Raw genomic sequence first — 56,418 nt, forward strand, 5'->3', positions numbered from 1 at the left:
GAGCGACGGGCGGCCACCAGGAAACGGTGGGCGGTGACCTTGAACTGGCCGGCTGTGCGGATCATCGCGTCGATGCGGCGGAGTTCGCGGTCGTAACGCTGCGTCGAGAAGTCGCGGACCTGCCACGGGACGGCTCGCAGCTGGTAGACAATCGCTCCGACGTCGTGGAACGCGACCTCGGGACGCTCCTCGCGGACGTCGGTCACCTCCAGCCCGGCGGCCTCGAGGGCGGTCACCGCGTCGGCGGCCGTCCAGCGCTTCGAATACGGCGGCGGGGCGCCCAGGGCCGCGTTCAGCTCGGCCAGGTCGCCGCTGCCCACCTGCTGGGTGAGCACCGTGCCGCCGGGGGTGAGCAACCGGGCGATGTCGTCGGCGGGCAACCGGCCGTGGCGGCTGAGCACCACGTCGAACTCGTTCTCGCCGCCGGGCAGCTCAGTCACCACCGAGACACCGAAGGGGGTGAGGCGGTCGCGGGCCACCGGTGTGTTCGGCGCCCAGCTCTCGACCGCGACCGTGTGCCGGGGCAGGGGGGCCAGCTCGGCGAGCAGCTCGCCACCGCCGGTGTCGAGGTCGAGGAGGCTGCTCGCACGGCGGACCAGCGGCCGGGCGAGATGCGGGAACGACCAGGAGGGGTCGAAACCGACCGCTCGGCCGTCCTGCCAGCCGAACTCCCAGCCCACCAGCGGCACGCCCTCGGCCTCGCCGATCAGCCGGTCATACTCCGGAATCGTTTGCACCTCACGACGGTAACCAGCGGTCGGTGGAGATTCGGCCGCAGTTGTGCGTGTTCCGCGGCACGCTCTGGTTACGCCCCGATAACAGCGCCGTCAAGTCCCGGGCCGCGTTCGCCGCCCGGCCGGGGTACGAGACGAAGCCCAACCCGGGCCGCGCCCACCATCCGACCGGGTACGAAACGAGGTCCAGCCGGGGCCGGGCTGCGAACTTCCGGTGGTAGGTCTGGGCGGTATCCGCGGCGCGGATACCGCCCAGACCTACCACCGAGGCTCAGATCAACAGTCGACGACGCCGAAGTCGAGGGCGTGCTCATCGCCTTCGACCGAGAGGGTCGGGTCGCCTTGGGGGCAGTCGACCTTCGACTCGAAGCGACCCCGGGCGTCACTGTGGGCCACGGCGACGATCTCGTCGTCCAGGATGATGTCGATGGCGTCGGTGGGTGCGAAGCCGGCGCCGCGTACGGTCAGCACGCCGTGTGAGCGGGTCCAGCAGCCGGCCCAGCCTATCCGGATCTTGGCCTGGGCCTTGCTGCCCTGCCGGCCGGCCAGCTTGACCGGGTAATAGCCGGAGGGGACCGCCTTGATCTCGGCGGACTTCCGGTAGCCGCCGGCGCCGTCCGCCCGCATGCTGCCGTAGGCCAGGCCGCCGACGGCCAGGTCGATCGTCTCGTACGGCTTGAAGCCCCGGCCGCTGACCGTGAAGGTGTTGACGCCACCGCACGGCGCGACCCGCGGAAGAACCGTGGACGGGCTGACGGTGACCTTCGCGGCCGCCTGAGCCCCCTGCGGCACCGCGACGATCGGCAGGACGAGGGCCAGGCCCAGCAGCAGCTTTTTCACGCACAGGAAGCTACTGCCCTCCCCATGATCAAGTGCCGGGTTCGCGGCTTTTACTCCACGCGGCTGATCGGCTCACTGCCCCTGGCTGAGGCCGCTGACCTGGATCGGAACCGTGAACGTGGCACCGTGGCAGGCCGCCGGCGTCCCCTCGGCCAGCGTCAGCGCGTCCGGGATCGAGAACGCGCCGATCGTGTTCTTGGCGACGTCCCAGTTCACCTCGAACGATTCCCGCGTCATGGTCACCTTCGGGTCGCGGCAGCCGCTGTCGCGATGTTCGTCGTCGGCCACCGGGGCGCCCAGGGCCGGCCGGACCGTCGTGATCCGGATCGGGAAGTCGTAGTCGTTGGTCAGCGTCACGGTCAGGTTGCCGGTCCCGCCCGGCCTCAGCGGCCGGTTGAGGTCGGACCGCGCGCGCAGGGCGAGCTCGACCGTGGCGCCGGCCCGCACGCTGGTCTCCGAGCCCGCGATCCGCCAGTAGGCCCAGGCCACGCCGGCGTTGACCACGATGGCGACGACCGCCGCCACGATGAGGATCGAGCGCGTACGACCGTCGAACCTGCTCATCCCGGACCGTCCCGACTTCGGCTGCCTGACCTCCCACGTGGGCTCGTCCGGTTCCGGCAGTACTGCCATGTCGGTACCCTGCTCGACGGTTGTGGTGGTCGCAGGCCTGCTGCTGATGATCCGCATGCGGCGAGTTCCTCCTGCGCTCCGATTTCACGTTTCGCGTTTCGCGGCAGGATCCATATTCCCTGATCAGGGGCGATTCGTTGATCGGGATTCCGTCCGCAAGTCATGCTGCACACGGGCTAATCCCAACGAGGTAGAGCACCAAATGTGAATCGCTACCACCGGTGCCGCACGAAACATTCGTAAATTGGCCTGACCTGCGCGTACATCTGGGGTAGCACTTCTGTTAGCGGCACTCAAACTGATGGCGATGGTCGAGGCTTTCCCGCGTACCCGCGAAGGGGTTTGCCCTTGTGGTCGTGCTGCCCGTCTACCCGAATCGGCGACGGACGGACCTGTAATCGGTAAGACTCAAGTGCATGCCGAGGCGCCGGGACGTGCTCCTCCGGGTGGCCAACGTCAACCCGGAGAGCGTGACCACGCACTCCGACCGGGTGCTGTACAGCGCGATCGGCGTCTTCGTGCTGCTCTACTTCGTGTACGCCACGCTCGGCGGGGCGGCGTTCGTCGAGGCCAGCGCCAACTACACACACCCGTGGTGGCAGTGGGTGGTCGGGCCGCTGGTGGCGATCGGTGTTGTCGCGTACGACCGGGCGGTGGTCGGCCGGGTGGCCATCAGCTACCAGAACCTGGACTCGGCCGACCCCCGCCACCTGCTGAAACGGCCGACGCTCGGGCTCTACCTGGGCCGGGTCGGGCTGGCGCTGCTGTTCGCGGTGATCATCACCGAGCCACTGATGCTGGCGCGCTACAAAGGCGAGATCGACGCGTACCTGAACCAGGTGCACAACCAGCAGATCCTGGCGATGTCGTCGTCCGGTGCGCTCGGGGCGTACGACCAGCGGCTGACGTTCCTCAAGCAGCGCGATGCCGAGGACGACGCCGCCGTGGCCAAGCTCACCGGGCAGGCGGTGGCCAAGCGGCGTGACGCGCGGGCGCTCTACCAGCAGGCGTTGCAGGACTCGCTCGGCGACGGCATCTCGCGCAAGGCCGGCTGTCCGGCCGGCGGAGACTGCGACAAGCTGGTACGCCGCTCGCGCGCCCTGGACGACCAGGCGGCGGGACTCGACCGGCAGGCGTCGAAGTTGAAGGCGACGCAGCAGTCGGCGCGGGACGCGCGTACCCAGGAAATGGTTTCACTGACCCGGCTGATCGCCGACCAGCGTGAGCAGAACGCGGCCGCGATCCGGGCCGACGCCGGCTTCGGCGCCCGCACGAGCGCGATGGCCCACCTGGTGACCAGCGACTTCTGGGGCATCGGCATCTTCTACGTCGGGATCGCGCTGCTGCTGGTCGCCCTGGACTGCGCGGCGGTGGGGCTCAAATTCGTCTCCCGGGGCAACGCGTACGAGCGTTCCGAGGCCCGTGCCGCCCGCGAACGCGAGCACGCTGCGTTGATCGCCTACGAGCGTGGGGTCGCCGACGCACGGGTGTACGGCGAGGCCACGATGCGGGTGGTGGCCGGTGGTGTGGACGCGGCCACCCGCGACGAGGGGCTCACCGAGATGGCCGCCGAACGGGCCCGGGCTCAGCTCCGCGACAACGTAGCCGGATATAAGCCGAGATCACGGCATTTCTCCGGGCAACCGGAACGCCCGGTCGATCGCTTGGCGAACCAGAAGCCCGTTCGGACTTAACGCAAGTTGCACCAAGGCGCTACTATGTGCTCCGGCGCATCGCCTGCCCACGCTCTGTTGACCGGCGGCTAGGCCGCTCTGGCGACTTGCGCCGTGGTGACGGGCCCCTGACTCAGGGGCCCGTTTTCGCTGCCCCCGACCGGTCTGTGCCACCCGCGCCAGACTTCGTTCGTTATCGTCCCGAGATGTCACGGAACGGTCACAACATCAACCGAGAGTGATCATAGGGCCCCTGATCCTATTCGGACACCGGCGCGCCGTGCACGGCCGTCGGCTCGGGCTCGGTGATGGAGACCCGCACCACCACCGATGCCTGCACGGTCTGCGGCGCCGGGTCAAGATCGAGGTCAAGCTCGGCCGACTCGGCCTTGGCCGCGAACGCCATCCCCCGGTGCATGACCGGCTGAACCCCACCGGCCCCCTCATCGGCGATCTCGATCAGCCGGTCGACCCGCGCCCCCACCGCCGCTGCGTATTCCCGGGCCCGCCGCAACGCGTCCCCGATCGCTTCCGCCCGCACCTCCGCACCGGCCCGGCTCCCCGGCTTGAGCTGCCAGTACGGCCCCGAAACACTGGCCGACCCGAGCCGCCCGAGCCGCAGCAGAATCTCCCCCAACGCCGCGAAGTCGGACACCATCACAGTCGTGGTGGCCGCCGCGCGATAGGCGACGACCTTTTCCCGCTTGAGCTCGGGATGAATCTGCACACCCCCCGACTCCCGCCGCTCGATCGCCGCTTCAAAGTCATCGAGGTGACTGCGCAACTCCGCCGCCCGCTCGGTCAGCCGTGCCAGTGCCGTCCCCCGGTCGGCCTCCCGCGCCTCCACCGTCACCGACACCAACGCCAACTCGGGCGGCACTTCCCGCACGGCCTCCCCCCGCACCACGACGGTCGCCGGTTCCCGCTCCCCCATCACGTCCCCTTCCCACCCGCATTCAAAGTCACATTCTGATGGGTACGCCCACAGAAACGTCCCGCCAACCAGGCCAGCCAGCGATCCAAGCTCTCCTCACCCGCCGCCGGGTTGTCCCGTCGCCCCAGCCAGCCTCCCGCCCCAAGAACTGTCCCGCCGACCCCGAACCGCCCGGCCAGAGCGGCGCCACCCTCCGGGTCTTGGGGTCAGGCGCGGGAGCGACGCACCGCCATCGTCAGGGCGACGACCGCGACGATCAGGAGCAGCACGCCCGCACCGACGAAGAGCAGCGGCGGGATCCCGCTGTCGCCGTCACCGTCGCTCGCGCTGGAGTCGGGCGCGCGCGCCGGCGCCTGGGCGGCCGGCGGCGGCGAGGACGACGCCGGCTGCGCGGCGGTCAGGGCCTTGACCAGGTCGAGTTCGCCGTGGCCGTAGTAGTCGTCGCGCCCCTTGTCGCCCTTGTCGCCGGCGGTGGCGGTGAGGCGGTCGGTGACCTGTTGCGGGGTCAGGTCGGGATACTTGGCCAGGATCAGGGCGGCCGCCCCGGACACGACGGCGGCCGAGTTGCTGCTGCCGAAGCCGTTGCGGTAGGTCCCGTAGAGCCCGGCCTGCTCGATGTCGACGCCCGGCGCGACCAGGTCGACCTGCGGGCCGTGCTGGGAGAACTTCGCCACTTTGCCGTCCCGGCCGACCGCGCCGACGCCGATCACTTCCGGGTACGCGCCGGGATAGTCGGGGGCGTTGCCCTTGTCGCCGGTGTTCCCGACCGACGACACCAGCACCACGCCGGCGTCGGACGCCTCGCGGATCGCCGAGTGCAGCGTCTCCGAGTCCGGCAGCCCGAACGACATGTTGATCACCTTGGCGCCGTGCCGCACCGCCCAGCGGATCCCGTCCGCCGCGAACGTCGGGTCGGTGGCCGGCCGGATCGGCAGAATCTTGGCCGCCGGCGCGATGCCGACCACCCCGCTGCTCCCCCGCCCGCGCGCCGCGATGATCCCGGCCATCCCGGTGCCGTGGCCCTCGGTGTCGGCGTTCCCCTTGGCCCCCGGCCGCGTCGTGTTGTTGCCGTCGAGCACCGCGCCCTCGAGATCCGGATGCTTGGCGTCGACGCCGGTGTCCAGCACAGCGACAACCACGTCGGAGCCTTTGCTGATCCGCTGCGCCGCCGCCACATCAAGCGCATCCAGATACCACTGCTTGTCCCGCACCGAGTCCGCCCGGGCCGGCGCAGGAACCGCCCCCACCAGCGCAAACACCGCCAGCACGGCACCCACTCGCCGCCCCCAGCGCCCGCCCCCAAAAGCACGCCGCCCAGACACCAAAGGCCGCCCGCCCCCGGACGACCGCCGCCCAGACACAGAAACCCGCCCGCCCCCGGAAGCCCGCCGCCCAAACCCGGAAGCCCACTCGAGCCCGAAGGCCCGACCAGACCCAGAAGCCCGCGTAGACCCAGAAGCCCGCCCAGGCGCGAAGAGGCGCCCCGAAGACTCGGCCGCGGAAGAGAGCGCGGGCGAAAGCCCAACCGGGGAAGAGGCCGCAAGCGAAGGGGCGGCCACCGAAGCGGGGACCGTCCGGGGGAGGACCGGCGGGGAGGAGCGAGCGGAAACCACCGGCCGAGCGGAAACCACCGGCCGAGCGGAAACCACCGGCCGAGCGGAAACCACCGGCCGAGCGGAAACCACCGGCGGGGAGGAAGAGGCCGGCCGGGAGGAGGGCGAGCCCGCCGCCGGGGCAACGGGCTCGGTGGGGTGGTTGGCGATCACCCGCGGTAGCCACCGATCACGTTGGGCCCAGGGTCGTGGCGTGGGTTGCTCGTTTGGGGCTTGATGACCGGGGCCACCCCGGAGTCGGTTTGCCAGGGATTGTCGGGGTCAAAGTGGGGTCCGTCGGGCGTGTCTTCGTCGCGGCCGTTGGGTCGGCGGGAGTTGGACAGCCCGGTCTGGGACGCCGTGTTGCGGATGCCGGCGGACTCCTCGGGCGGGAGCCAGGACGGGCGCGGTGGTTTCTGGCCGCCCCGCACACCGGAGGAGGCGCGGAGGCCGCCGCGGCCGACGTTGCCGGCTGACACGCTGCCGGGTCGGCCCGCGCCGGGGCCGCTGCGGCCGACCGTTTCGCCGATCACCGCGCCCGACGGCAGGGCGCCGCGGCCACCGACCGGGGCGGACCGGAAGTTGGTCGAGGTCAACGGCTTGGTGGCACCGATGGGACCGCCACCACCACCGATGGGCGGAGTGGGCGGCAGGCCGGGCAGGATGGCCGGCCCGGGACCGGGGGTCACCGGCGGGCCGCCGATCACCGGAGGCACCCCGGGCGACGGCGTGACCACCGGCGGCGGACCGGGCAGGGGCGTCACCCCGGCCAGGTCGGGGCCGGTCGATCCCACGGTCGACCCGCCACCGCCACCGCCGTCGGAGGGTGCGATCGGGTCCATGCCGGGCAGCGGCGGCACCGGGTCGTGCGGCACGGCGATCTCCGTGTGCGAGCCCGGCCCGGCGCCGGACGACGAGCCGACGGGGCCGTACGACGAAGACCCGCCACCGCCGGCCGAGGACGACGTCGGCGGTCCGCTGTAGTGGCTGCCGCCCTGGCCCGCGTCGTTCTCGGCGGGGGGCGTGTAGCCGGATTTCGCGTTCGGATCCATCTGGTAGGGGTCGGGCACCTTGAGCGACGGCACGTTCTGCTCGACGACCTGCTCGGTCGTGATCATGATGTTGCGGGCCTGCTCGTCGATCTCGTCCTCGGCGTTGTCGAACCAGCCGGGGACCCAGTCGCTGTTCTTGTCCTTGTACTGCTCGTACAGCGGCTTGATCTGCGCTTTGGCCTGGCGCAGCGACTCGAGGATGTTGGCCAGGCCGTCGGCCGTGGCGTCGGCGTCCGTGCGGGCGGAGTCCATCCTGGTCAGCAGGTTGTCGAGTTCGGTGACGAAGGCGTCGGCGGACGCGTTCTGTGCGGGCGGCCAGGCGGCGATCAGTGCCTCTTTCGCCGCCTTCAAGCGGTTGTGCTGGTCCTTGACCGCGATGGCGACGTCACCCCAGGCGGCGACCTGGCGCCAGGCCTCGGGGTCGTCCTCGTCGGCCACCATGGCCCACAGCCGGGGCGTGTTGAACGAGCCCCAGTTGGTGCACCAGCTCGAGGTCAGCGGCGCGTCGCTCATGCCGCCCCCTCGATGCCTTTGACCTGCTCGAACGCCTTGCGGTGGGCCTCGTCGGTGGCGGTCCGCAGCATCGCGTTGACCCGGGCCGCGGCCTCGGCGTTGTTGGCGTCGACGGCGTCGAACTCGCGGGCCACGATCTCGGCGGCGGCGGCCATGATGCCGGCCGCTTCGACGTACGCGTTCAGGTTGCGGATGTGCGAGCTCATGGCCTGCGAATAGCGGGTCTTGGCCGCGTGCACGGCGCCGCTCGCGTTCTTCTGACCGAAGTTGACGCCGGACAGGGTCACCGCCGCGCGGCTGACCGCGGGCCGGAACACCTCGTCGGAGTCGAACCGGACGTCCTCGGCGAAATTGTTCAGTTCGCCGGTCTCCACATTGATGGAGGGATCACCCATCGCTGCCTCCCCGTGATCGCTCTCAACGGCAACGCATCGAGGGTAACCGCAGCGTGGGACGCATGGGTACCCGTGCCGGACCCACTGTGGATAACTGAGGAGTCAGGCGGTCAGGCGTTGCGCGGCGGCGGCGACCCGCTCGTCCGAGGCGGTCAGGGCAACGCGCACGTGGCGCGCGCCCGCAGGGCCGTAGAAAGCGCCCGGAGCTGCGAGGATGCCGCGTTCGGCGAGCCATCGCACAGTGGCCCAGCAGTCTTCGTCGCGGGTCGACCAGAGGTAGAGGCCGGCCTCGGAGTGGTCGATGCGGAATCCGGCGCCGAGCAGCGCCTCGCGCAAAATCACCCGGCGGGAGGAGTAGCGGTCGCGCTGCTCGGCCACGTGGGTCTCATCGCCCAGGGCGGCCACCATCGCCGCCTGCACCGGCGCCGGCACGATCATGCCGGCGTGCTTGCGGACCGCGAGCAACTCGCCGACCAGGGCCGGGTCGCCGGCCACGAACCCGGCGCGATAACCGGCCAGGTTGGACCGTTTCGAGAGGGAATGCACGGCCAGCAGGCCGCTGACGTCGCCGTCGCAGACCTCGTCGGCCAGGATCGACACCGGTGCGGCGTCCCAGCCCAGCGACAGGTAGCACTCGTCGCTGACCACCGTCACGCCCCGCTCCCGCGCCCAGGCGACCACCTTGCGCAGGTGGGCGACCGGCAGGACCTTGCCGGTCGGGTTCGAGGGTGAGTTGACCCAGAGCACGCGTACACGCGGATCGGGTCCCAGCGCGGTCAGCGAGTCGGCCCGCACCACCGTGGCCCCGGAGAACCGCACCCCCACCTCGTACGTGGGATAGCAGACCTCCGGAATGGCCACGACGTCGCCGGGCCCGAGCCCGAGCAGGGTCGGCAGCCACGCCACCAGCTCTTTCGAGCCGATCGTGGGCAGTCCGCCGACCCGGGCGGTGGTGCCACAGAACCGGGCGACCCAGCCGGCGATCGCCTCGCGCAGCGCCGGCGTACCCGCGGTCAGGGGGTAGCCCGGCGCGTCCGACGCCTCAGCGAGCGCCGCGCGGATCGACGGCGGAACCGGGTCGACCGGTGTGCCGATGGAGAGGTCGACGATGCCGCCGGGGTGCGCGGACGCGACCGTCTTGGCCGGCTCGAGCAGATCCCAGGGGAAATCCGGCAGCTTCGACGACAGCGGCACGGGTCAGTGCTCGCCGTTCAGGCCGGCCGGCTGGGCCGCCACGAACGTCGCGTCCTTTTCCACCTTGCCGACCTTGGAGGCGCCGCCGGGCGACCCCAGGTCTTCGAAGAACTCGTAGTTGGCGTTCGTGTAGTCCTTCCACTGCTCCGGGACGTCGTCCTCGTAGAAGATCGCCTCGACGGGGCAGACCGGCTCACACGCGCCGCAGTCCACACACTCATCGGGGTGGATGTAGAGCATCCGGTTGCCCTCGTAGATGCAGTCGACGGGGCACTCCTCGATGCAGGCCTTGTCGAGCACATCGACGCAGGGCTCAGCGATGATGTATGTCACGGCAGTTAGATCCCTTCTGGCCCTTCGGCACCCAAGCCGCGCTGGCGATGGGCGGTGGGCGGTGCGGCAGCAAGCAAAGCCTAGTATCTCGCCGGAGGGAGGTCGCGCGTGCTCCGACGGCAGGATGTGGGACACCGGGTGGTGGTACGCCGAATTGTAGGCGTTTCCGCCGATAGGACGCTGTTCTCCGATGCCCTCGGGGAACTCGTCGATCTGACCGAGACGGATCTCACCATCGCGACCGCCAAGGGCACCGTGCGCGTACCCCTGCACGAGGTCCACCGGGCCAAGCGGGTGCCGGCGGCCCGCCGCCCACCAGCGGCCGAGGTCATCGGCCTGGAACTCGCGGCCAACGACGCCTGGCCCGCCCCGGTTCAGGCCCGGCTGGGCGGCTGGATCCTGCGGGCGGCGGAAAACTGGACCGGACGTGCCAACTCCGCGCTGGCCGTCGGCGACCCCGACCGCACCCTCGAGGAGGCCATCGACGCGGTCACCCGGTGGTACACCGACCACGGCCAGCAGGCGCTGATCAACGCGCCGATGCCGCTGGCCGCGCCGGTCAACGCCGCCCTGGACGAGCGCGGCTGGTCGGCCCGGCCACTCACGCTGGTGCAGACCGCGCCGATGGAACGGCTGCTGGCCGGTGCGGCGCGCACGGACCTGCCGCCGGTCGCGCTGGCCGACAATCCGTCCGATGACTGGTACGCGATGGTCGCCGACCACAAGGGCACGTTGCCGCCGGCCGCGAAACGCGTGCTCACGGGCGTACCCGACGCGGTTTTCGCCCAGGTCCGCGACGCCGCGGGTGAGCTGCTCGCGGTGGCCCGGGGAACGGTGACCGGCGCGCAGCGCTGGCACGGCATCGCGCTGCTGCAGACGGCGCCGAGCGCACGCCGCACCGGGCTGGCCGCGCACGTGGTCCGCGCGATGGCCCAGTGGGCGACGCAGCACGGCGCGACCCGGGTCTACCTGCAGGTGGAGGAACGCAACACGCCGGCTGTCGCGCTCTACGGCAAGCTGGGCTTCACGACCCACCACACCTATCTGACCCGGGTCAGTCCCTGAGGTCGGTGCTGACGGTGCTCACCGCCCGAGAATCTGCTCCAGTCGCATGACCGCACGCTCCTGATAGACGTCACCGACCAGGTAGTGGCCGCGCAGAGCGTTGCTGTCCTGCTCGACCAGCAGGTACCACGGGATGCCGGCCTCGGCGTACCCGTGCATCTTCAAGGTGTGGTCGAGGCTGGAACTGACCGGCGACACCACCTCGACGACCAGCAGCACGTCGGCCGCGTCGACGACCGGCTCGTCGATGTCGATCGGGCCGGTGACCACGATGTCGGGGATGACCACGCGCTGGTCGCTGAGCCGGACCGTGACACCGACGAGCACGTTGAGGTCACCGCGGCCGACCCGCAACGCCCCGGCCAGCGCCTCGATGATCAGCTGGTGGCGCGGGCTCGGACCGGGCCGGACCACGATGTTGCCGTCCCACATCTCGTTCATCCCAGCAGCTCCCGGACGAAGTCGCGTTCCGCGTCGAGATCGCCGACCGAGATCAGCAGGGCCGGATGGGGCAGGTCGGGGGCGAGGGCGTGGTGGGCGTACATCTCCGGGGCATCGGCCGACCGGCCCAGGTAACGCTCGGCCAACGCGGGCGGCAGGTCGTGCCAGTCGGTGACCGGGTCACGGGCCACGCCGCAACGGACCGCGTCGCCGCGGCGGGTCACGGCCAGACCGGCCAGCCAGCCGCCGAGCCCGGTGCCGTGCGCGGCCACCCGGGTCAGATCCAGGTCGGGATGCTTGCCGGTGAGGTCGCGGAGCGCGTCGAGGACGTCGGCCAGCGTGACGTCGGCCAGCCGGCGATGCACCGCCTTCTCGAAGCTGGGCGCCACTCCCGGCGTACCCCTCGGATCGACACTGACCACCGCGAAGCCGGCGGCCGCCCACCAGCAGCGCTCCTGCCACCCGGCCGGGTCCTGGGTCACCTGCTGCCGCCCCGGACCGTCGCCGAAGGTGAGCAGCACCGGCAGCCGCGAGCCGGTCAGGTGCTCGGGCGGGTAGAGGACCGCGGCGGGGAGGCGGCGGTCGGTCACCCGGGACAGGATCGGATGCGGCGAGTACGGCAGGGGCTCCACGTACGACCGCAGCCGATGCACCACCACGTCGCCGCGCCGCACCTCCTCGCCGATCACCAGCACGTCACCGCCGGCCGCGGCCGGCCGGGCCGGGCCCAGCCGGGTCGCCTCGGTGCGGCCCCCACCGGCCGACGCCCGGATCCGGAAGATGTCCCGGGTCGCCGGGTCGCCCTCGGTCGCCTCGACGATCAGGTCGGCGCGGGGCAGCACCCCGATCACCCGGCGGATGTACAGGCCGGGCGGGGTGAGCAGGCTGCCGTCGGCGAACAGGCACCGCGCGTCGAAGCCGTCGTGGGCCAGCTCGCCGCCGACCAGCACCCGGCCGTCGGGCAGGTGCCGCGGCGTACCCGGGATCGGCTCCACCCAGCGCGCGTCGGCCAACTCGGCGTGCACCTGCGTCTCACCCGTCCGCGGATCCACCGACAGCACCAGCCCGTGCTGCTGCAGCCGGCGCAGCACGGTGATCAGCGGGCCGCCGCCGTCGGCCCAGTGCACGTCCACCAGATAGGGGTAGGTCTCCCGGTCCCAGTGCACATCGACCCAGCCGCCGTCCAGGTCGAGCAGGTGCAACGAGACCGACCCGGTGGTACGCGCGGCGAGCACCTGGCCGCCGTCCGGGGCCCACCACCAGCCCCGGCACCGGCCGAACTCCCGCCCGGCCGGGTCGCTGACCCCCCACCGCACGCCGCCCGGATCCCGCCACGAGGTGCCCGCGGGCTCCCCGGCCAGCAGCTCGTCGGCGCCGTCGGGGCCGGCGATGCGCAGGCAGTCGTCCGGCGTGACATAGCCGATGTTCACCCCGGCCGGGTCGGGCCGCGGGTCGGTGGCGGGCTCGGCGGTGGGCACGGCCGTCACGTCACCGGTACGCAGATCGGCTCGGAACAGCCGGCCGCCGACCGCGTAGGCGGCGGTCGTGGCGTCCCGATCGATCCCGAACCGCTCCACCGGCCCGGCCGCCACCTGACGCTCCCCGCCCGTGGCGACGGCCGCCACCTCTTGCTCCACGCCCGTGGCAACGGTCAGCACCCAGAGTGACGCGGCCGCGTCGAACCGGCCGGCCGAGCGCCGGAACACCACCCGGGCGCCGTCGCCGCCGACCACCACGTCGTGCGGGGCGCCGTGGCGGAAGCCGCCGGAGCGCCGCACGAGGTCGGGAAAGTCCACGGCAACCAGCATCCCTGATCAAGGCCCCTCCGCGCCCGCCCTTGGTCCAGGTTGCCCGTAGAGTTGCCCGGGTGACGGAGTCAGATCCCCGGAGCCTGCTGCTCGTGCACGCGCACCCCGACGACGAGGTGACCGGAACCGGCGCCACGATGGCCCACTACGTAGCTGAAGGTGCTCGGGTCACCCTGGTCACGTGCACGCTCGGTGAGGAAGGCGAGATCCACGTGCCGGCCTTGGCTCAGCTCGAGGCCAAGCAGGCCGACCAGCTCGGCGGCTGGCGGATCGCCGAGCTGGAACGGGCCTGCGCCGCGCTCGGCGTCACCGACCACCGGTTCCTGGGCGGGGCGGGCCGCTACCGCGACTCCGGGATGATGGGGCTCGAGACCAACCGGCACCCGCGGTGCTTCTGGCAGGCAGATCTGGACCAGGCCGCGGGCTACCTGCTGGAGATCATGCGTGAGGTACGCCCGCAGGTCATGATCACGTACGACGACAACGGCTTCTACGGCCACCCCGACCACATCATGTCCCACCGGGTGGCGATGCGGGCGGCCGAACTGGCCGGCGCCGACGCCCCCGCCAAGATCTACTTCACCGCGATGCCGCGCAGCGTCCTCGAGAACGGCATCGAGGCGTTCCGCGGGCTCGACGACAACCCGTTCGCCGACGTCGAGCGGGTCGAGGACCTGCCGTTCGGCCACCCCGACGACGAGATCGCGGCCCGGATCGACGGCACCGATCAGTACGAGAAAAAGGTGGCCGCCATGCGCGCCCACGCCACCCAGATCCCCGACAACTCCTGGCTCTACGGCATCGCCGGCGACTTCGGCGGCGAGTTCATGGGCGTCGAGTACTTCACCCTGGCCAAGGGCACGCGGGGCGAGGTCGGCGGTCCCCACGGCTGGGAAAGTGACCTGTTCAGCGGCCTGTTCGCCACGGACCGCCGATGACCGTGTCCACCTCGCCGGCGCCGACGAGCGAGTCGCCGCCACCCCCACCGCCGGCCGACAGCACCCTGGTCCGCACCGGTGGCCTGATCGTGTCGGTGCTGGCGACGCTGGTCACCGCGGTCGCCGAGCTCTACCTGACCCCGCTGCGCATCGCCGGCGTGCCGATCGGCGCCTCGGTCCTCTTCGCGGTGGTGGTCAACTGGGCGCTGGCCTGGTTCGCGCTGCACACCACGCGGCGCCGGTGGGCGGTCGGCGTGCCGTGGGTGCTGTGGACCGTGCTGATGCTGTTCGCGGCCGGCGCCCGAACCGACGAGGGCGACTACCTGCTCGGCGGCGACGACTGGATCGCCCTGGTCATGATCCTGGTCGGCAGCCTGTCGTTCGCCGTCTTCGCGTACCGGATGATCCTCAGCCGGACCACCCCCTAGGGGGCACGTTCACCGGGAAGTACGATCCCGTCCCACGGAACGTGTGCGGTAGGACAGACACACGGCGCGCGGGGAGGTAGCAGTGAAGCGACGGTGGATGATGATCGCCTTGGCGGCGCTCGGCCTGTTCGCCATCAACGTGATCGCACGGCTGATCATCCGGTTGGGTTTCCACGACGACGACACCGCCGAGGGCAACGTGTCCCTGGTGATGTTCGGCGTCATCGGCCTGGCCCTCGCGGTCATCACGTTCATCCGCTCGCAGCGGCATCGCCCCGCCGAGTGGCTCCCCGACCTGGCCGCGGCCGCCGTCCTCGGCATGCTGCTGACCATCCTGGTCGGCCCGTTCATCAGTGGTGACGGCCCGTTCGAGGGCGGCGCCGGCAACTTCTTCTCCCAGATCTGGCTGTACGGCGGCTTCGCCATCGTGGGGACGGCCCTCGGCTACTGGGTGGCCACGGCGCTGGGCCGGGACTACCGCTCGCGCACCCTGAGCGCTTTCGCCCAGTCCCGCGCGACCAAGCCCCGCCGCGTAGTCCGCCGCTGACCCCCTCCCCAGCCCTTCCACTGCCTCCGACAGTGGTGGCCCTGCGCGGTATCCGAGCCCCAGACACCGCCCCGCCCTGCCACCCCCGCCCCACGCCGCATGGGCAGCCACGGCGCCTTGGACCAGCAGCGCCGTCTGGGCAGCTCGCATTGGTGGGCGCTTGGGCGGACCGCTATCGCGGGATGGCTGCGCCGCCGCTGACGTCCTTGACGTAACGGCGGCACGGGACCGGGATGGTCCGGGCGCCGTCGCGGGCCGCGTAGTCGAAGGGGCCCGCGTCGTGCCACCCGGCCTTCTCGTAGAACCGCCGCGCCCGCGCGTTGCCGTCGACCACGGCCAGCCACGCTGCCGGGTGGCCGGCCGCCGCCACTCGACGTTCCGCCTCGGCCAGCAGTGCGGCCGCCACTCCGGTGCCACGGTGCGGGGCGTCCACGAAGACCTGCTCCACCTCGTCCCGGTCGACCATGAAGAACCCGGCCAGCACACCATCGACGTCGGCCACCGTGGTGTCGGCGACCCGGGCGGCGGCGCGTTCCAGGAACGACTCGGGCGTGCGCACCTCGGCCAGCTCTTCCGGCACCAGCCCCAGATGCCCGTCCCGCCACGCGGACGCCCAGACCCGGCCCATCGCCTCGGCATCCGCCTCCGTCGCCGGCCGCAGCTCCACCACCCCGCCACCCTAGCCCCGAGCCCACCCCGCTACGACGACAAGCTCTTGATCTCGGGAAAGACGAGGCTCTATTGATCTCGAGGAATCGGGGTGGGCGGCGGAAACGTCGGACGCATAGGGTCATGGACATGAGTGAGTTCGACGCGGCGGGGGCGGCGATCCAGGCCGCTCTCGATGCCGGGGCACGCTATGCCGACGCGCGGGTGATGGTGCGACGCACCGAGTCGATGACCGCGCGCGACGGTGAGATCGAAGGGCTGGCCTCGGACGAGAGCGCCGGATTGGGTGTGCGTGCGCTGGTCGGGTCGAGCTGGGGCTTCTACGCCATGCCGGATCTCACCGACACCGCCGCCCGGGCCGCGGGACGGCGGGCCGCGCAGATCGCCGCCGCGAGCGCGTCCGTGCCGGGGCCGCCGATCAACCTCGTGCCGACCGGTGTGACCGAGGCGTCGTGGGCCAGCCCGTGCGCGATCGATCCGCTGTCCGTTCCGCTCTCCGACAAGGGTGACCTGCTGGTCGCCGCGACCGGGGCGGCCAAGGAGGCCGGCGCCGATCTGGCCGAGGGCCTCTACCAGGTGTGGGACACGCGCAAGTGGTTCGCGTCGAGTGACGGGCACCGGATCGACCAGCACCTTCGGGAATGCGGCGCGGGGGTCACGGCCAGCGCGTTCGGCGACGGTGAGATCCAGCGGCGGTCGTGGCCGTCGCACCGCGGGCAGTACGGCACCCGGGGCTGGGAGCTGGTGAACGAGCTGGCCCTGGTGGAGAACGCGCCGCGGATGGCCGAGGAGGCCCGAGCGCTGCTGACGGCGCCGCTGTGCCCGTCCGGCGAGACCACGCTGGTGCTGGGGGGCGAGCAGATGGCGTTGCAGATCCACGAGTCGGTGGGGCACGCGATCGAGCTCGACCGGATTCTGGGGTGGGAGGCGGCCTTCGCGGGCACGTCCTGGCTCGATCTGGGGCAGCTCGGGTCGTTGCGGTACGGCTCGGAGCTGATGAACATCACCATCGATCCGACGATCCCGGGGGCGCTGGGCAGTTTCGGGTACGACGACGAGGGCACCCCGGCGACGCCACGGGACGCGGTCCGCAATGGACGTTGGGTGGGCGTGCTGGCCGGGCGCGACTCGGCCGCGGTGGCGGGGCTGGACTACGCCGGCAGTGTGCGGTCGGACGGCTGGTCGCGGCTGCCGATGGTGCGGATGACCAATGTCGGGCTGGAACCGGGGCCGCACACCCTCGACGAGATCATCGGGAGCACCGACGACGGCGTGTTCATGGACATCAACCGTTCCTGGTCGATCGACGACCGGCGGCTCAACTTCCAGTTCGGCTGCGAGATCGGCTGGGAGATCAAGAACGGGAAGCTGGGGCGGATGCTGCGCAACCCGACCTACACCGGGATCGGGCCGCGGTTCTGGCAGTCGATGGACATGCTTTCCTCGGAGACCGTTTCCTGGGGTACGCCCAACTGCGGCAAGGGCCAGCCGGGTCAGGTCGGGCACACGGGGCATCCGGCGGCGCCGGCCCGGTTCACCGGCGTGCGCGTGGGGGTGCGGGGATGAGCGAGCTGACCACGGCGGGCCGGGTCGTCGAGATCGTCCGGGCCAAGGCCGGGGCGGCCGCCCAGGCCGAGGTGATGGTGCACCATTCGGCCGAGGCGCTGACCCGGTTCGCCAACTCGGCGATCCACCAGAACGTGGCCGACGCGACCACCACCGTGCGGCTGCGGCTGCACCTGGACGGGCGGACGGCGACCAGTTCGACCACTGTCACCGACGGCGCCGGCCTGGAGTCGCTGGTGGAGCGGACGATCGCCGCGGCCGGGCTGACCCCGGTCGACGAGGCGTGGGCGGGGCTGACCGCGCCGACGCCGGCGGCCGACCGGAACGGTTTCGACGAGGCCACCGCCGGCGCCGGTCCGGCCGAGCGGGCGGCCCGGGTGCGTGCGTTCGTGGACGCGGCCGGCGGCCTGGAGACGGCCGGCTACTGCCGCACCTACTACCGTTCCGGCGCCTTCGCCAACTCGGCCGGCCAGTCGGTGTCGGGTCAGGCGGCGGGTGCGGACATGGACGGCATCGCCCGGGACAACGGGGTGGACGGCGTGGCCCGGCTGGCCGGCGAACGCATCGCCGTGCTGGACGGCGCGGCGCTGGGTGCCCGGGCGGCGGCCAAGGCCCGGGCGGCCGGCCGGGCGGCCGAGTTGCCGCCGGGACGCTACGAGGTGGTGCTGGAACCGGACGCGGTCAGCGACCTGCTCAACAACCTGTCGACGTTCGGTTTCAACGGCCGGGCGTTCACCCGTGGCGAGTCGTTCGCGCGGCTGGGGGAGGCGCAGTTCGATCCGGCCGTGACCGTCCTCGACGACCCGGGCGGGCTGCTGCCGTTCGACCTGGAGGGGACGCCGCTGCGGCCGTTGACCCTGATCGACGGGGGTACGACGGCCGCGGTCACGCATGACCGGCGTTCGGCCGCCGAGGCGGGGGCGGCCACCACCGGGCACGCGTCGACGATCTCGTTCGTCTGGGGCCCGGTCGCCCATCAGCCCTCGATGCGGCCCGGGCCGGCCACCGCGGCGAGCGCACCGGACGGCCCGGTCGCCCCGTCGGCCCGCCCGCTGGTGGCGGCCATGGACCGTGGGCTGCTGATCACCGACTTCTGGTACACCCGCGTGCTCGACCAGAAGAGCCTGGTGATCACCGGGCTCACCCGCAACGGGGTGTGGCTGGTCGAGGGCGGTGAGGTGGTCGGCGCGGTGGGCAACATGCGCTTCACCCAGAACTATCCGCAGGCGCTCGGGCCGGGCCAGGTCGCGGGGGTCGGCGGCGAGGGCGTCCCGATCCCGGACCGGTGGGCCGGGCACCGCATCACGGTGCCCGCGTTGCACCTGCGCAGCTGGAATCTCACCGGCAACGCGAGCGGCTGACGCGGCAGCCGAGCAGCCCGAATGTGAAATGTGACGAACCGAGGCTGACCTTAGAAGGTGCGTCCCGGAACCTCGGCGTAACGTGTGCCACACATGCGGACGCCCGTCGACTGCGCTGATTCGTGCGCCCCCAGCGCGGGTCCCGACCGGGCGAGTCAGGGAGATGGGAATGACGACGACGGCAACGAGGCCGGGTTCGGCGCGTGCGCGCGCCGCCATCGCGGCGAAGACGTTGCGTACCGATCGGTGGTGGTTCGCGCCGCTGATCACTTTTGTGGGCTTGAGCGCGTGGGTCATCTACGCGACTGTCCGCGTGTTCATGCACAAGTGGTATTTCGTCGAGACGTACCACTACCTGACGCCGTTCTACTCACCGTGCATCACCGACCGGTGCGTCCCCGACGCGGCTCATTTCGGCACCCCGCTGCCGAGTTTCTGGCTGATCCCGGAGGCGGCCTTCACGCTGCCGTTCCTGCTGCTCTTCCGGCTCACCTGCTACTACTACCGGAAGGCGTACTACCGGGCGTTCTGGCTGTCGCCGCCGGCCTGCGCGGTGCCGGACGGGCACAAGACCTACTCGGGCGAGACCAGGTTCCCGCTGCTGGGTCAGAACCTGCACCGGTACGCGTTCTACGCCGCCGGGATCATCTCGCTGATCAACACCTGGGACGCGATCATCGCGTTCCGCAGCGGCGACGGCTTCGGCTTCGGGCTGGGCAACATCATCCTGGTCGGCAACGTGGTGATGCTCTGGGCGTACACGTTGTCCTGCCACTCCTGCCGGCACATCGCCGGCGGGCGGCTCAAGCACTTCTCCAAGCACCCGGTGCGATACCGCTTCTGGACCTTCGCGTCCAAGCTGAACGCCCGGCACATGATGCTGGCCTGGATCACCCTGGGCACGCTCGCGCTGACCGACTTCTACATCATGGCCCTGTCCGCCGGCTGGTTCCCCGACCTGCGGTTCGTTGGCTGAGGGACAACCTGACGTGACCACGCGAATCGAACGACACCACTACGACGTCGTCGTGATCGGCGCCGGCGGCGCCGGCCTGCGGGCGGCCATCGAGGCCCGGCTCGCCGGCAAGAAGACGGCCATCATCTCCAAGTCCCTGTTCGGCAAGGCGCACACCGTCATGGCCGAGGGCGGCGCGGCCGCCGCCATGGGCAACGTGAACAGCCGTGACAACTGGATGGTCCACTTCCGCGACACCATGCGCGGCGGGAAGTTCCTGAACAACTTCCGGATGGCCGAGTTGCACGCCAAGGAGGCTCCGGAACGCATCTGGGAGCTGGAGACCTACGGCGCGCTGTTCGATCGGACCAAGGACGGCAAGATCTCGCAGCGGAACTTCGGCGGTCACGAGTACCCGCGGTTGGCGCACGTCGGCGACCGCACGGGGCTGGAACTGATCCGCACCCTGCAGCAAAAGATCGTGTCGCTGCAGCAGGAGGACAAGCGCGAGTTCGGCTCGTACGACGCCCGCATCAAGGTCTTCTCCGAGACCACCATCACCGAGCTGATCCTGGACGGCGACGCGGTGGCCGGGGCGTTCGGCTACTACCGTGAGACCGGTGAGTTCCTGCTGCTCGAGGCCCCGGCCGTGGTGCTGGCGACCGGTGGCGTCGGCCGCAGCTACAAGGTGACCTCGAACTCCTGGGAGTACACCGGCGACGGCCACGCGCTCGCCCTGCGGGCCGGCGCCACGCTGATCAACATGGAGTTTCTGCAGTTCCACCCGACCGGCATGGTCTGGCCGCCCTCGGTCAAGGGCATCCTGGTGACCGAGTCGGTGCGCGGTGACGGCGGCGTGCTCAAGAACTCCGACGGCAAACGCTTCATGTTCGACTATGTCCCCGACGTGTTCCGCAAGCAGTACGCGGAAACCGAGGAGGAAGCCGACCGCTGGTACACCGACCCGGACAACAACCGGCGCCCGCCCGAGCTGCTGCCCCGCGACGAGGTCGCCCGGGCGATCAACAGCGAGGTCAAAGCCGGCCGGGGTACGCCCGCCGGCGGCGTCTACCTGGACGTGTCGAGTCGCATGCCGGCCGAGACGATCATCAAGCGGCTGCCCTCGATGCACCACCAGTTCAAGGAACTGGCCGACGTCGACATCACCAAGGAGCCGATGGAGGTCGGTCCCACCTGCCACTACGTGATGGGCGGGGTGGAGGTCGACCCGGACACCGGCGCCGCCTCGGGTCACGTCGAGGGGCTGTTCGCCGCGGGCGAGGTGTCCGGCGGCATGCACGGCTCCAACCGGCTGGGCGGCAACTCGCTGTCCGACCTGCTGGTGTTCGGCAAGCGGGCCGGGGAGCACGCCGCCGCGTACACCGACGCCCTGGCCAAGCGGCCGAAGGTCGCCACCTCCGACGTCGAGCAGGCGGTCGACACGGCCCTGGCCCCGCTGAGCCGGCAGGCCGGGGAAAACCCGTACACGCTGCAGCAGGATCTGCAGGCCGTGATGGGTGACCTGGTCGGCATCATCCGGCGCGAGGGCGAGTTGTCCGACGCGCTCAAGCGGCTGCAGGATCTCAAGGCCCGGGTGGCCAACGTCGGCGCGATCGGCGGCCGCAAGTACAACCCGGGCTGGCACCTTGCCCTCGACCTGCGCAACATGCTGGTCGTCTCCGAGTGCACGGCCAAGGCGGCGCTGGAGCGGGAGGAGTCGCGCGGTGGCCACACCCGCGAGGACCACCCGGGCATGAACCCGGAGTGGCGCCGGGTCAACCTGGTCTGCTCGGTCGACGACGCCGGGGACGTGCTGCTGGAACGCAAGCCGCTGCCGAAGATGCGGGACGAGCTGATCAGCCTGTTCGACCGCACCGAGCTGAGCAAGTACATGACCGACGAGGAGCTGGCGGAGTTCGACGCCATCGCCGGGGAGGCGAAGTAATTGGGCACCAAGCGTCACTTCCGCGTCTGGCGGGGCGACTCGTCCGGCGGGGACATCCAGGACTACGACGTCGAGGTCAACGAGGGTGAGGTCGTCCTCGACATCATCCACCGGCTGCAGGCGACGCAGGCGCCCGACCTGGCCTGCCGCTGGAACTGCAAGGCGGGCAAGTGCGGCTCGTGCTCGATGGAGATCAACGGCATGCCGCGGCTGGGCTGCATGACCCGGATGTCGACCTTCGAAGACGACGAGACCATCTCGATCACGCCGCTGCGGACCTTCCCGGTCATCCGCGACCTGGTCACCGATGTCTCGTACAACTACGAGAAGGCCCGGGAGACGCCGGCCTTCGCGCCGCCGGCGGATGTCAAGCCGGGCGACTATCGCATGCAGCAGGTCGATGTCGAGCGGTCCCAGGAGTTCCGCAAGTGCATCGAGTGCTTCCTCTGCCAGAACACCTGCCACGTGGTCCGCGACCACGAGGAGAACAAGGAGGCGTTCTCCGGGCCGCGGTTCTTCATCCGGGCCGCCGAGCTGGACATGCACCCGCTGGACGCGCGGACCGACCGCAAGAACTACGCCCGTGACCACCAGGGCTTGGGCTACTGCAACATCACCAAGTGCTGCACCGAGGTCTGCCCCGAGCACATCAAGATCACCGACAACGCGATCATCCCGATGAAGGAGCGCGTGGTCGACAACAAGTACGACCCGCTGGTCTGGCTCGGCCGCAAGATCTTCCGCCGGGACGAGTTGGAGAAGCAGTCCCGCGAGCCTTCGCCCGCCACCAACATGGCGCCCAGCAACACCATGGGCGTCACTGGCGTCGCCTCCGGGACCACCACGCCGTTCTCCAGCGCCCGTCTGCCGGAGGCGCCCGAGGTGGCCGCCGACGGCAAGCTCGACGTGGCCGAGCTCCTGTCGCAGAAGCAGGGCGGGCCGTCGCCGTTCGGTGACGAGCACGAGTTCCCGCTGGCCACCGACCGGGTCACCTACCATCACCCGGAACCAGAGAAAGATCAGAAGCACACCCATTAGCACAGGCGTACGATGGGCGGCATGACCGCCTATCAGCCGTCGATGTTCGACCTGATGAGCGGCCCGGCCGCGGCGATCGAGCCGCTGCCGGGCCGCCTCGTCCGGCACACCCTGACCGCCGGCGCCTGGGTCGACGTGCTGCCCGGCTGGGTCCAGGGCTCCGACCCCGTCTTCGAGACCCTGCTGGCCGACGTCGACTGGCGGGCCGAGCGCCGGCCGATGTATGACGGTGTCGTCGACGTGCCGCGGCTCCTGCGGTGGTATTCGGGCCGCGAGGAACTGCCGCATCCGGCGCTGACCGAGGCGAAGGCCCGGCTCAACGCCTACTACGCCGACGAGCTGGGCGAGGATTTCGTCACCGCCGGCATGTGCCTCTACCGCGACGGCCGCGACAGTGTCGCCTGGCACGGCGACACCCTGGGCCGCTCGGCCCGGCACGACACCATGGTGGCCATCGTGTCGTTCGGCTCGCCCCGCAACCTGATGCTGCGCCCCCGGGCCGGGGGCCACGAGACGCTGCGCCTCCCCCAGGGTCACGGCGACCTGATCGTGATGGGCGGCTCGTGCCAGCGCACGTGGGAGCACGCCATCCCCAAGACCGCCAGGCCGGTCGGCCCTCGGGTCAGCGTCCAGTTCCGCCCCACCGGCGTCGCCTGACCGTCAGCCGCCGACCCGGGTCGGGTCAACCGGGGCGTAGGCCGACGCGTGACGAGCGCGGAGAGGCGGAGCGGCGGCGATCACCGTGACGCTCGCGACCAGGGTGGCGGCGAGCCGTCCGCCGGGCCGAGCGAAGAGAGTGATCAAAGCATCGCTTTTCATCTATGCGCGGCGCAGAATGACGAGGTGGCCGGCAACACCAGCGTAACAAGTCATTGACAAGCCGACCGAGAAACTTACACTCGCAGTGTAATAAGTTTCCATCGAGCGTTATCCCTTGTGGACGCTTCCCTCAGAGCTGAGGTGGGTCGATGGCCGAGCAGGATCCCGACGACAACCAAGGGCTGGCCCTGCATCGGATCGGGGTGCGGTTCGGCGGGCTGGTGGCCCTCGACGACGTCTCGCTGCGCGTGCCGCCCGGCCGTACCGTCGGGGTGATCGGGCCCAACGGTGCCGGCAAGACCACCCTCTTCAACGTGGTGTGCGGGTTCGTGCCGCCGGCCACCGGCGCCATCACGCTGGACGGCCGGGCGCTGCGTCCGAAGCCGCACCGGCTGACCCGGCTCGGCATCGCCCGCACGCTGCAGGGAGTCGGGCTGTTCGGCGGTCTGTCGGTGTTGGACAACGTGCTGGCCGGCACGGGCCACGCGGCCACAGCGGGCTTCGCGGCGGCACTGTTCGGGCTGCCGCGGTCGGAACGGGACGAGCGCCGGCGGCGGGGCGACGCGATGGAGGCGCTGCGCCTGTGCGGGGTCGCCGAACACGCACCCACGCTGCCGGGCGGCCTCCCCTACGCCGTCCGCAAGCGGGTGGCCCTGGCCCGCGCGCTGGTCGCCCGGCCGCGGCTGCTGCTGCTCGACGAGCCGGCCGGTGGCCTCGGCGCCGACGAGATCACCGGGCTGGGCGAGCTGATCCGGGGCCTCGACTGCTCGGTGCTGCTGGTCGAGCACCACATGGACCTGGTCATGTCCATCTGCGACGACATCCTGGTGCTCGACTTCGGCAAGCCGGTCGCCTTCGGGTCGCCGGGCGAGATCCGCGCCAATGACGCCGTCACGGCGGCCTACCTGGGGGAAGCGGCGTGAGCGCGCTCCTCGAGGTCACGGGGCTGACCGCGGGTTACGGGGCGGCGCCCGTACTCCATGACGTCGATCTGAGCATCGAGCCGGGCCAGATCGTCGCGGTGCTGGGGGCCAACGGCGCGGGCAAGACCACGTTGCTGCGTACGCTCAGCGGTCTGGTCAAGCCGTCCAAAGGAGAGGTACGCCTGGACGGCACCGACCTGCGCGCCACCCGGGTCGAGCAGATGGTGCGCCGCGGCATCGCCCACGTGCCCGAGGGCCGCGGCGTGGTCACCGAGCTGACCGTGGACGAGAACCTGCGCCTGGGCGGGCTGTGGCGCCGCGACCAGGCCGACGCCCGCGCGGCCCGGGCCGAGGTCTACGAGCTGTTCGAGCCGCTGGCCCGGCGTAAGCGGCACCCGGGCCACCAGCTGTCCGGCGGCGAGCGGCAGATGCTCGCGCTGGGCCGGGCGCTGATCGGCCGGCCGCGCCTGATGCTGCTGGACGAGCCGTCGCTGGGCCTGGCACCGCGGGTCATCGCCCAGATCATGGGCCTCTTGCGCGACCTGCGGGACCGCACCGGGCTGACCGTGCTGCTGGTCGAGCAGAACGTACGCAGCGCACTGTCCATCGCCGATGCCGGGGTGGTCATGTCGCTAGGCCGCATCGTCACTCGCAGCGACGCGGCGACGTTGCGGGCCGACGACGAGCTCCGGCACGCGTACCTGGGTTTCTGAGGGGGCCGAGTGGACCGCTTCATCTTCCTGACCTTCGACGGGCTCAGCCGGGGCGCCGTGTACGCCGCCTTCGCGCTGTCCCTGGTCCTGATCTGGCGGGCGGCGCGGATCGTCAACTTCGCCCAGGGCGCGATGGCCGTGGCGACCGCGTACGCCGGCTACTCGGTGGCCGGCGCGACCGGCTCGTACTGGCTCGGCTTCGTGGTCGCGCTGGCCGGCGGCCTGCTGCTGGGCGCGGGCGTGGAGCGGGTGGTGATGCGCTTCGTCGACCATTCGTCCCCGCTCAACGGCGTGGTCGTGGCGCTCGGCCTGGTCCTGGTCATCCAGGCGGCGCTGGGCATGATCTACGGCAACGAGTTCCTCCCGGCCGCGGCGCCGTTCGACCGGGACGCGTTCGTGGTCGGCGGGATCGCGCTGCTGTCGCGGTTCGATCTGTTTGTCGGTGGCGCGGTGCTCGCCGTGGTGGCGTTGCTGGTGTTGCTGTTCACGCGGACCGCGATCGGCCTGCGGATGCGGGCGGCGGCCTTCGCCCCGGACGTGTCCCGGCTGCTGGGGGTGAACGTCGGCGGGATGCTGACGCTGGGCTGGGCGCTGGCCGCGGCGGTCGGTTCGCTGGCCGGGATGCTGGTCATCCCGACCGAGCTGGGGCTGCATCCGAACGCCATGGACGTCGTGTTCGTGTCGGCGTTCACCGCGGCGGTGGTGGGTGGCCTGGACAGCGCGGTCGGGGCGGTGGCCGGTGGGGTGATCGTCGGGTTGCTGCTGTCGTACGTCAGTGGCTATCTCGGTGCGACGGTGGCGCCCATCGCGGTGCTCGCGCTCCTGCTCGTCGTGCTGCTGGGCCGGCCCGGCGGCCTGTTCGGCCGGGCGAAGGCGAGGGCGGCGTGACCGATCTCGAGGAGCGGGTCCGGGTCCAGGTGCCGGCACCCGTGCGAAAGAGCAGGCACATCGCCCTCGTACTGCTCGGGGCCGTGATCATCCTGGCCCTGAGCTATGTCCTGCCGCCGTTCCGGAACTACCAGCTGGCCACGGTCGGCGCCTACCTCTGCGTGACGGCCGGCCTGACCGTCCTGACCGGGTTGAACGGCCAGCTGTCGTTGGGCCACGGCGCCCTGATGGCGGTCGGCGCCTACACGCTGGCGCTGACTCAGAACTCGCTCGCGGGAAACGGGCTGGGGCAGTGGACTCTGCTGGTGGCGGTGCTGGCCGCGATCGTCGTGACCACTGTCGCCGGCGCGGTGGTGGGACTGGCCGCGGCCCGGTTGCGGGGACCGTACCTCGCCGGGCTCACGCTGGCGGTCGCGGTCGTGGTGCCGGCCATCACCAGCACCTGGGACGGGACCTTCAACAGCGACCAGGGCCTGTCCGTCGCCGTCGACCCGCCGCCGGTGGCGCTGGGGTACGACTTCCCGTACGAACGCTGGCAGGCCTGGCTGACCTGGGCCGGTGCCCTGCTCACGCTGCTCCTGCTGGCCAACCTGGTCCGCAGCCGGTTCGGGCGCGACCTGACGGCCGTCCGGGACGACGAGACCGCGGCCCGGCTGGCCGGCGTCAACGTCGCGCGTACCCAGGTGCTGGCGTTTGTCGTCAGTGCCGCCTGTGCCGGCCTGGGCGGGGCGTTGATCGCGGTGCTCTCGCAGAGCGTCAGCCCGGGCGCGTTCCCGCTCGCCCTGTCGCTGTTCCTGCTGATGGCCATCGTGATCGGCGGCCTGGGCCGGTTGAGCGGCGCGCTCTGGGGTGCCGTCCTGCTGGTCGTGCTGCCGGCCGTCACCCATTCGATCACCGACTCGATCGACGTGTCCCCCGCGCTGGCCCAGCGGCTGGAGGGCAACCTGCCGCTGGCCATCTTCGGCGTGGTGCTGATCGTCGTGATGCTCGCGTTCCCGGGCGGAATCGCCTCCCTCCCTTCGAGAATCCGCAGGAGAAGAAGATGAGACGCATCGCGCAGGTCGCCGTCGTCGCTCTGCTGTTCGCCGCCACCGCTTGCTCGGGCGACGGCGGAGGCGGCGCTTCGAAAGACACCCCCGGGGTGACCGACGCCGGGATTCTGATCGGCACGCACATGCCGCTGACCGGCCCGGCGGCGGCCGGCTACTCGAAGATCGCGCCGGCCAGCAAGGCGTACTTCGACTACGTGAACGCGAACGGCGGCGTGCACGGCCGCAAGATCACCTACAAGGTCATGGACGACACCTACAACCCGGCGACCACCCAGCAGGTGGTCCGCGAACTGGTGCTGCAGGACAAGGTCTTCGCGATCTTCAATGGCTTGGGTACGGCCACCCACACCGGCGTCCTCGACTTCCTCAAGACCAACCGGGTGCCCGACCTGTTCGTCAGCTCGGGCAGCCGCAGCTGGAACCAGCCGCAGAAGTATCCGGGCACGTTCGGCTTCAACCCGGACTACACGGTCGAGGGCAAGGTTCTGGGCACGTACGTCAAGACCACCTTCCCCGGCCAGAAGGTCTGCTTCCTGGGCCAGGACGACGACTTCGGCCGGGACAGCCTGCTCGGTTTCGAAAAGGGTCTGGGCGCCCCGGTCACGGCCAAGCAGACCTACGTGACCAGCAACCCGAACGTCGGCCCGCAGATCGGCGCGTTCAAGGCGGCAGCGTGCGAGGTGGTCATGCTCGGCAGCATCCCGGGTTTCACCGCGCTCTCGCTGGGGACCGCGGCCAAGATCGGGTACAAGCCGCAGTTCGTGGTGTCCAATGTGGGCTCCGATCCGGCCACGCTGACCAAGTCGCTGGGCGCGGCGGCCCCGGCGCTGCTCGAAGGGATCATCGCCGAAGGCTATCTGCCACTGAGCAATGAGGACGGCAATCCCTGGATCCAGCTCTTCAAGAAGGTCAACGCCCAGTACAACGGCGGCGCCGAGTTCGACAACCTGGTGGTGTACGGCATGGCCGGGGCGTACCTGCTGGTGCAGGCCCTGCAGGCGGCGGGCCAGGACCTGACCCGCGAAGGAATCATCGAGGCGGTCGAGAAGGGCGGCTTCGCCGGCGGACCGGGCCTGGCGCCCCTTCGTTTCTCGAAGGACGATCACTCCGGATATGGTGGCATGCGGCTCACGAAGATCACCGGCGGCAAGGCCGTGTTCTTCGGTCCCACCTACCAGACGGACGCGAAGGACGGGCCGGTCAAGGACTATCCGGCACCTCCGGCGACACCTCCGGCGAATGGTATTCCCCCCGCTTCCTGACCGACCGGTTGCGGCCCTTCGCCGGGTCGGACAAGGTTGGCGGCGGGCCTGCGCCCGATTACGGTTTGCAGCCTCGGTGCAAATTCTGACGGGAGATGTGATGACACAGCTGACCGGCACGGTGGCGATCGTTACGGGCGCGAGCCGGGGGATCGGTTTCGCCATCGCCCAGCGGTTCGTAGCCGACGGTGCCCGGGTGGCCATCACCGGGCGCAACGCGGAGACCCTGGCCGCCGCGGCCAAGGAGCTCGGCGGCCCGGAGGTGGCGATCGACGTGGCCGGTAAGGGTGACGACCCGGAGCACCGCGCCGCCGTCGTCGCCGCCACCACCGACCGCTTCGGCCCGGTCAACACGCTGGTCAACAACATCGGCATCAACCCGGCGTACGGTCCGCTGGAGAACGTCGATCTCGACGCCGCCCGCAAGATGCTCGAGGTCAACGTGCTCGGCACGCTCGGCTGGGTGCAGGAGGCGCTGCGCGGCGGGCTGGCCGGCACCGGCGGCTCGATCGTGAACATCTCCTCGGTCTCCGGAGTGCGCCCGGCGCCCGGCATCGCCTTCTACGGCATCACCAAGGCGGCGCTGATCCACCTCACCGAAGAGCTCGCTGTCGAGCTGGCGCCCACCGTCCGGGTGAACGCCGTGGCACCGGCCGTGGTCAAGACCAAGTTCGCCACCGCGCTCTATGAGGGCCGCGAGGCCGAGGTGTCGGCCACCTACCCGTTGAAGCGGCTCGGCGAGCCCTCCGACGTGGCCGGCGCGGTGGCCTTCCTGTGCTCCGCGGACGCGGCCTGGATGACCGGGCAGACCTTGATCATCGACGGTGGCGTGACGCTGACCGGTGTCGTCCAGTGAACGCCAAACGCGTCGTGGTCACCGGTGCCGGTGGTGGCATCGGTGCCGCCATGGCCCGCCGGTTCGCCGCCGGCGGAGCCCAGGTGATCGTGAACGACCTCGACGAGGCGGCCGCGTCGGCCGTCGCGGCCGAGATCGGAGGGCGGGCGGTGCCCGGCGATGCCGGTCGTGAGGCCGACGTGGCGCGCCTGGTCGACACCGCCTGGGACGAGCTCGGCGGCATCGATCTCTTCTGCGCCAACGCCGGCGTGCTGACCGGAGGCGGCCCCGAGACGCCGGACCAGGCCTGGCTGCGCGATTTTCAGGTCAACGTCATGAGCCACGTGTACGCCAGCCGGGCGCTGCTGCCGCGCTGGCTGGCCGCGGGCCGGGGCCACCTGCTGGTCACCGTCTCCGCCGCCGGTCTGCTGACCCTGCTCGGCAGCGCGTCGTACTCGGTCACCAAGCACGCGTCGCTGGCCTACGCCGAGTGGCTGCGGGCCACCTACGCGCACCGCGGCCTCAAGGTGCAGGCGTTGTGCCCGCAGGGCGTACGCACCGACATGCTGCTCCGCGACGACGGCCAGTCGGCCAGCAGCGCCCTGCTCGCCGAGGGCGCCCTGGACGCCGGCGAGGTCGCCGACGTGGTGTTCGACCAGGTCGAGCTGGACGGCTTCCTGATCCTGCCGCACCCCGAGGTGGCCGACTACGCCCAGCGCCGGGCGGCCGACCCGGACCGCTGGCTGGCCGGGATGAACAAGATCCAGCGGAGCTTCGAGTGAAGGGGCTCAACCTCGACGCGCTGCGTTCGTTCCTGGGGACCGGGCCGCTGAGCGCGACGATGTTCGCGGGCGGGCGCTCCAACCTGACCTACGCGGTGACCGACGGCGAGACCCGCTGGGTGCTCCGCCGCCCGCCGCTGGGTCACGTGCTGCCCACCGCGCACGACATGGTCCGCGAGCACCGGGTGCTGTCGGCCCTGTCCGCGGCCGGTTTTCCCTGCCCCGCACCGGTCCGGCTGTGCACCGACCCCGGCGTCATCGGCGCCCCGTTCTACCTGATGGAGCACGCCCCCGGCCGCATCTACCGGGACGTCACCGACCTCGAGGACCTCGGCCCCGAGCGGATGCACCGGCTCGTCCTCGATCTGGTCGACACGCTCGCCGACCTGCACGCGCTCGACCCCGCAGCGATCGGGCTGGGCGACTTCGGCCGGCCCCAGGGCTTCAACGAGCGCCAGGTCCGCCGCTGGAAGAAGCAGCTGGACGCCTCCCGCAGCCGCGAGGTGACCGGCATCGACGAGCTGCACGCCCGCTTGGCCGTACACATCCCCGAGGGCGACGGCGCCGTCGTGCACGGCGACTTCCGGCTCGACAACGTGCTGATCGACGACAACCTCGAGGTCAGCGCGGTGCTCGACTGGGAGATGTCGACGCTGGGCGACCCGCTCAGCGACGTCGCCCTGATGCAGGTGTACGCCGGCCGGCCGTTGCTGGACCAGAACGGCGAGCCGCGCGCCCCGCTGACCGTTCCCGGCCACCCGACGCTGCCCGAGATGGCCACCCGGTACGCCGAACGCAGCAAGCGGGACGTTTCGGACCTGCACTGGTACGTGGCGTTCGCCTGTTTCAAGCTCGCGGTGATCCTGGAAGGCGTCCACTACCGCTACGTGCAAGGTCAGACCGTCGGGGCGGGCTTCGACGCGGTCGGAAGCATGGTGGCGCCTCTGGTCACACAGGGGCACGAGGCTCTGGAGGAATAGATGGACTTCGGGTACGACGAAAAGACCGAGGACTACCGCAAGCGGCTCCTCGCGTTCATGGACGAGTTCGTCTACCCGCTGGAGGCGACGTTCGAGGCCGACGGCTGGGGTCCGCCCGCCTCGCTGGAACCGCTGAAGGCCGAGGCCAAGGCGCGCGGCCTGTGGAACCTCTTCCTGCCCGGCGAGCACGGTGCCGGCCTGACCAACCTGCAGTACGCGCCGCTGGCCGAGATCACCGGCCGCAGCCCGTCGATCGCTCCGGCCGCGCTCAACTGCGCCGCCCCGGACACCGGCAACATGGAGGTGCTGGCCGAGTTCGGCTCCGCTGACCAGCGGGAACAATGGTTGAAGCCACTGCTGGCGGGCGAGATCCGGTCCGCCTTCGCGATGACCGAGCCGCAGGTCGCCTCGTCCGACGCCACCAACATCGGCACCCGGATCGTCCGCGACGGCGACGACTACGTGATCAACGGGCACAAGTTCTACATCTCCGGGGCGATGAACCCGAACTGCAAGATCTTCATCGTGATGGGCAAGACGGACCCCGAGGCCGCCCGGCACGTGCAGCAGAGCCAGATCCTGGTCCCGCGGGACACACCCGGAGTGACGGTCAAGCGGGGCATGACGGTCTTCGGTTACGACGACGGCGATCACGGAGGGCACGCGGAGGTCCTTTTCGAGAATGTTCGCGTACCCGCGACGAACCTGATCGGTGTCGAGGGCGGCGGCTTCGCCATCTCCCAGGCGCGCCTCGGACCCGGCCGGATCCACCACTGCATGCGGCTGATCGGCATGGGCGAACGCGCCCTGGAACTGATGTGCACCCGGGCGCTGGCCCGCGAGCCGTTCGGGAAGCCGCTGGCCGAGCAGGGCGTGGTGCGGGACTGGATCGCCGAGGCCCGGGTACGCATCGAGCAGGCCCGGCTGCTGGTGCTCAAGGCCGCCTGGCTGATGGACACGGTCGGCAACAAGGGCGCGCACACCGAGATCCAGGCCATCAAGATCGTCACGCCGGCGACCGTCGAATGGATCGTGGACAAGGCCATCCAGGCCCACGGCGCGGCCGGGGTGGGCCAGGACACGCCGTTGGCCCGGCTGTGGGCGGCGGCCCGTACGCTCCGATTGGCCGACGGGCCCGACGAAGTGCACAAGCGCTCGCTGGCCCGGCGCGAGCTCGAACGATACCGGAGCCCACGATGACCACACCGACCCCGCGCGTGGACGGTCGCACCGCCCGCTCCGAGCGCACCCGCAACGCCATCGTGGACGCGCACGTCACCCTGATCACCGACGGCGACATGCGCCCGACCGCCGACCGCATCGCCAAGCTGGCCGGGGTGTCGCTGCGTGCCCTGTGGAGCCACTTCGCCGACATGGAGGCGCTGATGACGGCCAGCGCCCAGCGGATACTGGAACGGCGGGACGCGGCTCACCGGCCCATCTCACCCGACCTTCCGCTGGCCGAGCGCATCGACCGATACTGCCGGCAGCGGGCCAAGCTCAACGATCTCGTCGGCCCGGCCGCCCGCGCGGCGGCGCTGAAGGAGCCGTTCTCGCCCGCCCTTCAGCGCTACCGCAAGCTGCACGTCGAACGCGCCCGCGACGAGGTGGCCGCCCTTTTCGCCGATGTCATCGCCGACGACCAGGAACTCCTCGACGCGATCACGGTCGTCAGCATGTGGAACATGTGGGACACCCTGCGTACCCCCATGGAACTCACCTCCGAAACCGCCGCCGCCATCCTCCACCGCACCGTCTCGGCCCTGCTGACCAAGCATTAGTGGTAGCCCAGCGCGGCATCCGCGACCCGGACACCGCCCGGGCCTACCACCGTCAAAGCCCGTGATACCGAGCGCCGGCCTACCACTGTCACAGCTTGTGGTAGGCGGCCGCGGGGGTCAGAGCAGGACCACTGAGCGGGCGCCCTCGCCGCGGGACATGCGGTCGAAGGCGGCCGGCACGTCGGCCAGGCCGATCCGCTCGGTGACCAGGTGGTCCAGCGCGAGGCGACCGGCCAGCACGTCGTCCGCCAGCTGCGGGACCTCGACGTCGGGGTCGGCGTTGCCGTAGACCGAGGACCGCAGCGTGCGCGCCGACGAGAAGATGTCCAGCGCGCTCAACTCGACCAGGTCGTCGTGCCGGCCCATGCCGACCACGGTGACCTGGCCGCCGCGCCGGGTCGCCCGCCACGCGGCGCGGATCGTCGCCGATCGGCCCACGCACTCGAAGGCGTGGTCGGCGCCGCGGCCCTCGGTGCGGGCGCGTACCTCCTTGGCCAGGCCGTCCGACGCGACCAGGAAGTCGGTCGCGCCGGCCGACGAGGCCAGTTCCTTCTTGGCCTCGCTGACGTCGACCGCGATGACAGTGGTCGCGCCGGCCGCCCGGGCCGCCGCGACGACCGCCAGGCCGACCCCGCCAAGGCCGATGACCAGCACCGATTCGCCCGGCGCGACCCGTGCGGTGTTGCGGACGGCGCCCGTTCCGGTCAGCACGGCACAACCCAGCAGCGCGGCCGAAGCCCAATCCAATCCGGTGGGTACGCCGATGACGGCGTTCTCGCCGACGACCACCTGCTCGGCGAACGCGCCCAGCCCCAACGTCACGTAGGCCGGCTCGCCGTCGATCGTGCTGCCGTTGGCCAGAGCCGCGATGCCGCTGGTGGTGGCGCACAGCCACGGCTGGCCGTGGGTGCAGAACCAGCACATGCGGCAGGCCGGCTGCCAGTTCAGCGCCACCTGGTCGCCGGTCTGGACGCGGGTCACGCCGTCGCCGATCTCGACCACCTCGCCGGCCGCCTCATGCCCCAGGATCAGGGGGTACGGCGGGCGCAGGGTCCCGTTGACCATGGACAGGTCGGAGTGGCACACCCCGGCCGCCCGGATCGCCACCCGCACCTCGCCCGATCGGACCGGCGGCAGTTGCACCTGGGCCAGGGCGGGCGCCGAGCCGGGCGCGCGGGCCACCACCGCGGACACCGTCGTACTCATCGCTGGATCGCCTTCACCTGCTGGAACTCCTCCAACCCGAACGAGCCGAGCTCACGTCCGACGCCGGACTGCTTGTAGCCGCCGAACGGGGCCAGCGGGTTGAACCGGCCGCCGTTGACGTCGACCGCGCCGGTCCGCATCCGCCGGGCCACCGCCATCGCCCGGTCCGGTTCGCCCCAGACGCCGCCGGCCAGGCCGTAGCGCGAGTTGTTGGCGATCCGTACGGCGTGGTCGTCGTCGTCGAACGGGATGATCGACAGCACCGGCCCGAAGATCTCCTCCTGGGCGAGTTCGCTGTCCGGGTCGACGTCGGCGAAGACGGCCGGCGCCACGAAGTAACCCTTGTCCGGCACCGGGACGCTCGGGGAGACCAGTTTGGCGTCGGCCCGCTCGATGAAGCCGAGTACGCGGTCCCGTTGCGCCGCCGAGACCAGCGGACCGAGCCGGGTCGCCGGGTCGAACGGATCGCCGACGGTGAACGCCCCCGCCACCTGACCGGCCAGGGCGACCGCGTCGTCGTAGGCGCTGCGGTGCACCAGCATCCGGGTCCAGGCCGTGCACGTCTGCCCGGAGTTGAGGAACGCGTTGCCCACGCCGGTCTTCACCGCCTTGGCGACGTCGGCGCCCTCGAGGATCACGTTGGCCGATTTGCCGCCCAGTTCGAGCGCGACCTTGGCGATCCGGTCGGCGGCGGCGTGGGCGATGGCCCGGCCGGTCGCGGTCGAGCCGGTGAACGAGACCATGTCGACGCCGGGGTGTCCGGCGATCGCCGCCCCGACCACCGGTCCGGTGCCGGTGACGAGATTCAGGACCCCGTCGGGTACGCCGGCCTCGACCGCCGCGTCGGCGAGCAGGTAGGCCACCAGCGGGGTCAGCTCGCTCGGCTTGAGCACCACGGTGCAGCCCGCGGCCAGTGCGGCTGCCACCTTGGCCACGACCTGGTGCAGTGGATAGTTCCACGGGGTGATCGCGCCGACCACGCCGACCGGTTCGCGGACGACCAGCGAGTTGCCGATGGCCGGCTCGGTCACCGGGCCGGCGGCCAGGTCGGCGTACCCCCGGAGAACCGCGAGCGGCAGACCGGCCTGGACCGCCTGGGCGATCTTGAGCGGCGTGCCGAGTTCGAGCCCGACGGTCCGGGCGATGTCGTCGGCACGCGCCGCCAGGGCGGTGTGCAGACGGTCCAGCACGGCGCCACGCTCGGCCATCGGCGTCGTGGCCCACCCGTCGAAGGCGTCGCGGGCCGCGGCGACGGCGGCGTCCACATCGGAGGACGTGCCCGCGGGCACCGTGCCCAGCACCTCCTCGGTGGCCGGGTTGATCACCTCGATCACCTCGGACGACGCCGGGTCCACCCAGGCGCCACCGACGAAGAACCTGTCACGTGTCATCGTTCCGCCTCGCTCTGCAGCTGGGATTCGAGGCCGGAGACCAGCGTCTCCAGGCCGAGGACGAACGCGCCCTCGTCCACCCGCTGGCGATGTTCGGCGAGGTGGTGGGCGTGGTGAAGATGGGGGTAGTGCGCGTACAGCTCCGGGTCCTCGGGGAAGCCGAGGGCGAACGACCCCAGCGCGGACCCGGTGACCAGGTAGCGCAGCAACGCGCCGATGTGGGTGGCGCGCGACGGTGACCAGCCGGCCCGGATCAGCGCGCCGTAGACGGCGTCGGCCATGCCCAGTGCGGCCGGGTTGCGTCCCGGGCCGCGGGCCAGCACCGGCACGATGTTGGGGTGCGCGCTGAGCACGGCATGGTACGACTGCGCCCACGACCGCAACGCCTTGCCCCAGTCGTTGTCCCCGAAAGCCGAGATGTCGACTTCGGCGATCACCGCGTCGGCGACCGCGTCCAGAATTTCGGCTTTCGTGGCGAAGTGGTTGTACAGCGATGGACCGGCGACGCCCAACTCGGTGGCGAGCCGGCGGACCGACACCGCGTCCAGCCCTTCGGCGTCGACCAGCGCGGCGGCCGCCTCGACGATCCGCTCACGGGTGAGCAGAACCTGTCGCGGCCGAGCCATCGGGCCTCCAAGGTTGCACTGGACGTGTGAAAACTTACGCCGCTAGTTTATCCATATGGACTTCTCTCTCAGCGATGAGGAACGCGCGATCCGTGACACTGCCCGTCAGTTCATCGCGAAGGAGGTGATGCCGCTGGAGGCGGAGGTGCTGCGGCGCGAGCGCAACCATCGGCCCGGCCTGGAGCGTGGCGAGCTGGTCGAACTCCGGCAGAAGGCCAAGAAGTTCGGGTACTGGGGGCTGGGCACGCCCGAGCAGTACGGCGGCATGGACCTGCCCGCGGTGATGCAGTCGCTGATCTGGACCGAGGTCGGCCGCACGTTCGTGCCGTTCAGCTTCGGCGGCGAGGCCGACAACATCCTGTACTACGCCAACGAGGACCAGAAGCGCGAGTTCCTCGTCCCGACCATCGAGGGCGAGCGGATCTCCTGCTTCGCGATCACCGAACCGGGCGCCGGGTCGGACGCGGCCAACATCAAGCTCAGCGCTCGCCGGGACGGCGACGACTGGGTGCTCAACGGCGAGAAGACGTTCATCACCAACGGCAACGACGCCGACTTCTGCATCGTCGTCGCGGTCACCGACCGGGAGAAGGGCGTTCGCGGCGGGGGTACGACGGCGTTCCTGGTCGACCGCTCGATGGGCTGGACCTCCGAGGTGATCGAGACGATGGGCGAGGCCCGGCCGGCGTCGCTGATCTTCGACGACGTCCGCGTACCGTCGCGCAACATCCTCGGCGAGATCGGCCAGGGCTTCGAGCTGGGCATGAAGTGGATCGGCCGCGGCCGCTACCTGATCCCGTCGGCCGCGCTGGGTTCCGCGGAGCGCGCTCTGGGCATGGCCGTCGAGTATGCCAACACCCGCGAGACCTTCGGGCGCAAGATCGGTGAGAACCAGGCCATCCAGTGGATGATCGCCGACTCCGAGGTCGAGCTCGAGGCGGCCCGCTGGCTCATCCTGCGCGCCGCCTGGACGGTGGACCAGGGCATCGATCCGCGTCATGCTTCGTCGATGGCCAAGCTCTACGGCGCCGGCATGGTCAACCGGGTGATCGACCGGGTCATGCAGATCCACGGCGGCATGGGTTACACCCGCGAACTGCCGATCGAACGGTGGTACCGCGCGGTCCGCCTGATCCGCATCTACGAGGGCACCGACGAGATGCAGCGCCTGATCATCTCCCGGGATCTGCTCCGGGGGTACACCAAGATCGGAGGACATCTGGCATGACAGTTCTCTCCCTCGCGACGATCCTGGCCGAAGCCGCTCGCAAGCGACCCGACAAGGTCGGCGTCATCGACCACACGGGCACCCGCCTGACCTATTCCGAGCTGTGGGCCGAGGCCCGCACGTGGGCGGCCGGGCTGCGGGAGCTCGGCGTACGCCCGGGTGACGTGATCGCCCTGCAGATCCCCAACGTCATCGACTTCCCCCGCGCCTACTACGGCGCCCTGGCCGCCGGCGCGGTCATCGTGCCGGTGCATCTGCTGCTGACGCCGGAGGAGATGGCCTACGTCCTGAAGGACAGCGGCGCCTCCCTGCTCGTCGCCCACCCCAGCCAGCTCGAGACCGCGACCGCGGCCGCCGCCCGGGCCGACGTCCGGCTGATCAGCACGGCTGACGTCCCGCAACCGGCGCCGCTGCACACGTACGTGACCCGCGAGGCCGAGGACACCGCGGTCATCTTCTACACCAGCGGCACCACCGGTCAGCCCAAGGGCGCCCTGCTGACCCACCTCAACCTGGTCATGAACGCGACAGTGAACACCTTCGACGTGCACGACCCGCGGCCCGACGACATCTCGATGGGCTGCCTGCCGCTGTTCCACACGTTCGGGCAGAGCGTCGCGATGAACGGCACGTTCCGAGCCGGCGGCACGCTGGTCCTGTTGCCCCGGTTCACCGGGGAGGCAGCGATCGACCTGATGGTCCGGGAGGGCGCGACGATCTTCTACGGCGTGCCGACCATGTTCATCGGGTTGCTGGAGGCGGCGCCCAAGGCGGCCCAGCTGCCCGGTCTGCGGCTGGCCTTCTCCGGCGGGGCGTCGCTGCCGGTGGCCGTACTGGAGAAGTTCTCCGAGATCTTCAAAGCCCCGATCTACGAGGGGTACGGGCTGTCCGAGACCTCGCCGACGGCCACCACCAACCAGCCCGCCTTCGGGACGCGACCGGGCACGATCGGGCACCCGATCTGGGGCGTCGAGGCCGAGATCGCCCGGGCCGAGATCGACGAGCGGGTCGAGTTCCTGCCCACCGGCGAGCTGGGCGAGATCGTGATCCGCGGGCACTGCGTCTTCGCCGGCTACCACAACCGGCCCGAGGCCACCGCCGAGGCGCTGGTCGACGGCTGGTTCCGCACCGGCGATCTGGGCCGCAAGGACGAGCTGGGCTTCATCACGATCGTCGACCGCAAGAAGGATCTGGTCATCCGGGGCGGCTTCAACGTCTATCCGCGCGAGGTCGAGGAGGCGCTGGCCCGGCATCCGGCGGTGCACCAGGTCGCGGTGATCGGCGTGCCCGACGCCACGCTGGGCGAGGAGGTCTGCGCGGTCGTGGTGGCCGACGCCGGCTTGTCCGAGGGCGACCTCATCGAGTGGAGCAGGGAGAGGCTCGGCCGGCACAAGTACCCGCGGCAGGTCCGATTCGTCGAGTCGCTGCCGCTCGGCCCCAGTTTCAAGGTGCTCAAGCGGGAGCTACGGAAGACCTTCGCCCGATAACAACCGGGGCAGTTCGGCGACTATCGGCTTGTCCGCCGGGAGCCACCGCACGCTGGTCAGCTCGTCCGGGCCGAGCCAGCGCATCGCGGTGTGTTCCAGGGCGCGCGGGACGTCGCCGCCGAGCAGCTCGACCGCGAAGACCCGGAGCACGGCCCGTCCGTGGGCGAGCGGCACGTCCGGTCCGACGCGCTCGCCCACCCGGACGCGTACGCCCAGCTCCTCCACGCACTCCCGGGCCAGCGCCTCGGCGTCGGTCTCGCCCGGTTCGACCTTGCCGCCGGGGAACTCCCACTTGCCGGCCACCTCGGGCGGAGCCGACCGCTCGCAGGCCAGCACCCGGCCACCCATGATGATCACCGCCGCCACAATCACTCTGGGTGATGACGCGGGGCTGACAGGGCGTTCCGAGCGCATGGAGTGAGACCTTGCCACAAAAAGTCACCGTTCAGGTTGCCCCGAGCCGTCCCGATCGTCGGGAGAACACGGATATGTGGGCGTGGACATAGTTGACGCGGCAGACAAGACTGTCAGGACCGACCATGACGACACAGCGACAGTTTGGCCACAAGCCGGCAACAACGCCAAGGGGGTGCGGCGATGCGGGCCAGAAGGCGGCGCGGGGCTAACTCTTCCGACTATCTGTCCGACGCGCTCGCCCTGTTGCAGGGCTGGACGCGCGACGGCATCGAACTGCGTCGAGAGCTGGCGTGCGACGACAGCCAGCATGCCGCGCTGACCGAGCGGATCAAAGTGGCGGCCGACACACTGCGCATACGTCCCGCGATCCGGCGTACGGACGGTCACACCCAGATCAGCCTGAGTGCGGGCGAAGGCGACACCATCACCGACGGCCAGGTGACCCTGGCGGCCCGGATCGAGGACGCGTACAAGACGGTGGTCGGGGCTTCTTAAGCTGAGATCATGACCGAGCCCGTGTACGACAAGAAAGACCAGTTCAAGCAGATCGAGAGCGGCCTCCTCGAGGGCGAGCAGATCATCGCCGTGTACGACGCGGTCGGCGTCGGGACCGGGTTCATCGGGCTGACCACGCGCCGGGTGATCATCCAGGACAAGTCCTTCATGGGGAAGCGCTTCGCGATCACGAGCATCCCGTACTCGAAGATCAGCAGCGTCTCGGTGGTCAGTAACAAGAGTTTCGTCGGCCAGTACTTCTCGACCGGCAACATCGCCATCACGGTCGGCACCCACGTGTACGAGGTCGAGTTCCGGGGATCCGAGAAGACGCACCACGTACACAATGTGATCTTGCACTACACCTCATAGGACTTTTGTTCCGGAACGCAAAACTATTTACAGCTCCGCCCAAAGTCGCCTAGGGTCGCGTCACACGCCGGTAACAATCCCCTGGGAGCGGAGCCATGCGCCGCACACATCGATTTATCTACACTCTTGGATCGGCGCTTCTGGTCGCGGGCCTCCTGGCCATCCCTCACGCGGCCGACGCGCACACCATCGACCCCTCCGACTTCCAGCAGGTCACCCTGGCCAAAGGCGTCGCCGAGACTGGCGAACCGATGGCCCTCGCGGTGCTGCCGGACCGCTCGGTCCTGCACACCGCCCGGGACGGGACACTGCGCCGCACCGACGCGGCCGGCGCCACCCGGGTGATCGGCACCCTCGCGGTCTACACCCACGACGAGGAAGGGCTGCAGGGCGTCGGCGTCGACCCCGGCTTCGCCTCCAACCGGTTCATCTACCTCTACTACGCGCCGCCGCTGAGCACCCCGGCCGGCGACGCGCCCGCCACCGGCTCCAACTGGACCGCCTGGCAGGGCGTCAACCGGCTGTCCCGGTTCACCCTGAACGCCGACTTCACCCTCAACACGGGCAGCAAGGTGGACGTCCTCGACGTCAAGACCGACCGGGGCATCTGCTGCCACGTCGGCGGCGACATCGACTTCGACGCGGCCGGCAACCTCTACCTGTCCACCGGGGACGACAGCAACCCGTTCGACTCGGCCGGCTTCTCGCCGATCGACGAGCGCACCGACCGCAACCCCGTCTACGACGCCCAGCGCAGCGCCGGCAACACCAACGACCTGCGCGGCAAGGTGCTGCGGATCAAGGTGCAGGCCAACGGTACGTACACCATCCCGGCCGGCAACCTGTTCGCGCCGGGCACGGCCAACACCCGGCCCGAGATCTACGCGATGGGCTTCCGCAACCCGTTCCGCCTCAGCGTCGACAAGCAGACCGGCGTCGTCTACGTGGGCGACTACGGTCCGGACGCGGGCACCGCCGACGCCAACCGCGGACCCAGCGGGCAGGTCGAGTTCAACCGGATCACCAGCGCGGGCAACTACGGCTGGCCGTACTGCACCGGCTCGAACACCTCGGCCGAGACCTACAACGAGTGGAACTTCGCCACCAACTCGACCGGGCCCAAGTACAACTGCTCCGGCGGGCCGACCAACAACTCGTTCCGCAACACCGGGCAGAGCACGCTGCCACCGGCCCGCCCGGCCTGGATCCGGTACGGCGGCGACGCGGGCAGCCCGTCCGAGTTCGGCAGCGGCTCCGAGTCGCCGATGGCCGGCCCGGTCTACCACTTCGACGCCAGCCTGAACTCCCCGACCAAGTTCCCGGCCGACATGGACAACCAGTTCTTCGCCGGCGAGTTCGGGCGGGGCTGGATCAAGCCGATCCACCTCAACAGCGACGGCTCGCGCGGCACCATCGACAGCTTCCCGTGGGCCGGCAAGCAGGTCATGGACATGGCCTTCGGCCCCGACGGCGCGTTGTACGTGCTGGACTACGGCACCGGCTACTTCAACGGCGACGCCAACTCGGCGCTCTACCGGTTCGACTACCTGGCCGGCGCCAACCGGGCCCCGATCCCGGTCGCCTCGGCCAACCCGACCTCGGGACAGGCGCCGCTGACGGTGGCGTTCTCGTCGGCCGGATCGTCCGATCCGGACGGTGACGCGATCACGTACTCGTGGAACTTCGGCGACGGCGGCACCTCGACGGCGGCCAACCCGAGCCACACGTACACGGCCAACGGCACCTACAACGTGACGCTGACCGCCCGGGACTCCGGCGGGGCCACCGGCACCGCCAGCGTCCAGGTCGGCGTGGGCAACACGGCGCCGACGGTCACCATCAACTCGCCGGCCGACGGGTCGCTGTTCTCGTACGGCGACACGGTTCCGTTCAACTTCACCCCCTCCGACCCGGAGGACGGCTCGATCAACTGTGCCCGGGCCAAGATGACCTACATCCTCGGCCACGACAACCACGGTCACCAGATCACGTCGGTGAACGGCTGCTCCGGGCAGATCACCATCCCGGTCGACGGTGAGCACGACAGCGCGGCCAACATCTTCGCGGTCTTCGACGCCGAGTACACCGACGCCGGCGGCCTGATCACGCACAAGCAGAACATCCTGCAGCCGCGACACCGGCAGGCCGAGCACTTCAAGACCTCGTCCGGAATCACGCTGATCGACAAGGGTCAGGCCGAGGGCGGCCGGACGGTCGGCGACATCAACAACGGCGACTGGATCGCGTTCAACCCGTACCGGATCAACAACGTCACGTCGTTCACCGCCCGGGTCTCCTCCGGGGGCACCGGCGGCACGCTGCAACTGCGCACCGGCTCACCGACCGGCACCGTGGTCGGCTCGGCGACCGTGCCGGTGACCGGGTCGTGGGAGACGTTCGCCGACGTCAGCGGGACGGTCAGCGGGGCGCCGGCGGCGACCACCACGCTCTACCTGACCTTCGCCGGCTCCGGCACCGCGGCACTGTTCGATCTGGACGCCTTCACGCTGAACACCGGCTCGACCGGCCGTACCGGCCCGATCCGCGGTCTGGCCAGCAAGTGCCTCGACGTGGACGGCGCGAAGACCGCCGACGGTACGAAGATCCAGCTCTACACCTGCAACAACAGCAGCGCCCAGAACTTCACGGTGGCCGCCAACGGCACACTGCAGGTGCTGGGCAAGTGCCTGGACGTGGCCGGCGGCGGCGCCGCCCCCAACGGCACCAAGGTTCAGCTCTACACCTGCAACAACTCCGGGGCGCAGGTCTGGTCGGCGCAATCCGACGGGACCGTGCGGAATCCCGCGTCCGGCCGCTGCCTGGACGTCTCCGAGAACAATCCCGCCGACGGCCAGCAGATCCACGTCTGGGACTGCGTGGCGGGAGCGGCCAACCAGAAGTGGGTGTTGCCATGATCGGTCGAGTACTGGCGGCGGTGTCCCTGATGTCGGCGGTCGCGCTGGCTCCGGCGGGACCGGCGTCCGCCGCCGACGCACCGTACGACGTCCTCGTCTTCTCCAAGACCGCCGGGTTCCGGCACGACTCCATCCCGGCCGGCATCCAGCTGGTCCGTGACCTGGGCGCGGCCAACTCGTTCACGGTGACCGCCACCGAGGACGCCGGCGCGTTCACCACCGCGAACCTCGCCAACTACGAGGCCGTGGTCTTCATGAGCACGACCGGGGACGTGCTCAACGCGAGCCAGCAGACGGCGTTCGAGTCGTACATCCGCGGTGGCGGTGGCTACGTCGGTGTGCACGCGGCGGCCGACACCGAGTACGACTGGCCGTTCTACGGCGAACTGGTCGGCGCCTGGTTCGACTCGCACCCGGCGATCCAGCAGGCCACCATCCGTACCCAGGACCGGGCCCACCCGGCGACCGCGCAGCTGCCGCAGGCCTGGAACCGGACCGACGAGTGGTACAACTACCGCACCAACCCACGGTCGACGGCGCACGTGCTGTCCACGTTGGACGAGTCCACGTATTCCGGCGGCAACATGGGCGGCGACCACCCGATCACCTGGTGCAAGACGCTGAGCGGGGGCCGGTCCTTCTACACCGGCACCGGCCACACCCAGGAGTCGTACGCCGACCCGACCTTCCGGCAGCAGCTGCTCGGCGGCATCCGGTACGCGGCCAAACGGGTCAACGCCGACTGCCGCCCGGAAACCGGCTACACCACGCTCTACAACGGGTCGACCACCGGCTGGTCACAGGCCGGCCCGGGGTCGTTCACCAACACCGACGCCACGCTGACCTCGACCGGCGGCATGGGCCTGTTCTGGTACTCGGCCAAGCAGTTCACCAGCTACTCGCTGAAGCTCGACTGGAAGATGACCGACGACGACAACAGCGGTGTCTTCATCGGCTTCCCGCCGTCCACCGACCCCTGGTCGGCGGTCGACAACGGTTACGAGATCCAGATCGACCCGACCGACGCCGACGACCGGACCACCGGTTCGGTCTACACGTTCAAGTCGGCCGACCTGGCCGCCCGGAACGCCGCGCTCAACCCGCCCGGCGCGTGGAACACCTACGAGCTGCTGGTCGAGGGCGAGCACCTGCAGATCTTCCTCAACGGGACGAAGATCAACGACTTCACCAACACCAATTCCGTACGCTCGCTGGCCGGCCATATCGGCATCCAGAACCACGGCGACGGTGACACGGTGGCGTTCCGCAACGTCCGCATCAAGGAACTCGGTGGCACCCCGCCGCCGACCGGCACCGGCCCGATCGTCGGCCTGGCCAACAAGTGCCTCGACGTGGACGGGGCCAAGACCGCCGACGGTACGAAGATCCAGCTCTACACCTGCAACAACAGCAACGCGCAGGTCTGGACCCGCACCGGCAACACGTTCCGCGCCCTGGGCAAGTGCCTCGACGTGGAAGGCGGCAAGACCGTGGACGGCACCAAGGCCCAGCTCTACACCTGCAACAACAGTGGCGCCCAGAACTGGACGCCGCAGTCCAACGGCACCATCGTCAACCCGCAGTCCGGCAAGTGTCTCGACGTGAGCGACGCCAACCCGGCCGACCGTCAGCAGATCCACATCTGGACGTGCACCGCAGCGGCGAACCAGATCTGGAGACTGCCCTAGCCCCAGCGTCCCCGCGGGCCCCGGGACCTCCATCCCCCGGCGGCCCGCGGGGCTTCCCCCCACGGGCTAGGTGGGTTGTCCCCAGCGGCCCGGCCATGGGTCGGGCAGCACCCGGGCCGGCAAGGGGGTTTCGTTCACCCGGCCCTCGGGGGTACGCCTCAACTCGTACCCCTGAGGGCCGTTCCGATCGGCGACCACCTCGGACAGCTCCGTACCCCGGTAGACCAGCCCCGCACCGTCGTCCGTGCAGTAGCCGTCGGCCAGCGTCCCGTTCCCGACGAACTCGTGCATCCGCGGCCGGCGCTTCTCCTCGCCGTCGTAGTGCACCCCGTTGCTGAACGGCAGGAAGCCCAGCCCCTCGGTGTACGCGCTCAGCTCGTACGTGAAGCTGTCCGTGCTCCCGCCGGTGTGCCAGCAGATCGACCCGGCCGAGACCCCGCCCAGCACCACACCCGCCTGCCATGCCTCGTGCAGGATGTCGGGCAGCCCGTGCACCCGCCAGACCGCGCACAGGTTGGCCACGCTGCCGCCACCCACCCAGATGACGTCCTGGGCCAGCAGGTGCGCGCGGATGTTCTCGACGTTCGGCAGCGGGAACAGCGCCAGGTGCGAGACCGTGAACTCGGTGCCGGCGAACGCGGCGTACGTGGCGCCGATCCGGTTCTCCTGGTCACCGGTCGCCTGGTTGAGGAAGCAGATCCGTGGCGCCTTGGCGTTCGCGAGCTCGGCCGCGAAGTAGTGGACCGGCCCCGGCCGCATGGACAGCGGGCCGTAGCTGCCCGGCCGCGCGGAGGCGCTGGTGGCGAGGATGGTGGGTGCGTCAGCAGTCACTCCCCTATTTAACAGAGCATGCCCGGCTGCAGTTCGACCGCTTTCAGATCTTCGATGGTGAGCGGGTCCTCGGCGCTCTCGGTGGTCCGCTCGCAGTCGGCGGTACGCCACCCCGGGCCGCACCGGTCGTCCCGGCAGTTGTTCCCGCGCCCGGTGCCGAAGGCCACCACCCGATGCTGCGGTTGCCGGGTGACCTGGGTGTCGATCATGCGGCGCTCGGTCGGGCGGCCGTCGGTCAGCGTCACCGCGTACCGAACCAGTTCCTCGCCCGGCACTCCCTCGGTCTGGACGCGCTTGCTGCCGCGCGGCAAGGACGGGTCGCGGACCAGCCGGGTACGGAACGGGATCGCCCGCCGCTCGGACTCGGTGCGGGTGGTGACCTGTGGCTGCGGCTCGGTTCTTGTCTCTTTTGTCGCGGCCGGCGGGGCTTTTGCCTCTGCCGCCGGCGTGTCCGTGGCGGGCGGCTTCACCGGCTCGGCCCGCCGCACCGGCTCGGCCGCCTGCGGCACATGTTGCTCCGGCTGCTCCTGCTGCCCTTGCTTGACGACCGGCGCCCGGCCCGGCGCGGCGGCGGCCTTGTCCGGCCCGGCCGGTGCAGGCGGCGGCACGACCCCCCGGTTGGCGCCGGCCGGCGTGACGATCCGCGGCTCCTCCTCGGTCAGCTGGGCGATCGCGGCCGTGCCACCTCCGATGACCATGAGGACGGCGCTGACCCCGGCGGTCATCCGTACGCCGAACGGCAACCGAGCCCACCAAGACTTTCGTGGCATTTCGAGCAGATACTGCCATGAGTCACTAGTTGTCGGGTTTTGCACCAGAGCATTGTGCAGTGTCCGGCCCTCCGAGCACCCATCCCTGTCGTCCCCCGAACGGCGGACCGCCGAGCGCGTCACCGGGCGCCCGCCCAGCCGTTGTGTTCCCCTCCCAGCTGCTTGTTTGCGCCGTCAACCAATAGATCCGCAGCCCGGCGCCGGGTCGTACCATCGATCTCATGCCGCCCGAGCCGCTGACCTCCGACGAAGAGGCCGTGATGCGCGCTCTGGGCCGGATGATGGTGGTTCTGCCCCGCCGGCTGGACGCCGACCTGACCCGCGACGAGCGGATGTCGCTGAGCGAATACTCCGCCCTGCGGCACCTCTCCGAGGCCCCCGGCCACCGGATGCGGATGAGCGCCCTGGCCGGCGCCTGCGACATGTCGCTGAGCGGGATGACCCGGCTGGCCGGCAAGCTCGAATCCCTCGGCCAGCTCGAACGCGTCCGGTGCGAGCAGGACGCCCGCGGCCTCGAGGCGGTGCTCACCGACAAGGGCCTCGCCCGCCTGCGCGAGGCATGGCCCACCCACCTGCGAAGCGTGCGCCGGCACGTCTTCGACCACCTCGCCGAGCTGGACCTGCACACGCTGGCCGCCGCCCTGGGCAAGATGGGCTCCGGCTGTTAGCTCACCTTCCGGGCTCCTGTCGCACCCTGGCTCAGCTCGTGCGGCGGGGCAGTAGCGCGTCCAGGTCAAGATTGATCGGGAATGGTCTCGGGCTCCTGCTCCGCGAGGGAGAGCACCAGCGAGGTGATGAGCCGGGCATGCCAGGACCGCTGCGGGAACATCATGAAGACGAGGGCTGCGTCGATCAGTTCCGTGTGACGTGGCGCCTCAGGGAGATGATCGAGGTCGTCGGCAAACCATCCCTCAACGCGAGGGCGGCCGCATCCACTCGGGCACCGCAGTCATGGCGTCACCGTAGCATTCGGTAACGGGAGAGCGGTCAGTCCAACGCGGCCGCTATCGCGAGACGGTAGAGGCGGGCCGGGCGGCCCTTGGGGTGGGGCTGGGCGCTTCCGGAGCTCACGGCCAGGTGCGACTCGATCAGTTTGCGCATCAGGCGGCGGCCGCTCGGGTCGGTGATGCCGAGCGAGCGGGCCAGGTCGCTCGGTGACAGGGTGCGATCGCCCAGGGAACGTTCCAGGGCGGCCAGCCGGGACAAGGTCGCCGCGCTCAGGCCGACCCGGGCGGCGAGGTCGTCGAGGGCGCCATGGTCACGGTAGGTATAGGTCAGGCGGGAGGACGACGTGCCCATCGGGCCGAGGACGACGCCCTCCTCGGTCATCAGGTAGGCCTGCGGTTCGGGGTCGCGTTCGGCGAACGTGGCGGCCTTCTCGGCCAGCGCCACGCAGGACCGGGCCGAGGCGCCGATGCCGAAACCCGCTGCCACGCGTACGCCCAGACGTTCGCGCGCCTCGGCCAGCAGGGGCAGGCCGGTCCACTGGTGGGTCACCGACTCGAACAGCGACGCGGGGGCGAACACGACGACGCCGCGCCGGCCGCGTTCGCCGGTCCACGCGTCGGCGAACTCGGGCGCGTTGACCAGCAGGTTGAGCAGGCCGATGCGGGGGCGGTCGGAGTCGCCGCCGGGAGAGTCGGCCAGGAAGACGCCGGCCGCGAACCGGCGTCGGTCGGCGCGCAAGGAACGGATGCGCAGGGCCAGTTCGTGCAGGTCGGCGCGGATGGTGCCGGCCGTGGCGAGGGCGTTCAGCACGGTCACCTCGCCGTCCAGGGCCGCGCTGACCGCGGTGCGCACGCTGATCACATACTCGGCGCCGTTCTGTTCGACGTACGACCGGTGGAACGCCACCACGTCGTCGGTGCTCTGCGACGGGTCGAACGGCAGCCGGGCGATGCTGTCGGCGGGCAGGCCGAGCGAGGCCGCGACCTCGTCGACGGTCTCGTCGGTGAAGGTGTCGACGCTGACCGGCACCAGCGGCCGCCGCGCCCGGGCCCAGGCCAGCGCGAGGTCGAGCGCGGCCGGCCGGGTCACCATCACCGGCAGGTCGGCGGGCAGCAGATCACGAGCACGAGCATGGGGTACGAGGCCCAGCAGCACGCCGTCCGGACGGTGCGACCCGAGCAGCGTGGCGACCCGGTCGCGGATCTCCTCCTCGTGGTCGTACGTGGCCCAGGCCAGCGTCACCCCGCCCAGCGTGGCCGCCGCCTCGGCGAACCGTGCCCGGTGCCCGGAATGCAGCACCACTCCGATGAGCACATCCACCTGCCCTTCAGAAGATCGAGGCTTGACTATGGCCTGGCCATTGAGGACAGTAGCCGAATCAACGAGCCATTTACGAACCTGGTTCCGAAATCGTACTGGGAGGCTCCGCCATGAACAGTCGGCTTCTCGTCCCGCTGGCCGTCGCCGGATTGCTGCTCGGCGCCTGCGCCCCGTCCACCTCGACCCCCTCGGACAGCCCGTCGGACGGCGGCGACCGTACCGGAACGCTCAAGGTCTGGCTCTTCGACGAGCCCAACCGCGCACCCAAGGAAAAGATCGTCCAGGAGGCGATCGCCGAGTTCACCGCCGCCCACGCCGGCGCGAAGGTCGACATTCAGTACATCCCGGTGGAGACCCGGGGCGCGCGGTTCAAGGGCGCCTTCAACGACCCGGCCAGCGCGCCCGACGTGGTCGAGTTCGGCAACACCGACCTGCCCGAGTACGCGGCGGCCGGCGGCCTGGCCGACCTGGGCCCGGCCGTGGCGGCGTGGCCGGAGGGCAAGGACCTGGGCGCCGACGCCAGGGCCAGCGCCACCTATGAGAACAAGCTGCTCGGCGTCCCGTGGTATGTCGGCGTCCGCGCCCTCTATTACCGCACCGACATCTTCACCGAACTAGGGTTGGCCGCGCCGAAGAGCCAGGCCGACGTGGCCGCGGCCGGCAAGACGATCCACGCGAAGAAGCCCGACCTGGTCGGAGTGGCGGCCGGTGGCAAGTACACATTCGCTGCCTTGCCGTACATCTGGGACGCCGGTGGCGACATCCCGCAGATCAACTCTCCGCAGGCACGGGCCGGGCTCACCGCGTACACCAGCCTGATCTCCCCCGAGATCTGCCCCGCCCAACAGTGCGCGGACCTCACCGGCGGGAAAACCGTCGAGCTCTTCGCCGCCGGCAAGGCCGGCATGGCGATCCTGGGCAACTTCAACCGTGGCGCCGTGGACGCCGGCGCGGTCAAGGGCAAGTACGCGGTCGTGCCGCTCCCCGGCAGCAAACCCGGCTCGATCGCGCCCGCCTTCGCCGGCGGCAACAACCTCGGCATCATGCGCAACAGCAAGCGACCGGCCCTCGCCGCGGACTTCCTGACCCTGCTGGCCGGCGCCAAATACCAGACCAGGATGTACGACGCGATGGGCAACCTGCCGACCCTGACGCCCGCCTTGGAACAGGTGGCGGCCAAGGACCCGGCGCTCAAGCCGTTCACCGACACGATCAAGGCGGGTACGAAGTTCGTGCCGCTGAACCCCGGCTGGGGCAAGATCGACGCACAGTCGGTGCTGCCCACCATGATCCAGAAGGTGGTGACCGGCAAGGCGAGCGTCGACGAGGCCACCGACGAGGCGGCCAAGCAGATCGAGGCGGCCCTGAAGCCATGAGCCGGCGGTTCACGCCACTGTGGTTGCTCCTTCCCGCGGCCGTCGTGCTGGTGCCGCTGTTCGCGTACCCCATCTGGCAGTTGGGTTTGATCTCCGCCCTTGATCTGACCCAGGCCCAGGTGAGCGGCGGCCGACCGACCAGCTTTGTGGGCTGGAGCAACTATCAGGCGCTGCTGGGCGACCCCCAATTTTGGTCAGTGCTGAGCGCGACGGTCATTTTCGCCGCCGGCTGCGTGCTGGCCACGCTGGCGGTCGGCGCCGGCCTCGCGGTGCTGCTGACCAAGGTCGGGCGGGTGCCACGGCTGCTCCTCTCGCTGGCCGCGATGGCCGCCTGGGCGGTGCCGGCCATCTCTGGTTCCACGGTCTGGATGTTCCTTTTCGACACTAATCTCGGCCTGGTCAATCGGGTACTGGGGCTCGGCACATTCAATTGGACGTACGACCGCATGACCGCCTTCGGGTTGGTCGGAGCCGTGGTGGTGTGGCACTCCTTCCCGTTCGTGATGGTCACGCTGTACGCCGGCATCCAGGCCATCCCGTCGTCCACGCTGGAGGCGGCGGCCATCGACGGGGCCGGCGGCTGGCGGTCGTTCTGGCAGATCATGGTCCCGATCCTGCGGCCCCTGCTGACCATCGTCGTGATCCAGTCGATCATCTGGGACTTCAAGGTCTTCACCCAGATCTACGTGATGACCGCCGGCGGTGGCATCGCCGGCCAGAACCTCACCCTCAACGTCTGGGCCTACCAGCAGGCGTTCGCCGCCGGCGAGTACGGCCTGGGCTCCGCGATCGGCATGGTGATGATGGTGATCCTGCTCGTGGTGACGCTGATCTACCTGCGCACCCTGCGCCGCACGGGTGAGCCGCTGTGAAACGCCTCCTGCCCAACACCCTGGCGGTCTCGGCGGCCGCGGTGACCGCCTTCCCGATCCTCTGGATGATCATCTCGGCCCTGCCCCTGGCCAACTTCCGCCGTGTCCTCACGGTCGACGACTTCGCGCTCTACTTCGCCAACAGCGCCCTGGTCGCCCTGGTCGTCGTCGTCGCGTCCGGCCTGGTCGCGTTCCTGGCCGCGGTCGCCCTGACCAGATTCAGATTCAGATTTCGTACGACCATCCTGGTGCTGTTCCTGATCGCACAGATGGCACCCATCGAAGCCCTGACCATTCCCCTGTTCTTCCTGGTCCGCGACCTGGGCGCGCTGAACACCCTCGGTTCCTTGATGCTCGTGCACACGGCCTTCACCCTGCCGTTCGCCATCTGGATGATGCGGGGCTTCGTGGCCGCCGTGCCGCCCGAGGTGGAGGAGGCCGCAGCCCTGGACGGCGCCAACCGGCTGACCATCCTCTACCGCGTCCTGTTCCCCCTGGTCGCGCCCGGCTTGGCCGCCACCAGCGTGTTCTCTTTCATCACGGCCTGGAACGACTTCCTGTTCGCCCGCACCTTCATCATCAGCGCGACCGACCGCCAGACGTTGCCCCTGGCCCTCCTGATCTTCTTCAAACCGGACGAGAACGACTGGGGCGCCATCATGGCCGCCTCCACCTTGATGACCATCCCCGTCCTGATCTTCTTCCTCCTGGTCCGCCGCCACTTGACCAGCGGCCTCGGCGGTGCCGTCAAGGACTGACCGTTGTCCACGGGCCGCCCGAGCCCCGCCACGACTCAGCCTTGACGTATTCCCTTATGGGTATACGATGGCGGCATGGCGCGAGCGGCTACGACGACAGATGCGTTCAATGCGGTTGCGGAGCCTCGGCGGCGGCAGATTCTTGATCTGCTGGCGCAGGGGGAGATGCCGGTCAACGACCTGGTCGAGGTGCTCGGGCTGGCTCAGCCGCAGGTGTCCAAGCACCTGCGCGTCCTGCGGGAGGTGGATCTCGTGCGGGTTCGCGACGAAGGGCGGCAGCGGATGTATCGACTGAATGCCGAGCCGCTCAAACCTATCCACGACTGGCTCCGGCGATACGAGCAGATGTGGAACGAGCGGTTCGATCTGTTGGAGCAGGTGCTCGACGAGCTCAAGGAGGACGACGATGGCAGCGACGACTAGCGGTACGGCCACGGTGACGCTTCCGGCCGACAACCAGATTCTGATCACGCGCGAGTTCAACGCGCCCCGGCACCTGGTGTGGAAGGCATACACCACGGCCGAGCTGGTCAAACGGTGGTGGGCGGGGCAGCGCGGCAGCGTCACCAGTGCCGAGATCGACCTGCGGGTCGGCGGCAAGTGGCGATATGTGATGGAGGCCGGCGGCGGGTTCGAGGTGGCGTTCCACGGGGAGTTCCGTGAGATCGACGCGCCCGGGCGGCTGGTGAACACCGAGGTGTTCGAGGGCATCCCCGATCCGGAGGCGCATGCGGGGCTGGTCACGATGTCGCTCACCGAGAAGGACGGGCGTACCTGGCTGGAGATGCTCTGCGAATACAACGACAAGGCCGATCGGGATGCCGTGATCGCCTCCGGGATGGAGGGCGGCATGCAGGAGTCGATGGATCAGCTGGAGATCGTGGCGGCTTCCCTGTCCTGAGTGCCGGCCCGGCCCGCCAACGTCACCACGGTCAGCGCGATGGCGCTGGTGAAGATGAGGGCGGCGACGAACGGCGCCGCGGTCACCGTGGCAAAGAGCAGGCCGGTGAGGGCGAGGCTGGTGCTGCCGCCGACCGCGTCGGTGATGCTCTTGGCTGCGGTGTTGAAACCCTCACGACCCGGTTCCGAGTACGCCAGGACGAGCGTGCTGATCTGCGGATAGAGGGTGCCCATACCGGCGCCGGCGAGGAACCAGCCGGCCGCCACCACGGCCGGTGGCAGGTGCAGGCCGGCGGCGACGAGTTCGGCGATGGCTCCGGCGGCGAGCAGGACGGCGCCCGTACGCAGGGCGATCACCGGGCGCAGCCGGTCGCCCACCCGGGCCTGAACCGCCGAGGCCAGCGCCCACGAGACAGCGGCGGCGGTCAGCGTGACGCCGGAGATCCAGGCCGGCAGGCCGTACCGGTCCTGCAGAAGCAGAGGGAGGTAGACCTCGGTGCCGAAGAAGACGGCACCGGCCGCGCCGCAGAGCAGCACGGCGGCGGGCAGGCCGCGGCGGGCGCGGTAGGTGCCGGCCGGAACGAGACGGTTGGCCGAGACCGCGACGATGGCCACGGCGACGGGGGCGATCGCCCAGGCGAGCCGCTGGTCCAGGTCGGCGGTGTAGCTGAGGGCGACCACCGCGACGGCGAGGACGACGGCGCCGCGGACCCGGGCGGGTTCGAGGAAGCCGGCGGCGCCAGGTTCGGACGCGGTCGCGGAATCCGGCGCCGGGGCGGCTTGGCGGGTTGCCGGAAGGACCAGGGCGGTGGCCGTCGCGACCAGGGCGAGCACGCCAAGGAAGACCCAGTGCCAGCTGAGGGCGTCAGCCACCACGCCGGCGACGAACGGGCCGACGATCGAGGGCAGCACCCACGCGGAGGCGAAGGCACCGAAGATCTTGATGTGTAGGGCGCTGGGGTAGAGCCGGGCGATCAGCACGTACAGGGACACGGTGATGCCGCCGGCGCCGAGGCCCTGCAGGAAACGGCCGGTGATGAAGATGCCCATGGTGGGGGCGAGACCGGCGACGGCCAGGCCGGCCGCGAACAGACCGATCGCGGTGAGCAGCGGCTTGGCCGGGCCGCGGCCGTCGGCCCAGGCGCCGGTGACGACCATCGCGATCACCGACGCGGCCATCGTGGCCGAGAACGCCAACGAATAGAGCGAGCGCCCGTCCAGGTCGGCGGTCACCACCGGCATGATGGTGGTGACCGCCAGCGACTCGAACGCGGCCAGGAAGACCAGGCTCCACGAACCGATGGTGGTCAGCGCGTACGGGCGTCGAAGGATCACCTCCCGACGCTAGAACCTCAACCCCGATCGAGGTCAACCGCCGCCTGGATCATCGGCTTCTCAGCGGATGGCCCAGCAGGTCGGCGGCGGACCGGCCGGGGCCGGTCGATCGGCTCGGCGCGGCCGTCGCGGTGCAGGTGATGTCCCGTTTCGGAAGCATTCCGGTCGTCAGGTACGCGTTCACCGCCTCGACCGCGCAGGTATTGCCGTCGTCGTAGACGCCGTGCGCGCGGCCCTGCTTGACCATGATCAGCCGCGAGCCCCGCAGCGCGCGATGCATGCCCTCGCCCATCGGGCCCGGCGTCTGCAAGTCCCACTCATCCTGCACCAGCAGCGCCGGGACCCGGTTGGCGATCTTCAGGTCGGGCTCGTCGCGAGTAAGCGACCAGAAGGCGCATGGGTTGACGTTGGTCAGGAAATCGCCGGCCAGCGGGTAGCGGCGGATACTCGCGTTGATGTCGTCGAGGGCGCCCTGCCGGCCGCGCGGCCACGTCGAACTGTCGTTGCAGAGGACTGACCAGAACAATGAGGTGAACGCGTCGTCCCCGCCGCCCAGCTCGGGGATGACCAGGTCGTGCGGCTCGCCGCGAAGAGCGCGTTGCAACTCCTGGATGAAGGCGGCACCGTCCTGCGGGCCGGAGATGGCCGCGTTGGCCATGTCGGACCGTGCGCTCTGTTCGGTGTAGTCGCTGCCGCCGACGTCGATCGGGTGGCGGCGGACCTGTCCGGCCAGGTCCCAGAAGGTCTTCTCGACGGTGTCGGGGGTACGGCCGAAGTGGTAGGTGGAGTCGCGCTGGGCGGTCCACGCCGTGAACCGGTCGAACGCGTCCACCACCCCGTCGCCCATAGCGTCGAAGACGCCGCGCCAGATCCGAGCCGGGTCGAGGTTGCTGTCCAGCACCACGCGGTCGGTGCGATCCGGGAACATCTGCGTGTAGGCGGCGCCCAGATACGTGCCGTACGAAACGCCGAAGTACGAAATCTTGCGCTCGCCGAGCATCATCCGGATCAGATCCATGTCGCGGGCGGTGTTCCGGGTCGAGATGTAGCCGGCGTGCGGGGTCGCCGCGCACTTGGCCGCGACCGCCCGGGCGATCGCCACGTCGTGGTCGAACATCTCCGGCCGGTACGGCGTGCTCTGGACCGCCTCGTCACCGGTCAGGCCGCAGCTGATCGGACTGCTCCGCCCGATGCCACGCGGATCGAAGCCGATCAGGTCGTACTGTTCCAGCACGGACTTCGGCAGCCGCTCGGCCCGCCACTGCACCTCGAGCCCCGGCGCTCCGGGCCCACCGGGATTGAAGAAGAGGACGCCGCGGCGTTTGGCCGGGACGCTGGTGGCCAGCCGCGAGAAGGTGAGCTCGAGCGACCCGGCGTCCGGCCGCAGATAGTCGACCGGCGCCCGAACGGTGGCACATCGCAGGTCGGCGGGAGTGTCGTCACCACAGGACTGCCACTGAAGTGGCTGCTTGGTGAACTGCGCCGGCAGGATGCCCGCCGGGGCCGGCCGCGCGGTCTCCGCACTCGCGTGCGGGGCGACCAACAGGGCCGCCGCCACCATCGCGACGCCGCCGAGGCCGAGCACCAGAGGCGCCCGGAACGGGCGCCGCCAGAGGAAACGTTGTGCTTCCGAGGTCATCAGGGGTGCCTCGGCGGGGACGTTTGGCTTCACATCCTGTTAGGCGCTGGCGAAGTCCGGCCGGTTCTCCAGACGCTGTGCGATATGTCTCAGCGGTCGGCCGGTTTGCCTCCCAGCCTCGCTCCGCTCAGTGCCGACGACGTAGTCGCTCAATGCCGACGACGTATCGGCCGATCAACCGCCCGCTTGCTGGATCCACGCTTCGCAATCCTCAAGTAGAGCCGAAGCTCCTGACGTGTCTTCCTCGGCAAGCGAACCCTCGTTCAGCGCAGCGCGTAAGCACCGGACCAGGATCTCGACGCTGGCGAGATCGTAAGACCTGGTCATGAACAGGCGCGGGTTCGTCGGAATGACGCCGTAGTCGAACTCGGGGTCGAGCCGGTCCTTGAGCGACTGAGACCGGACCGCAGTCAAGCCCGGTATGTCGAGCGACCAGTACTCCTCGTGAGAATTCCCGTTCGCCATGCCACCCAGCCTACGCGGCAGACATTGAAGCGGAATCAGACATTAAATCTGAATTCCACCGGGTCACGTAACCGTCCAACATCAGCGGCGCTCGCCAGCGATTCAGACCGCAACCAGCCGGACACGATCGCCGCAGAGCTTGACGATGTCGTCGACATCCGATGTCAGAATCACCGCTGGGCCGGGCAGACGCAGGGCTACCTCGGCAACCATGGCGTCGATGGCGTACTTGTGCCCGTGCAGCTTCGCCTCCCGTAGGAGGCCAGCGCTTCGGCGGGCAGCTTCTTTCGTCACCGGTTCTATCCGGATCCGGGAGAGGAGCCAGTTCAGCCGCGCAATGTCTACGCCCCTGTGCGGGACCTCGATAATCGTGGCGGCCGACATAGCGAGATCGGCCCCGTCACGCTCAGCTTGCTCCAGCAGAAGCAGCACCTTGCGGTCCCGGTCGATCCATGAGGAAAAGCCTTGCGAGTCGAGCACCAGCGTCTCGATGCTCACGCCGCATGCTCCAGCCCGTCGTTCCCGTGCAGCACAGCCCGAGCCTCGGCCATCTCCTGGTCCGTGAACGCGCCGAACTCACCTTGGTAGCGGTCCAGTTCCTCACGCAGGAGCCGACGTCGCTCGGCCCGCTCGGCCAGCTCGGTCAGGTAGCCGGAGACGTTGTCGGTGTGCGTCTTCATGCTTTCCAGC

57 protein-coding genes (1 of these 57 running past the window's edge) are annotated in these 56,418 nt (G+C 70.2%); 33 read left to right on the plus strand and 24 right to left on the minus strand.

Going from position 1 to position 56,418, the window contains the following annotated elements:
* The 3 genes from ACGFIO_RS02580 to ACGFIO_RS02590 form a co-directional block, all read right to left on the minus strand.
* Positions 1-737, minus strand: a 737-nt coding sequence (locus ACGFIO_RS02580; RefSeq protein WP_392821050.1) for a class I SAM-dependent methyltransferase, incomplete at its 3' end; no start/stop codon positions are given.
* A 273-nt stretch (positions 738-1,010) separates the two neighbouring features.
* On the minus strand, positions 1,011-1,574 hold the full coding sequence (locus ACGFIO_RS02585) for a hypothetical protein (protein WP_392821052.1): 564 nt from the start codon (positions 1,572-1,574) through the stop codon (positions 1,011-1,013).
* 72 nt (positions 1,575-1,646) lie between these two features.
* Positions 1,647-2,207 (minus strand): hypothetical protein, encoded by a 561-nt coding sequence (locus ACGFIO_RS02590; protein ID WP_392821053.1) that lies wholly within the window; start codon positions 2,205-2,207, stop codon positions 1,647-1,649.
* Between the two features lie 416 nt (positions 2,208-2,623).
* Here ACGFIO_RS02590 and ACGFIO_RS02595 point away from each other — a divergent pair, with 416 nt between their 5' ends.
* Complete coding sequence (locus tag ACGFIO_RS02595; RefSeq protein WP_392821056.1) at positions 2,624-3,901, plus strand: DUF4407 domain-containing protein; 1,278 nt, start codon at positions 2,624-2,626, stop codon at positions 3,899-3,901.
* Between the two features lie 238 nt (positions 3,902-4,139).
* Here the strand turns inward: ACGFIO_RS02595 and ACGFIO_RS02600 are convergent, their stop codons facing one another.
* The 6 genes from ACGFIO_RS02600 to fdxA all read right to left on the minus strand — a co-directional run bounded on the left by ACGFIO_RS02600 (position 4,140) and on the right by fdxA (position 9,893).
* Complete coding sequence (locus tag ACGFIO_RS02600; protein ID WP_392821058.1) at positions 4,140-4,814, minus strand: SIMPL domain-containing protein; 675 nt, start codon at positions 4,812-4,814, stop codon at positions 4,140-4,142.
* Positions 4,815-5,020: 206 nt separating this feature from the next.
* Positions 5,021-6,082 (minus strand): S8 family serine peptidase, encoded by a 1,062-nt coding sequence (locus ACGFIO_RS02605; RefSeq protein ID WP_392821061.1) that lies wholly within the window; start codon positions 6,080-6,082, stop codon positions 5,021-5,023.
* Positions 6,083-6,576: 494 nt separating this feature from the next.
* Entirely contained in the window at positions 6,577-7,971 is a 1,395-nt protein-coding gene (locus ACGFIO_RS02610) for a WXG100 family type VII secretion target (RefSeq protein ID WP_392821064.1), read from the minus strand.
* The gene (locus ACGFIO_RS02615; protein ID WP_392821067.1) at positions 7,968-8,366 is read right to left on the minus strand and encodes a hypothetical protein; all 399 of its coding nucleotides are present in this window, start codon (positions 8,364-8,366) and stop codon (positions 7,968-7,970) included. Before ACGFIO_RS02615 ends, ACGFIO_RS02610 begins: the two co-directional genes overlap by 4 nt.
* A 102-nt stretch (positions 8,367-8,468) precedes the next feature.
* On the minus strand, positions 8,469-9,560 hold the full coding sequence (dapC, locus tag ACGFIO_RS02620; protein ID WP_392821071.1) for a succinyldiaminopimelate transaminase: 1,092 nt from the start codon (positions 9,558-9,560) through the stop codon (positions 8,469-8,471).
* A gap of 3 nt (positions 9,561-9,563) precedes the next feature.
* Positions 9,564-9,893 carry a ferredoxin gene (fdxA, locus tag ACGFIO_RS02625; protein WP_392821073.1) on the minus strand — a complete coding sequence of 110 codons (330 nt, stop codon included), beginning with the start codon at positions 9,891-9,893 and terminating at the stop codon, positions 9,564-9,566.
* Positions 9,894-10,001: 108 nt separating this feature from the next.
* On the opposite strand from fdxA, the gene ACGFIO_RS02630 reads away from it, so the two are divergent.
* Positions 10,002-10,958 carry a GNAT family N-acetyltransferase gene (locus ACGFIO_RS02630; RefSeq protein ID WP_392821075.1) on the plus strand — a complete coding sequence of 319 codons (957 nt, stop codon included), beginning with the start codon at positions 10,002-10,004 and terminating at the stop codon, positions 10,956-10,958.
* A gap of 18 nt (positions 10,959-10,976) precedes the next feature.
* Here ACGFIO_RS02630 and ACGFIO_RS02635 read toward each other — a convergent pair whose 3' ends face one another.
* Positions 10,977-11,399: a Uma2 family endonuclease gene (locus ACGFIO_RS02635; RefSeq protein ID WP_392821078.1), complete on the minus strand. Its 423-nt coding sequence runs from the start codon at positions 11,397-11,399 to the stop codon at positions 10,977-10,979.
* Entirely contained in the window at positions 11,396-13,207 is a 1,812-nt protein-coding gene (locus tag ACGFIO_RS02640; protein ID WP_392821080.1) for a prolyl oligopeptidase family serine peptidase, read from the minus strand. Before ACGFIO_RS02640 ends, ACGFIO_RS02635 begins: the two co-directional genes overlap by 4 nt.
* Before the next feature lie 59 nt (positions 13,208-13,266).
* Between ACGFIO_RS02640 and mshB the strand changes: the two genes are divergently transcribed.
* The 3 genes from mshB to ACGFIO_RS02655 all read left to right on the plus strand — a co-directional run bounded on the left by mshB (position 13,267) and on the right by ACGFIO_RS02655 (position 15,120).
* Complete coding sequence (gene mshB, locus ACGFIO_RS02645) at positions 13,267-14,145, plus strand: N-acetyl-1-D-myo-inositol-2-amino-2-deoxy-alpha-D-glucopyranoside deacetylase (RefSeq protein WP_392821082.1); 879 nt, start codon at positions 13,267-13,269, stop codon at positions 14,143-14,145.
* Positions 14,142-14,573 (plus strand): hypothetical protein, encoded by a 432-nt coding sequence (locus tag ACGFIO_RS02650; RefSeq protein WP_392821085.1) that lies wholly within the window; start codon positions 14,142-14,144, stop codon positions 14,571-14,573. Before mshB ends, ACGFIO_RS02650 begins: the two co-directional genes overlap by 4 nt.
* An 82-nt stretch (positions 14,574-14,655) precedes the next feature.
* Positions 14,656-15,120, plus strand: a complete 465-nt coding sequence (locus tag ACGFIO_RS02655; RefSeq protein ID WP_392821087.1) for a hypothetical protein — start codon at positions 14,656-14,658, stop codon at positions 15,118-15,120.
* 172 nt (positions 15,121-15,292) lie between these two features.
* Here the strand turns inward: ACGFIO_RS02655 and ACGFIO_RS02660 are convergent, their stop codons facing one another.
* Complete coding sequence (locus ACGFIO_RS02660) at positions 15,293-15,790, minus strand: GNAT family N-acetyltransferase (protein WP_392821090.1); 498 nt, start codon at positions 15,788-15,790, stop codon at positions 15,293-15,295.
* A gap of 128 nt (positions 15,791-15,918) precedes the next feature.
* Between ACGFIO_RS02660 and ACGFIO_RS02665 the strand changes: the two genes are divergently transcribed.
* The 16 genes from ACGFIO_RS02665 (at position 15,919) to ACGFIO_RS02740 (ending at position 32,689) form a co-directional block, all read left to right on the plus strand.
* Positions 15,919-17,355, plus strand: coding sequence for a TldD/PmbA family protein (locus ACGFIO_RS02665; RefSeq protein WP_392821091.1), 1,437 nt, complete (start codon positions 15,919-15,921; stop codon positions 17,353-17,355).
* Positions 17,352-18,716 (plus strand): metallopeptidase TldD-related protein, encoded by a 1,365-nt coding sequence (locus ACGFIO_RS02670; RefSeq protein WP_392821094.1) that lies wholly within the window; start codon positions 17,352-17,354, stop codon positions 18,714-18,716. Before ACGFIO_RS02665 ends, ACGFIO_RS02670 begins: the two co-directional genes overlap by 4 nt.
* 169 nt (positions 18,717-18,885) lie before the next feature.
* Positions 18,886-19,692, plus strand: coding sequence for a hypothetical protein (locus ACGFIO_RS02675; RefSeq protein WP_392821095.1), 807 nt, complete (start codon positions 18,886-18,888; stop codon positions 19,690-19,692).
* A 13-nt stretch (positions 19,693-19,705) separates the two neighbouring features.
* Positions 19,706-21,616, plus strand: coding sequence for a fumarate reductase/succinate dehydrogenase flavoprotein subunit (locus tag ACGFIO_RS02680; RefSeq protein WP_392821097.1), 1,911 nt, complete (start codon positions 19,706-19,708; stop codon positions 21,614-21,616).
* Positions 21,617-22,654 (plus strand): succinate dehydrogenase/fumarate reductase iron-sulfur subunit, encoded by a 1,038-nt coding sequence (locus ACGFIO_RS02685; protein WP_392821099.1) that lies wholly within the window; start codon positions 21,617-21,619, stop codon positions 22,652-22,654.
* A gap of 21 nt (positions 22,655-22,675) precedes the next feature.
* Positions 22,676-23,311, plus strand: a complete 636-nt coding sequence (locus ACGFIO_RS02690; protein WP_392821101.1) for an alpha-ketoglutarate-dependent dioxygenase AlkB — start codon at positions 22,676-22,678, stop codon at positions 23,309-23,311.
* Between the two features lie 311 nt (positions 23,312-23,622).
* Positions 23,623-24,396 carry an ABC transporter ATP-binding protein gene (locus ACGFIO_RS02695; RefSeq protein ID WP_392821103.1) on the plus strand — a complete coding sequence of 258 codons (774 nt, stop codon included), beginning with the start codon at positions 23,623-23,625 and terminating at the stop codon, positions 24,394-24,396.
* The gene (locus ACGFIO_RS02700; RefSeq protein ID WP_392821105.1) at positions 24,393-25,109 is read left to right on the plus strand and encodes an ABC transporter ATP-binding protein; all 717 of its coding nucleotides are present in this window, start codon (positions 24,393-24,395) and stop codon (positions 25,107-25,109) included. Before ACGFIO_RS02695 ends, ACGFIO_RS02700 begins: the two co-directional genes overlap by 4 nt.
* Positions 25,110-25,118: 9 nt before the next feature.
* Complete coding sequence (locus ACGFIO_RS02705; RefSeq protein ID WP_392821108.1) at positions 25,119-25,997, plus strand: branched-chain amino acid ABC transporter permease; 879 nt, start codon at positions 25,119-25,121, stop codon at positions 25,995-25,997.
* Positions 25,994-27,043: a branched-chain amino acid ABC transporter permease gene (locus ACGFIO_RS02710; protein ID WP_392821110.1), complete on the plus strand. Its 1,050-nt coding sequence runs from the start codon at positions 25,994-25,996 to the stop codon at positions 27,041-27,043. Before ACGFIO_RS02705 ends, ACGFIO_RS02710 begins: the two co-directional genes overlap by 4 nt.
* Entirely contained in the window at positions 27,040-28,311 is a 1,272-nt protein-coding gene (locus ACGFIO_RS02715) for an ABC transporter substrate-binding protein (RefSeq protein ID WP_392821113.1), read from the plus strand. Before ACGFIO_RS02710 ends, ACGFIO_RS02715 begins: the two co-directional genes overlap by 4 nt.
* A 100-nt stretch (positions 28,312-28,411) precedes the next feature.
* Positions 28,412-29,167: an SDR family oxidoreductase gene (locus tag ACGFIO_RS02720; RefSeq protein ID WP_392821115.1), complete on the plus strand. Its 756-nt coding sequence runs from the start codon at positions 28,412-28,414 to the stop codon at positions 29,165-29,167.
* The gene (locus ACGFIO_RS02725) at positions 29,164-29,928 is read left to right on the plus strand and encodes an SDR family oxidoreductase (RefSeq protein ID WP_392821117.1); all 765 of its coding nucleotides are present in this window, start codon (positions 29,164-29,166) and stop codon (positions 29,926-29,928) included. Before ACGFIO_RS02720 ends, ACGFIO_RS02725 begins: the two co-directional genes overlap by 4 nt.
* On the plus strand, positions 29,925-30,908 hold the full coding sequence (locus ACGFIO_RS02730; RefSeq protein ID WP_392821119.1) for a phosphotransferase family protein: 984 nt from the start codon (positions 29,925-29,927) through the stop codon (positions 30,906-30,908). The genes ACGFIO_RS02725 and ACGFIO_RS02730 overlap by 4 nt, the downstream gene beginning before the upstream one ends.
* Positions 30,909-32,108 (plus strand): acyl-CoA dehydrogenase family protein, encoded by a 1,200-nt coding sequence (locus ACGFIO_RS02735; protein WP_392821122.1) that lies wholly within the window; start codon positions 30,909-30,911, stop codon positions 32,106-32,108.
* Entirely contained in the window at positions 32,105-32,689 is a 585-nt protein-coding gene (locus ACGFIO_RS02740) for a TetR/AcrR family transcriptional regulator (RefSeq protein WP_392821125.1), read from the plus strand. The genes ACGFIO_RS02735 and ACGFIO_RS02740 overlap by 4 nt, the downstream gene beginning before the upstream one ends.
* A gap of 117 nt (positions 32,690-32,806) precedes the next feature.
* On the opposite strand, the gene ACGFIO_RS02745 is transcribed toward ACGFIO_RS02740, so the two are convergent.
* From ACGFIO_RS02745 to ACGFIO_RS02755, 3 genes are read right to left on the minus strand one after another with little or no spacing between them, the layout of a single operon-like run.
* Positions 32,807-33,895, minus strand: a complete 1,089-nt coding sequence (locus ACGFIO_RS02745; protein WP_392821127.1) for an alcohol dehydrogenase catalytic domain-containing protein — start codon at positions 33,893-33,895, stop codon at positions 32,807-32,809.
* Positions 33,892-35,286: an aldehyde dehydrogenase family protein gene (locus ACGFIO_RS02750; RefSeq protein ID WP_392821129.1), complete on the minus strand. Its 1,395-nt coding sequence runs from the start codon at positions 35,284-35,286 to the stop codon at positions 33,892-33,894. The genes ACGFIO_RS02745 and ACGFIO_RS02750 overlap by 4 nt, the downstream gene beginning before the upstream one ends.
* Positions 35,283-35,912, minus strand: coding sequence for a TetR/AcrR family transcriptional regulator (locus tag ACGFIO_RS02755; protein ID WP_392821132.1), 630 nt, complete (start codon positions 35,910-35,912; stop codon positions 35,283-35,285). The genes ACGFIO_RS02750 and ACGFIO_RS02755 overlap by 4 nt, the downstream gene beginning before the upstream one ends.
* A gap of 55 nt (positions 35,913-35,967) precedes the next feature.
* On the opposite strand from ACGFIO_RS02755, the gene ACGFIO_RS02760 reads away from it, so the two are divergent.
* The gene (locus ACGFIO_RS02760) at positions 35,968-37,140 is read left to right on the plus strand and encodes an acyl-CoA dehydrogenase family protein (protein WP_392821134.1); all 1,173 of its coding nucleotides are present in this window, start codon (positions 35,968-35,970) and stop codon (positions 37,138-37,140) included.
* The gene (locus tag ACGFIO_RS02765; RefSeq protein WP_392821137.1) at positions 37,137-38,627 is read left to right on the plus strand and encodes a long-chain fatty acid--CoA ligase; all 1,491 of its coding nucleotides are present in this window, start codon (positions 37,137-37,139) and stop codon (positions 38,625-38,627) included. The genes ACGFIO_RS02760 and ACGFIO_RS02765 overlap by 4 nt, the downstream gene beginning before the upstream one ends.
* On the opposite strand, the gene ACGFIO_RS02770 is transcribed toward ACGFIO_RS02765, so the two are convergent.
* Positions 38,604-39,041 (minus strand): (deoxy)nucleoside triphosphate pyrophosphohydrolase, encoded by a 438-nt coding sequence (locus ACGFIO_RS02770; protein ID WP_392821140.1) that lies wholly within the window; start codon positions 39,039-39,041, stop codon positions 38,604-38,606. The genes ACGFIO_RS02765 and ACGFIO_RS02770 overlap by 24 nt on opposite strands.
* 183 nt (positions 39,042-39,224) lie before the next feature.
* Between ACGFIO_RS02770 and ACGFIO_RS02775 the strand changes: the two genes are divergently transcribed.
* From ACGFIO_RS02775 to ACGFIO_RS02790, 4 genes are all read left to right on the plus strand, one after another.
* The gene (locus tag ACGFIO_RS02775) at positions 39,225-39,539 is read left to right on the plus strand and encodes a 4a-hydroxytetrahydrobiopterin dehydratase (RefSeq protein ID WP_392821142.1); all 315 of its coding nucleotides are present in this window, start codon (positions 39,225-39,227) and stop codon (positions 39,537-39,539) included.
* Between the two features lie 9 nt (positions 39,540-39,548).
* Complete coding sequence (locus ACGFIO_RS02780) at positions 39,549-39,911, plus strand: PH domain-containing protein (RefSeq protein ID WP_392821145.1); 363 nt, start codon at positions 39,549-39,551, stop codon at positions 39,909-39,911.
* Positions 39,912-40,006: 95 nt separating this feature from the next.
* Entirely contained in the window at positions 40,007-42,826 is a 2,820-nt protein-coding gene (locus ACGFIO_RS02785) for a PQQ-dependent sugar dehydrogenase (RefSeq protein WP_392821146.1), read from the plus strand.
* Positions 42,823-44,514: a ThuA domain-containing protein gene (locus tag ACGFIO_RS02790; protein WP_392821149.1), complete on the plus strand. Its 1,692-nt coding sequence runs from the start codon at positions 42,823-42,825 to the stop codon at positions 44,512-44,514. The genes ACGFIO_RS02785 and ACGFIO_RS02790 overlap by 4 nt, the downstream gene beginning before the upstream one ends.
* A gap of 66 nt (positions 44,515-44,580) precedes the next feature.
* On the opposite strand, the gene ACGFIO_RS02795 is transcribed toward ACGFIO_RS02790, so the two are convergent.
* Positions 44,581-45,345 carry a Type 1 glutamine amidotransferase-like domain-containing protein gene (locus ACGFIO_RS02795; RefSeq protein WP_392821151.1) on the minus strand — a complete coding sequence of 255 codons (765 nt, stop codon included), beginning with the start codon at positions 45,343-45,345 and terminating at the stop codon, positions 44,581-44,583.
* An 8-nt stretch (positions 45,346-45,353) separates the two neighbouring features.
* Complete coding sequence (locus tag ACGFIO_RS02800; protein ID WP_392821154.1) at positions 45,354-46,115, minus strand: G5 domain-containing protein; 762 nt, start codon at positions 46,113-46,115, stop codon at positions 45,354-45,356.
* A 221-nt stretch (positions 46,116-46,336) separates the two neighbouring features.
* Here ACGFIO_RS02800 and ACGFIO_RS02805 point away from each other — a divergent pair, with 221 nt between their 5' ends.
* On the plus strand, positions 46,337-46,783 hold the full coding sequence (locus ACGFIO_RS02805) for a MarR family winged helix-turn-helix transcriptional regulator (RefSeq protein WP_392821156.1): 447 nt from the start codon (positions 46,337-46,339) through the stop codon (positions 46,781-46,783).
* Between the two features lie 319 nt (positions 46,784-47,102).
* Here ACGFIO_RS02805 and ACGFIO_RS02810 read toward each other — a convergent pair whose 3' ends face one another.
* On the minus strand, positions 47,103-48,383 hold the full coding sequence (locus ACGFIO_RS02810; RefSeq protein WP_392821159.1) for a transcriptional regulator: 1,281 nt from the start codon (positions 48,381-48,383) through the stop codon (positions 47,103-47,105).
* A gap of 110 nt (positions 48,384-48,493) precedes the next feature.
* Between ACGFIO_RS02810 and ACGFIO_RS02815 the strand changes: the two genes are divergently transcribed.
* The 5 genes from ACGFIO_RS02815 (at position 48,494) to ACGFIO_RS02835 (ending at position 52,290) form a co-directional block, all read left to right on the plus strand.
* Complete coding sequence (locus ACGFIO_RS02815; RefSeq protein WP_392821161.1) at positions 48,494-49,759, plus strand: extracellular solute-binding protein; 1,266 nt, start codon at positions 48,494-48,496, stop codon at positions 49,757-49,759.
* Positions 49,756-50,631: a carbohydrate ABC transporter permease gene (locus ACGFIO_RS02820; RefSeq protein WP_392821162.1), complete on the plus strand. Its 876-nt coding sequence runs from the start codon at positions 49,756-49,758 to the stop codon at positions 50,629-50,631. The genes ACGFIO_RS02815 and ACGFIO_RS02820 overlap by 4 nt, the downstream gene beginning before the upstream one ends.
* The gene (locus tag ACGFIO_RS02825; RefSeq protein WP_392821165.1) at positions 50,628-51,389 is read left to right on the plus strand and encodes a carbohydrate ABC transporter permease; all 762 of its coding nucleotides are present in this window, start codon (positions 50,628-50,630) and stop codon (positions 51,387-51,389) included. Before ACGFIO_RS02820 ends, ACGFIO_RS02825 begins: the two co-directional genes overlap by 4 nt.
* A 75-nt stretch (positions 51,390-51,464) precedes the next feature.
* Positions 51,465-51,812 carry an ArsR/SmtB family transcription factor gene (locus ACGFIO_RS02830; protein WP_392821167.1) on the plus strand — a complete coding sequence of 116 codons (348 nt, stop codon included), beginning with the start codon at positions 51,465-51,467 and terminating at the stop codon, positions 51,810-51,812.
* Complete coding sequence (locus ACGFIO_RS02835) at positions 51,796-52,290, plus strand: SRPBCC family protein (protein WP_392821168.1); 495 nt, start codon at positions 51,796-51,798, stop codon at positions 52,288-52,290. Before ACGFIO_RS02830 ends, ACGFIO_RS02835 begins: the two co-directional genes overlap by 17 nt.
* Here the strand turns inward: ACGFIO_RS02835 and ACGFIO_RS02840 are convergent.
* The 5 genes from ACGFIO_RS02840 to ACGFIO_RS02860 all read right to left on the minus strand — a co-directional run.
* Positions 52,257-53,624: an MFS transporter gene (locus tag ACGFIO_RS02840; protein WP_392821171.1), complete on the minus strand. Its 1,368-nt coding sequence runs from the start codon at positions 53,622-53,624 to the stop codon at positions 52,257-52,259. The genes ACGFIO_RS02835 and ACGFIO_RS02840 overlap by 34 nt on opposite strands.
* Before the next feature lie 49 nt (positions 53,625-53,673).
* On the minus strand, positions 53,674-55,263 hold the full coding sequence (locus ACGFIO_RS02845; protein WP_392821173.1) for an alpha/beta hydrolase: 1,590 nt from the start codon (positions 55,261-55,263) through the stop codon (positions 53,674-53,676).
* A 174-nt stretch (positions 55,264-55,437) separates the two neighbouring features.
* Positions 55,438-55,728 (minus strand): hypothetical protein, encoded by a 291-nt coding sequence (locus ACGFIO_RS02850; protein ID WP_392821175.1) that lies wholly within the window; start codon positions 55,726-55,728, stop codon positions 55,438-55,440.
* A 102-nt stretch (positions 55,729-55,830) separates the two neighbouring features.
* Positions 55,831-56,226, minus strand: a complete 396-nt coding sequence (locus ACGFIO_RS02855) for a PIN domain-containing protein (protein WP_392821176.1) — start codon at positions 56,224-56,226, stop codon at positions 55,831-55,833.
* Positions 56,223-56,418, minus strand: the 3' portion of a protein-coding gene (locus tag ACGFIO_RS02860; protein ID WP_392821179.1) for a hypothetical protein. The gene runs 44 nt beyond the window's last position; 196 of the gene's 240 nt are visible here — the last part of the coding sequence; its start codon lies off the right edge, out of view; it ends in the stop codon at positions 56,223-56,225. The genes ACGFIO_RS02855 and ACGFIO_RS02860 overlap by 4 nt, the downstream gene beginning before the upstream one ends.

Origin of the sequence: Actinoplanes sp. NPDC049265, from assembly GCF_043197135.1 — a bacterium.
In the GTDB taxonomy this organism is placed as follows: Bacteria; Actinomycetota; Actinomycetes; order Mycobacteriales; family Micromonosporaceae; genus Actinoplanes.

Coding starts and splice junctions, on each gene's coding strand:
- ACGFIO_RS02790 (WP_392821149.1), top strand. CDS start 42,823: ATGATCGGTCGAGTACTGGCGGCGGTGTCCCTGATGTCGGCGGTCGCG.
- ACGFIO_RS02770 (WP_392821140.1), bottom strand. CDS start 39,041: ATGCGCTCGGAACGCCCTGTCAGCCCCGCGTCATCACCCAGAGTGATT.
- ACGFIO_RS02785 (WP_392821146.1), top strand. CDS start 40,007: ATGCGCCGCACACATCGATTTATCTACACTCTTGGATCGGCGCTTCTG.
- ACGFIO_RS02805 (WP_392821156.1), top strand. CDS start 46,337: ATGCCGCCCGAGCCGCTGACCTCCGACGAAGAGGCCGTGATGCGCGCT.
- ACGFIO_RS02675 (WP_392821095.1), top strand. CDS start 18,886: ATGACGACGACGGCAACGAGGCCGGGTTCGGCGCGTGCGCGCGCCGCC.
- ACGFIO_RS02720 (WP_392821115.1), top strand. CDS start 28,412: ATGACACAGCTGACCGGCACGGTGGCGATCGTTACGGGCGCGAGCCGG.
- ACGFIO_RS02610 (WP_392821064.1), bottom strand. CDS start 7,971: ATGAGCGACGCGCCGCTGACCTCGAGCTGGTGCACCAACTGGGGCTCG.
- ACGFIO_RS02835 (WP_392821168.1), top strand. CDS start 51,796: ATGGCAGCGACGACTAGCGGTACGGCCACGGTGACGCTTCCGGCCGAC.
- ACGFIO_RS02715 (WP_392821113.1), top strand. CDS start 27,040: ATGAGACGCATCGCGCAGGTCGCCGTCGTCGCTCTGCTGTTCGCCGCC.
- ACGFIO_RS02590 (WP_392821053.1), bottom strand. CDS start 2,207: ATGGCAGTACTGCCGGAACCGGACGAGCCCACGTGGGAGGTCAGGCAG.
- ACGFIO_RS02600 (WP_392821058.1), bottom strand. CDS start 4,814: ATGGGGGAGCGGGAACCGGCGACCGTCGTGGTGCGGGGGGAGGCCGTG.
- ACGFIO_RS02820 (WP_392821162.1), top strand. CDS start 49,756: ATGAGCCGGCGGTTCACGCCACTGTGGTTGCTCCTTCCCGCGGCCGTC.
- ACGFIO_RS02750 (WP_392821129.1), bottom strand. CDS start 35,286: ATGACACGTGACAGGTTCTTCGTCGGTGGCGCCTGGGTGGACCCGGCG.
- ACGFIO_RS02830 (WP_392821167.1), top strand. CDS start 51,465: ATGGCGCGAGCGGCTACGACGACAGATGCGTTCAATGCGGTTGCGGAG.
- ACGFIO_RS02765 (WP_392821137.1), top strand. CDS start 37,137: ATGACAGTTCTCTCCCTCGCGACGATCCTGGCCGAAGCCGCTCGCAAG.
- ACGFIO_RS02650 (WP_392821085.1), top strand. CDS start 14,142: ATGACCGTGTCCACCTCGCCGGCGCCGACGAGCGAGTCGCCGCCACCC.
- ACGFIO_RS02640 (WP_392821080.1), bottom strand. CDS start 13,207: ATGCTGGTTGCCGTGGACTTTCCCGACCTCGTGCGGCGCTCCGGCGGC.
- ACGFIO_RS02815 (WP_392821161.1), top strand. CDS start 48,494: ATGAACAGTCGGCTTCTCGTCCCGCTGGCCGTCGCCGGATTGCTGCTC.
- ACGFIO_RS02690 (WP_392821101.1), top strand. CDS start 22,676: ATGACCGCCTATCAGCCGTCGATGTTCGACCTGATGAGCGGCCCGGCC.
- ACGFIO_RS02745 (WP_392821127.1), bottom strand. CDS start 33,895: ATGAGTACGACGGTGTCCGCGGTGGTGGCCCGCGCGCCCGGCTCGGCG.
- ACGFIO_RS02695 (WP_392821103.1), top strand. CDS start 23,623: ATGGCCGAGCAGGATCCCGACGACAACCAAGGGCTGGCCCTGCATCGG.
- ACGFIO_RS02735 (WP_392821122.1), top strand. CDS start 30,909: ATGGACTTCGGGTACGACGAAAAGACCGAGGACTACCGCAAGCGGCTC.
- ACGFIO_RS02595 (WP_392821056.1), top strand. CDS start 2,624: ATGCCGAGGCGCCGGGACGTGCTCCTCCGGGTGGCCAACGTCAACCCG.
- ACGFIO_RS02755 (WP_392821132.1), bottom strand. CDS start 35,912: ATGGCTCGGCCGCGACAGGTTCTGCTCACCCGTGAGCGGATCGTCGAG.
- ACGFIO_RS02670 (WP_392821094.1), top strand. CDS start 17,352: ATGAGCGAGCTGACCACGGCGGGCCGGGTCGTCGAGATCGTCCGGGCC.
- ACGFIO_RS02760 (WP_392821134.1), top strand. CDS start 35,968: ATGGACTTCTCTCTCAGCGATGAGGAACGCGCGATCCGTGACACTGCC.
- ACGFIO_RS02850 (WP_392821175.1), bottom strand. CDS start 55,728: ATGGCGAACGGGAATTCTCACGAGGAGTACTGGTCGCTCGACATACCG.
- ACGFIO_RS02800 (WP_392821154.1), bottom strand. CDS start 46,115: ATGCCACGAAAGTCTTGGTGGGCTCGGTTGCCGTTCGGCGTACGGATG.
- ACGFIO_RS02615 (WP_392821067.1), bottom strand. CDS start 8,366: ATGGGTGATCCCTCCATCAATGTGGAGACCGGCGAACTGAACAATTTC.
- ACGFIO_RS02635 (WP_392821078.1), bottom strand. CDS start 11,399: ATGAACGAGATGTGGGACGGCAACATCGTGGTCCGGCCCGGTCCGAGC.
- ACGFIO_RS02740 (WP_392821125.1), top strand. CDS start 32,105: ATGACCACACCGACCCCGCGCGTGGACGGTCGCACCGCCCGCTCCGAG.
- ACGFIO_RS02665 (WP_392821091.1), top strand. CDS start 15,919: ATGAGTGAGTTCGACGCGGCGGGGGCGGCGATCCAGGCCGCTCTCGAT.
- ACGFIO_RS02845 (WP_392821173.1), bottom strand. CDS start 55,263: ATGACCTCGGAAGCACAACGTTTCCTCTGGCGGCGCCCGTTCCGGGCG.
- ACGFIO_RS02775 (WP_392821142.1), top strand. CDS start 39,225: ATGCGGGCCAGAAGGCGGCGCGGGGCTAACTCTTCCGACTATCTGTCC.
- ACGFIO_RS02780 (WP_392821145.1), top strand. CDS start 39,549: ATGACCGAGCCCGTGTACGACAAGAAAGACCAGTTCAAGCAGATCGAG.